The 55,705-nt window shown below is 61.5% G+C and carries 51 protein-coding genes, 1 tRNA gene and 3 pseudogenes (1 of these 55 cut by a window edge); 28 read left to right on the top strand and 27 right to left on the bottom strand.

Features of this window, described 5'->3' with window-relative positions:
* Window positions 1–202: 202 nt before the first annotated feature.
* From OPU96_RS17220 to OPU96_RS17230, 3 genes are read left to right on the top strand one after another with little or no spacing between them, the layout of a single operon-like run.
* Window positions 203–862, top strand: coding sequence for a paraquat-inducible protein A (locus OPU96_RS17220; protein ID WP_192301268.1), 660 nt, complete (start codon window positions 203–205; stop codon window positions 860–862).
* Window positions 849–1,472 carry a paraquat-inducible protein A gene (locus tag OPU96_RS17225; protein ID WP_192301269.1) on the top strand — a complete coding sequence of 208 codons (624 nt, stop codon included), beginning with the start codon at window positions 849–851 and terminating at the stop codon, window positions 1,470–1,472. Before OPU96_RS17220 ends, OPU96_RS17225 begins: the two co-directional genes overlap by 14 nt.
* Window positions 1,465–3,768 carry a PqiB family protein gene (locus tag OPU96_RS17230; RefSeq protein WP_192301270.1) on the top strand — a complete coding sequence of 768 codons (2,304 nt, stop codon included), beginning with the start codon at window positions 1,465–1,467 and terminating at the stop codon, window positions 3,766–3,768. The genes OPU96_RS17225 and OPU96_RS17230 overlap by 8 nt, the downstream gene beginning before the upstream one ends.
* A gap of 170 nt (window positions 3,769–3,938) precedes the next feature.
* Here the strand turns inward: OPU96_RS17230 and mksF are convergent, their stop codons facing one another.
* Genes mksF through mksB form a run of 3 tightly spaced genes read right to left on the bottom strand, consistent with a single transcriptional unit; the run spans window position 3,939 to window position 8,750 of the window.
* Window positions 3,939–6,779, bottom strand: a complete 2,841-nt coding sequence (gene mksF / locus OPU96_RS17235) for an Mks condensin complex protein MksF (protein ID WP_498559399.1) — start codon at window positions 6,777–6,779, stop codon at window positions 3,939–3,941.
* Window positions 6,776–7,483: an Mks condensin complex protein MksE gene (gene mksE / locus OPU96_RS17240; RefSeq protein WP_192297830.1), complete on the bottom strand. Its 708-nt coding sequence runs from the start codon at window positions 7,481–7,483 to the stop codon at window positions 6,776–6,778. The genes mksF and mksE overlap by 4 nt, the downstream gene beginning before the upstream one ends.
* On the bottom strand, window positions 7,473–8,750 hold the full coding sequence (mksB, locus tag OPU96_RS17245; protein ID WP_192297829.1) for an Mks condensin complex protein MksB: 1,278 nt from the start codon (window positions 8,748–8,750) through the stop codon (window positions 7,473–7,475). Before mksB ends, mksE begins: the two co-directional genes overlap by 11 nt.
* Window positions 8,751–8,937: 187 nt before the next feature.
* Here mksB and OPU96_RS17250 point away from each other — a divergent pair, with 187 nt between their 5' ends.
* Together OPU96_RS17250 and rimI are read left to right on the top strand one after the other, a co-directional pair.
* Window positions 8,938–9,681: an energy transducer TonB gene (locus OPU96_RS17250; RefSeq protein WP_498559428.1), complete on the top strand. Its 744-nt coding sequence runs from the start codon at window positions 8,938–8,940 to the stop codon at window positions 9,679–9,681.
* Window positions 9,674–10,126 carry a ribosomal protein S18-alanine N-acetyltransferase gene (gene rimI / locus OPU96_RS17255; protein WP_005784514.1) on the top strand — a complete coding sequence of 151 codons (453 nt, stop codon included), beginning with the start codon at window positions 9,674–9,676 and terminating at the stop codon, window positions 10,124–10,126. Before OPU96_RS17250 ends, rimI begins: the two co-directional genes overlap by 8 nt.
* Window positions 10,127–10,247: 121 nt before the next feature.
* Here rimI and OPU96_RS17260 read toward each other — a convergent pair whose 3' ends face one another.
* Window positions 10,248–10,397 (bottom strand): hypothetical protein, encoded by a 150-nt coding sequence (locus OPU96_RS17260; RefSeq protein WP_498559400.1) that lies wholly within the window; start codon window positions 10,395–10,397, stop codon window positions 10,248–10,250.
* Between the two features lie 139 nt (window positions 10,398–10,536).
* On the opposite strand from OPU96_RS17260, the gene can reads away from it, so the two are divergent.
* Window positions 10,537–11,181, top strand: coding sequence for a carbonate dehydratase (gene can / locus OPU96_RS17265; protein ID WP_003188288.1), 645 nt, complete (start codon window positions 10,537–10,539; stop codon window positions 11,179–11,181).
* Here can and OPU96_RS17270 read toward each other — a convergent pair.
* The 4 genes from OPU96_RS17270 to OPU96_RS17285 all read right to left on the bottom strand — a co-directional run bounded on the left by OPU96_RS17270 (window position 11,178) and on the right by OPU96_RS17285 (window position 15,256).
* The gene (locus tag OPU96_RS17270; RefSeq protein ID WP_226456590.1) at window positions 11,178–11,699 is read right to left on the bottom strand and encodes an SET domain-containing protein-lysine N-methyltransferase; all 522 of its coding nucleotides are present in this window, start codon (window positions 11,697–11,699) and stop codon (window positions 11,178–11,180) included. The two genes, can and OPU96_RS17270, sit on opposite strands and share 4 nt — an antisense overlap.
* 147 nt (window positions 11,700–11,846) lie before the next feature.
* Window positions 11,847–13,016, bottom strand: a complete 1,170-nt coding sequence (locus OPU96_RS17275) for a hypothetical protein (protein ID WP_192297826.1) — start codon at window positions 13,014–13,016, stop codon at window positions 11,847–11,849.
* 122 nt (window positions 13,017–13,138) lie between these two features.
* Entirely contained in the window at window positions 13,139–14,839 is a 1,701-nt protein-coding gene (locus tag OPU96_RS17280) for an acid phosphatase (RefSeq protein WP_498559401.1), read from the bottom strand.
* A 96-nt stretch (window positions 14,840–14,935) separates the two neighbouring features.
* Window positions 14,936–15,256, bottom strand: a complete 321-nt coding sequence (locus OPU96_RS17285; RefSeq protein ID WP_192297824.1) for a hypothetical protein — start codon at window positions 15,254–15,256, stop codon at window positions 14,936–14,938.
* A gap of 313 nt (window positions 15,257–15,569) precedes the next feature.
* Here OPU96_RS17285 and OPU96_RS17290 point away from each other — a divergent pair, with 313 nt between their 5' ends.
* Window positions 15,570–16,859 carry an MFS transporter gene (locus tag OPU96_RS17290; protein ID WP_226456585.1) on the top strand — a complete coding sequence of 430 codons (1,290 nt, stop codon included), beginning with the start codon at window positions 15,570–15,572 and terminating at the stop codon, window positions 16,857–16,859.
* A 3-nt stretch (window positions 16,860–16,862) separates the two neighbouring features.
* Here the strand turns inward: OPU96_RS17290 and OPU96_RS17295 are convergent.
* A pseudogene (locus tag OPU96_RS17295) lies at window positions 16,863–18,138 on the bottom strand (GntT/GntP/DsdX family permease).
* Window positions 18,139–18,379: 241 nt separating this feature from the next.
* Here OPU96_RS17295 and OPU96_RS17300 point away from each other — a divergent pair.
* From OPU96_RS17300 to OPU96_RS17310, 3 genes are read left to right on the top strand one after another with little or no spacing between them, the layout of a single operon-like run.
* Window positions 18,380–19,591: a TolC family protein gene (locus tag OPU96_RS17300; RefSeq protein WP_498559402.1), complete on the top strand. Its 1,212-nt coding sequence runs from the start codon at window positions 18,380–18,382 to the stop codon at window positions 19,589–19,591.
* 18 nt (window positions 19,592–19,609) lie between these two features.
* A complete protein-coding gene (locus tag OPU96_RS17305) occupies window positions 19,610–20,716 on the top strand; it encodes an efflux RND transporter periplasmic adaptor subunit (protein WP_498559403.1) in 1,107 nt (368 codons plus the stop codon).
* Window positions 20,717–20,734: 18 nt separating this feature from the next.
* Complete coding sequence (locus tag OPU96_RS17310; protein ID WP_498559404.1) at window positions 20,735–23,863, top strand: CusA/CzcA family heavy metal efflux RND transporter; 3,129 nt, start codon at window positions 20,735–20,737, stop codon at window positions 23,861–23,863.
* Window positions 23,864–23,994: 131 nt separating this feature from the next.
* On the opposite strand, the gene OPU96_RS17315 is transcribed toward OPU96_RS17310, so the two are convergent.
* The 3 genes from OPU96_RS17315 to OPU96_RS17325 all read right to left on the bottom strand — a co-directional run bounded on the left by OPU96_RS17315 (window position 23,995) and on the right by OPU96_RS17325 (window position 27,728).
* Window positions 23,995–25,395, bottom strand: coding sequence for a heavy metal sensor histidine kinase (locus tag OPU96_RS17315; RefSeq protein ID WP_305392021.1), 1,401 nt, complete (start codon window positions 25,393–25,395; stop codon window positions 23,995–23,997).
* Window positions 25,392–26,066 carry a heavy metal response regulator transcription factor gene (locus OPU96_RS17320; RefSeq protein ID WP_192297818.1) on the bottom strand — a complete coding sequence of 225 codons (675 nt, stop codon included), beginning with the start codon at window positions 26,064–26,066 and terminating at the stop codon, window positions 25,392–25,394. Before OPU96_RS17320 ends, OPU96_RS17315 begins: the two co-directional genes overlap by 4 nt.
* A 342-nt stretch (window positions 26,067–26,408) precedes the next feature.
* Window positions 26,409–27,728 (bottom strand): OprD family porin, encoded by a 1,320-nt coding sequence (locus OPU96_RS17325; protein WP_498559405.1) that lies wholly within the window; start codon window positions 27,726–27,728, stop codon window positions 26,409–26,411.
* A gap of 224 nt (window positions 27,729–27,952) precedes the next feature.
* Between OPU96_RS17325 and OPU96_RS17330 the strand changes: the two genes are divergently transcribed.
* The 4 genes and pseudogenes from OPU96_RS17330 (at window position 27,953) to OPU96_RS17345 (ending at window position 30,343) form a co-directional block, all read left to right on the top strand.
* A complete protein-coding gene (locus OPU96_RS17330) occupies window positions 27,953–28,285 on the top strand; it encodes a DUF2790 domain-containing protein (RefSeq protein ID WP_226456576.1) in 333 nt (110 codons plus the stop codon).
* Window positions 28,286–28,480: 195 nt separating this feature from the next.
* Window positions 28,481–29,167, top strand: a pseudogene (locus OPU96_RS17335) (PAS domain-containing protein); the annotation flags it as partial.
* 111 nt (window positions 29,168–29,278) lie between these two features.
* Window positions 29,279–29,707 (top strand): annotated as a pseudogene (locus OPU96_RS17340) (methyl-accepting chemotaxis protein); the annotation flags it as partial.
* 60 nt (window positions 29,708–29,767) lie between these two features.
* Window positions 29,768–30,343: a flavin reductase family protein gene (locus tag OPU96_RS17345; protein WP_498559406.1), complete on the top strand. Its 576-nt coding sequence runs from the start codon at window positions 29,768–29,770 to the stop codon at window positions 30,341–30,343.
* 3 nt (window positions 30,344–30,346) lie between these two features.
* On the opposite strand, the gene OPU96_RS17350 is transcribed toward OPU96_RS17345, so the two are convergent.
* Window positions 30,347–31,231, bottom strand: a complete 885-nt coding sequence (locus OPU96_RS17350) for a LysR family transcriptional regulator (RefSeq protein WP_226456573.1) — start codon at window positions 31,229–31,231, stop codon at window positions 30,347–30,349.
* A 122-nt stretch (window positions 31,232–31,353) separates the two neighbouring features.
* Here OPU96_RS17350 and OPU96_RS17355 point away from each other — a divergent pair, with 122 nt between their 5' ends.
* On the top strand, window positions 31,354–32,697 hold the full coding sequence (locus OPU96_RS17355; protein WP_498559429.1) for an MFS transporter: 1,344 nt from the start codon (window positions 31,354–31,356) through the stop codon (window positions 32,695–32,697).
* Window positions 32,698–32,819: 122 nt separating this feature from the next.
* Here the strand turns inward: OPU96_RS17355 and OPU96_RS17360 are convergent, their stop codons facing one another.
* A complete protein-coding gene (locus tag OPU96_RS17360) occupies window positions 32,820–33,629 on the bottom strand; it encodes an AraC family transcriptional regulator (protein WP_498559407.1) in 810 nt (269 codons plus the stop codon).
* 139 nt (window positions 33,630–33,768) lie between these two features.
* Between OPU96_RS17360 and OPU96_RS17365 the strand changes: the two genes are divergently transcribed.
* Both OPU96_RS17365 and ddlA read left to right on the top strand, forming a co-directional pair.
* Entirely contained in the window at window positions 33,769–34,407 is a 639-nt protein-coding gene (locus OPU96_RS17365) for a LysE family transporter (RefSeq protein ID WP_305392025.1), read from the top strand.
* Window positions 34,408–34,451: 44 nt separating this feature from the next.
* Complete coding sequence (gene ddlA / locus OPU96_RS17370) at window positions 34,452–35,546, top strand: D-alanine--D-alanine ligase (protein WP_498559408.1); 1,095 nt, start codon at window positions 34,452–34,454, stop codon at window positions 35,544–35,546.
* Here the strand turns inward: ddlA and OPU96_RS17375 are convergent.
* The 5 genes from OPU96_RS17375 to OPU96_RS17395 form a co-directional block, all read right to left on the bottom strand.
* Window positions 35,536–36,267 carry a purine nucleoside phosphorylase YfiH/LACC1 family protein gene (locus OPU96_RS17375; RefSeq protein WP_226456569.1) on the bottom strand — a complete coding sequence of 244 codons (732 nt, stop codon included), beginning with the start codon at window positions 36,265–36,267 and terminating at the stop codon, window positions 35,536–35,538. The genes ddlA and OPU96_RS17375 overlap by 11 nt on opposite strands.
* Before the next feature lie 25 nt (window positions 36,268–36,292).
* A complete protein-coding gene (locus OPU96_RS17380) occupies window positions 36,293–38,104 on the bottom strand; it encodes a gamma-glutamyltransferase family protein (RefSeq protein ID WP_498559409.1) in 1,812 nt (603 codons plus the stop codon).
* Window positions 38,105–38,158: 54 nt separating this feature from the next.
* The gene (locus OPU96_RS17385; RefSeq protein WP_498559410.1) at window positions 38,159–38,938 is read right to left on the bottom strand and encodes a PhzF family phenazine biosynthesis protein; all 780 of its coding nucleotides are present in this window, start codon (window positions 38,936–38,938) and stop codon (window positions 38,159–38,161) included.
* Between the two features lie 153 nt (window positions 38,939–39,091).
* Window positions 39,092–39,168 (bottom strand) — tRNA-Met (locus tag OPU96_RS17390).
* 207 nt (window positions 39,169–39,375) lie between these two features.
* A complete protein-coding gene (locus OPU96_RS17395; protein WP_226456565.1) occupies window positions 39,376–39,927 on the bottom strand; it encodes an RNA polymerase sigma factor in 552 nt (183 codons plus the stop codon).
* Window positions 39,928–40,191: 264 nt separating this feature from the next.
* Here OPU96_RS17395 and sctW point away from each other — a divergent pair, with 264 nt between their 5' ends.
* The 11 genes from sctW to sctU are packed head-to-tail and all read left to right on the top strand — an operon-like array spanning window position 40,192 to window position 50,323.
* Window positions 40,192–41,244 carry a type III secretion system gatekeeper subunit SctW gene (gene sctW, locus OPU96_RS17400; RefSeq protein WP_226456564.1) on the top strand — a complete coding sequence of 351 codons (1,053 nt, stop codon included), beginning with the start codon at window positions 40,192–40,194 and terminating at the stop codon, window positions 41,242–41,244.
* Complete coding sequence (gene sctV / locus OPU96_RS17405) at window positions 41,241–43,334, top strand: type III secretion system export apparatus subunit SctV (RefSeq protein ID WP_305392029.1); 2,094 nt, start codon at window positions 41,241–41,243, stop codon at window positions 43,332–43,334. Before sctW ends, sctV begins: the two co-directional genes overlap by 4 nt.
* Before the next feature lie 37 nt (window positions 43,335–43,371).
* Window positions 43,372–44,274, top strand: a complete 903-nt coding sequence (locus OPU96_RS17410) for an FHA domain-containing protein (protein WP_498559411.1) — start codon at window positions 43,372–43,374, stop codon at window positions 44,272–44,274.
* A complete protein-coding gene (locus tag OPU96_RS17415) occupies window positions 44,271–45,629 on the top strand; it encodes a FliI/YscN family ATPase (protein WP_305392031.1) in 1,359 nt (452 codons plus the stop codon). The genes OPU96_RS17410 and OPU96_RS17415 overlap by 4 nt, the downstream gene beginning before the upstream one ends.
* The gene (gene sctO, locus OPU96_RS17420) at window positions 45,616–46,044 is read left to right on the top strand and encodes a type III secretion system stalk subunit SctO (protein ID WP_498559412.1); all 429 of its coding nucleotides are present in this window, start codon (window positions 45,616–45,618) and stop codon (window positions 46,042–46,044) included. Before OPU96_RS17415 ends, sctO begins: the two co-directional genes overlap by 14 nt.
* Window positions 46,041–46,499: a type III secretion system HrpP C-terminal domain-containing protein gene (locus tag OPU96_RS17425; RefSeq protein ID WP_305392033.1), complete on the top strand. Its 459-nt coding sequence runs from the start codon at window positions 46,041–46,043 to the stop codon at window positions 46,497–46,499. The genes sctO and OPU96_RS17425 overlap by 4 nt, the downstream gene beginning before the upstream one ends.
* Complete coding sequence (locus tag OPU96_RS17430; RefSeq protein WP_498559413.1) at window positions 46,499–47,509, top strand: FliM/FliN family flagellar motor switch protein; 1,011 nt, start codon at window positions 46,499–46,501, stop codon at window positions 47,507–47,509. The genes OPU96_RS17425 and OPU96_RS17430 overlap by 1 nt, the downstream gene beginning before the upstream one ends.
* Window positions 47,506–48,159 (top strand): type III secretion system export apparatus subunit SctR, encoded by a 654-nt coding sequence (gene sctR / locus OPU96_RS17435; protein WP_305392035.1) that lies wholly within the window; start codon window positions 47,506–47,508, stop codon window positions 48,157–48,159. The genes OPU96_RS17430 and sctR overlap by 4 nt, the downstream gene beginning before the upstream one ends.
* A 7-nt stretch (window positions 48,160–48,166) precedes the next feature.
* Window positions 48,167–48,430, top strand: coding sequence for a type III secretion system export apparatus subunit SctS (gene sctS, locus OPU96_RS17440; RefSeq protein WP_192297799.1), 264 nt, complete (start codon window positions 48,167–48,169; stop codon window positions 48,428–48,430).
* A gap of 10 nt (window positions 48,431–48,440) precedes the next feature.
* Entirely contained in the window at window positions 48,441–49,229 is a 789-nt protein-coding gene (sctT, locus tag OPU96_RS17445) for a type III secretion system export apparatus subunit SctT (protein ID WP_226456562.1), read from the top strand.
* Complete coding sequence (gene sctU / locus OPU96_RS17450; protein ID WP_226456561.1) at window positions 49,226–50,323, top strand: type III secretion system export apparatus subunit SctU; 1,098 nt, start codon at window positions 49,226–49,228, stop codon at window positions 50,321–50,323. The genes sctT and sctU overlap by 4 nt, the downstream gene beginning before the upstream one ends.
* 22 nt (window positions 50,324–50,345) lie before the next feature.
* On the opposite strand, the gene hrpT is transcribed toward sctU, so the two are convergent.
* The 8 genes from hrpT to OPU96_RS17490 form a co-directional block, all read right to left on the bottom strand.
* Window positions 50,346–50,549, bottom strand: coding sequence for an HrpT family type III secretion system protein (gene hrpT, locus OPU96_RS17455; RefSeq protein ID WP_226456559.1), 204 nt, complete (start codon window positions 50,547–50,549; stop codon window positions 50,346–50,348).
* Entirely contained in the window at window positions 50,546–52,681 is a 2,136-nt protein-coding gene (gene sctC / locus OPU96_RS17460; protein ID WP_226456558.1) for a type III secretion system outer membrane ring subunit SctC, read from the bottom strand. Before sctC ends, hrpT begins: the two co-directional genes overlap by 4 nt.
* Before the next feature lie 115 nt (window positions 52,682–52,796).
* Window positions 52,797–53,033, bottom strand: a complete 237-nt coding sequence (locus OPU96_RS17465; RefSeq protein ID WP_226456556.1) for a hypothetical protein — start codon at window positions 53,031–53,033, stop codon at window positions 52,797–52,799.
* A 103-nt stretch (window positions 53,034–53,136) separates the two neighbouring features.
* Window positions 53,137–53,727 carry a type III secretion system stator protein SctL gene (gene sctL / locus OPU96_RS17470; RefSeq protein ID WP_225595296.1) on the bottom strand — a complete coding sequence of 197 codons (591 nt, stop codon included), beginning with the start codon at window positions 53,725–53,727 and terminating at the stop codon, window positions 53,137–53,139.
* Window positions 53,705–54,277, bottom strand: coding sequence for a type III secretion protein (locus OPU96_RS17475; RefSeq protein ID WP_498559414.1), 573 nt, complete (start codon window positions 54,275–54,277; stop codon window positions 53,705–53,707). Before OPU96_RS17475 ends, sctL begins: the two co-directional genes overlap by 23 nt.
* The gene (gene sctJ / locus OPU96_RS17480) at window positions 54,270–55,064 is read right to left on the bottom strand and encodes a type III secretion system inner membrane ring lipoprotein SctJ (RefSeq protein WP_226456554.1); all 795 of its coding nucleotides are present in this window, start codon (window positions 55,062–55,064) and stop codon (window positions 54,270–54,272) included. The genes OPU96_RS17475 and sctJ overlap by 8 nt, the downstream gene beginning before the upstream one ends.
* Before the next feature lie 7 nt (window positions 55,065–55,071).
* Window positions 55,072–55,377 carry a hypothetical protein gene (locus OPU96_RS17485; RefSeq protein WP_498559415.1) on the bottom strand — a complete coding sequence of 102 codons (306 nt, stop codon included), beginning with the start codon at window positions 55,375–55,377 and terminating at the stop codon, window positions 55,072–55,074.
* Between the two features lie 129 nt (window positions 55,378–55,506).
* Window positions 55,507–55,705 carry the 3' portion of a hypothetical protein gene (locus OPU96_RS17490; protein ID WP_226456551.1) on the bottom strand. The gene runs 35 nt beyond the window's last position, so the window shows 199 of its 234 coding nt (coding positions 36–234); its start codon lies off the right edge, out of view — the gene reads right to left on this strand; the stop codon is at window positions 55,507–55,509.

Here is a 55,705-nt window from a genome sequence, read left to right on the forward strand (position 1 = left end):
CGCCGATGGTAGTGTGGGGTTTCCCCATGTGAGAGTAGGTCATCGTCAAGATTAAATTCCAAAACCCCTGTTTGCTAGCGCAAACAGGGGTTTTGTTTTGGGCGATCGAAAAGCAATTAAGCCCTGACAAATTTGCACAGTTATTTCTGAACCAGACCACTAGAATAGGTACCTAACCATTTTTAGAGTCAGAGCCCTATCTATGTCTGATCCGGTTGATACCCTTGAGGTGTCGGATTTACCACTGGACGACCTGGTGGCATGCCATGAGTGCGACTTGCTGATGCGCAAGCCAGCACTCGCCCTGGGCGAAAAAGCCCAATGCCCCCGCTGCGGCTACGAGTTGTACGCCCATCGCCATAACGTCGTTGAACGCAGCCTCGCCTTGGTGCTCGCCGCGCTGTTGCTGTACATCCCGGCGAACTTTTTACCGATCATGCAGCTCAATCTACTTGGGCAAACCTCTGAAGATACCGTCTGGAGCGGCGTCGTCGGCCTGTTCGATACTGGCATGCAAGGCGTCGCCGTCGTCGTCTTCCTGTGCAGCATGGGGATTCCCTTGCTCAAGCTGCTCTGCCAGTTGGCAGTCCTGCTCAGCATTCGCTGGAACATCGGTCGCAGCTACGGACTGCTGCTCTACCGTATCTATCACCACATGAAAGACTGGGGGATGCTGGAGGTCTACCTGATGGGTGTCTTGGTCGCGATTGTAAAACTCGCCGACATGGCCTCCATCACCGTCGGCCTGGGACTGGTCTGTTTCGTCAGCCTATTAATGGTTCAGGTACTACTTGAGGTGGTGATGTCGCCGCACCAGATCTGGCAAGCGCTGTCAGGAGAGGATGATCATGCGGGCGATTGATGCAGGCATTCTGATTTGTACCGAATGCCATGAGTTGAACAAACAAGACTCGGACACCGATGAACAAATCTGCACCCGTTGCGGCGCGCTGATCCACGCCCGTCGCCCGAACAGCCTCGCGCGTACGTGGGCGCTGCTGATCACGGCCGCTATCTTGTACATTCCCGCTAATCTGTTGCCGATCATGACCATCAACTCCCTCGGCCAGGGCGACCCGAGCACCATCATGGCCGGCGTGATCCAACTGGTGCAGCACGGCATGTTCCCCATTGCCGCCGTGGTGTTCATCGCCAGTATCCTGGTGCCGACGTTCAAGCTGGTCGGCATCGGTCTGCTACTGTTCTCGGTGCAGCGTCACCAGCCACTTTCCGCGCGACAGCGCATTGTGATGTACCGCTTTATCGAGTTCATTGGCCGTTGGTCCATGTTGGATATTTTCGTGATCGCCATCCTGGTGGCGGTTGTAAACTTTGGGCGGCTTGCCAGTGTCGAGGCCAATCTCGGCGCTGCGGCGTTCGCCAGTGTGGTGATCTTGACGATGCTTGCCGCAGTAACTTTTGATCCCCGACTGATTTGGGATAACACGGAGTCGGACGACGACCATGAGTGATTTGCCTAAAGCTAAAACCCGCCCGGCCTCCAACTGGTCGGCCATTTGGGTGCTTCCCCTGATTGCCCTGATCATCGGCGGCTGGCTGGGGTGGCGCGCCTATACCCAGCAGGGCATCGACATCCAGGTGCGCTTTGAGAGCGGCGAAGGTATCCAGGTCAACAAAACCGAAGTGGTCTACAAAGGTATGACCGTGGGGAAGGTCAAGGCCTTGGCCCTGGACGACGAAGGCAGTAATCGCGGGGTGATCGCCACCATCGAGATGAACAAGGACGTCGATCAGTACCTCAAGACCAACACCCGTTTCTGGCTGGTCAAGCCAAGCGTCAGCCTCGCCGGTATCACCGGTCTGGAGACCCTGGTTTCGGGCAACTACATCGCCGCCAGCCCAGGTGACGGTGAGCCCACACGCAAATTCAAGGCGCTCTCTGAAGAACCACCGCTATCGGACGCCAAGCCCGGCCTGCACCTGACGATCAAAGCCGACCGCCTCGGCTCGTTGAACCGAGGCAGCCCGGTGTTCTACAAGCAGATCCAGGTCGGCCAAGTCAAAAGCTACCTGCTCTCCGAGGATCAGAGCACCGTGGAAATCAAGGTCTACATCGAACCGACCTACGCCAGCCTGGTGCGTAAACACACGCGTTTCTGGAACGCCAGCGGCATCAGCATCGACGCCAACCTCTCCGGCGTGAAGGTGCGTAGCGAGTCGCTCTCCAGCATCGTCGCCGGCGGCATTGCCTTCGCTACCCCAGAGAACCGCAAGGACAGCCCGCCGACCGACCCGAGCCTGCCTTTCCGTTTGTACGAAGATTTTGACGCCGCCGCTGCCGGCATCAAGGTCAAGGTCAAGCTCACCGACTTCGAAGGCTTGCAGGCTGGTCGCACGCCGGTGATGTACAAAGGTATCCAGGTCGGCAGCCTGAAGACCCTGAAGATCGACCCGTCCCTGTCCAGTGCCAACGCCGAACTGACCCTCGACCCGCTGGCCGAAGACTATCTGGTGCAAGACACCCAATTCTGGGTAGTCAAACCGTCGATCTCCCTGGCCGGTATCACGGGCCTTGAAGCCTTGGTCAAAGGCAACTACATCGCCATCCGCCCCGGCGACAAAGGCAGCGCACCGCAACGCGAATTCGTCGCGCGTGCCAAGGCGCCGCCGCTGGACCTGCGCTCACCGGGCCTGCACATGGTGCTGTTCACCGACAACCTCGGCTCCCTGGACGTGGGCAGTCCGATTCTGTACAAGCAGGTCAAGGTCGGTTCGGTGCAGAGCTACCAGTTCTCGCGCAAGAACAAACAACTGGTGATCGGCGTACACATCGAGAAGGAATACGAAAACCTGGTCAACGGTTCCACGCGTTTCTGGAACGCCAGCGGCGTTACCCTGACCGGCGGCCTCACTGGTGGAATCCAGGTCAAGAGTGAGTCCCTGGCCAGCCTGATGGCCGGTGGCATTGCCTTCGAAACCCCGGAGCAGAACGTACCGCTGAAAAAACGCATTCCGCGTTTCCGCCTGTTCACCGACCGTGAGGCGGCCAATCAACACGGCACCTTGGTAACCATCAAGGTCGACCGTGCCGATGGCATGCGCCCAGGCACCCCAGTGCGTTTCAAAGGCCTGGATGTGGGCAAGATCGAAAGCGTCGACCTCAGCGCCGACATGCAGTCGGTGCTCCTCAGCGCGCGCATTACCCAAGTGGCGGATCGCATTGCGCGCGTCGGCAGCCAGTTCTGGGTGGTCAAACCTGAGCTGGGCCTGATGAAAACCTCCAACCTGGAAACCCTGGTCACCGGCCAATACATCGAAGTCCAGCCCGCAGTGAAGAACGCCGGCCCGCAAAAAAGCTTCGTGGCCTTGGACCAACCGCCAGAAGTCGTCCATCAAGAGGCCGGCCTGAGCCTCACCCTCAGCGCCGCCCGCCGTGGTTCGCTGAAGGAAGGCGTGCCAGTGACGTACCGTGAAGTGACGGTGGGTAAAGTCACCGGTTACGAACTGGGCCAGACCGCCGACCGCGTGCTGATCCACATTCTGATCGAGCCCAAGTACGCGCCACTGGTGCGCAGCGGCAGCCGTTTCTGGAACACCAGCGGCTTTGGTCTGGACTTTGGCCTGTTCAAGGGCGCGACGGTGCGTACCGAATCCCTGGAGACCCTGGTCGCCGGTGGTATCGCCTTCGCCACGCCAGACGGCGAGCGCATGGGCAATGCCGCGCTGGCACGGCAGACCTTCCCGCTGTTCGACAAGTTCGAGGATGAATGGCTGACCTGGGCACCGAAGATTCCACTCGGCAAGTAGACCGAGGCGCGGCCTTCGCGAGCAAGCCCGCTCTCACACCCGACCGCTTTCCAAAGGATGGACTCGGTCAAATGTGGGAGCGGGCTTGCCCGCGAAGAGGCCCGCACAGCCAACACAAAAAAAGGCCCCTGGATTCACACCCAGGGGCCTTTTCATTTCAGCTGAAAAAATCAGACCTCATCCAACTCCGGCTCATCGGCCTGCACATTCAGCGTCGCCTTCACCACATCGTGGCGACGGATGTACTTCCAATCCGCCTCGTCGATATAGATCCCGTTCGGCCCGCTGCCACCTTCCAGGTCAATCGCCACCTGGGCGGAAACCTGTGGCTTCACACTGGCCAGGATCGGCACAAAGCCCAACTGCAGACTGGTTTCCAGCAGCGCCGCCTGGTTCTTCTCATCGATGTCCGCCGCCTCGTCGAGGTAGTACGGCAAACGCACGCGCCCGGCCTGGTCGCGGTCCATCAAGTGCAGCAACAAATACATGTTGGTCAGCGCCTTGATGGTCATGGTGGTGCCGTTGGACGCCGCGCCATCGATGTCGGTGTGAATCACCGGCTGGCCATGCACCTTGGTGATCTCGAACGCCAGCTCGAACAAATCCTTGAGGCCCAACTGGTTATGGTTGGCGGCCACGAGGCGGGCCAGGTATTCCTTGGCCTCTTCGTTCTTGTTGTCTTGCTCGGCGCTCTGGCTCAGGTCGAACACCGACAGGGTTTCGCCTTCTTCATACTGACCGGCACTGTGGATGATCTGGTCGATATGCTTGAGCGCTTCCTTGTTCGGCGCCAGCACGATGCGGAAGCTCTGCAGGTTGGAGACCTGACGCTTGTTGATCTCGCGATTGAACAACGCCAACTGATGTTCGAGGCTGTCGTAGTCGCTGCGGATATTGCGCAGGGTCCGCGCAATATCGGTAACCGCCGCACGCCGCGCCTTGCCCAGGGTCAGCGCTTCATCGGTACGGTGCGCATAGGCGTTGATCAGCAGTTGCAGGCGACGCTCAACGTCATCCTCACTGTCGAACTTGGCGACGCCCTTGAGGCGCACCTGGGCATACAGCGCCTCGATCTGGCCATCGGCGCGCAGCAAGCCTTGCCAGCTGTCCTGATAGTCATTGAGCAGCGGCAACAGGTTGTCCATGGAGTCGTCGACCGGGTCCATGAACGGAGTGCCGAACGGCAAGTCCGCCGGCAACAACTGGCGACGACGCAGCGCGTCATCCAGCGTGCGTTGCTTGGCTTCCATATCGCCGATCTGACGACCGACCAATTGCAGCTTGGCCGACAGTTGCTGCACCCGTTCGGTAAACGCATCGCTGGAGCGTTTCAACTCATCCTGCGCCGCTTCCATTTGCGCCAGGTGTTCCAGCTTCTCGCCTTCTTCCGCACTCAGGGTCTGTGCGCGGCGGAAGTCTTCCAGGGCTTTCTGCGCATCCAGTACTTGCTGGTACAGCGCTTCGGTCTGGGTCTTGCTCGCCGCACGGTCGGAGGCCACGGCCTGCTGGGTTTTTAGTTGCTTGAGTTCTTTTTCCAGACGCTCTTTCTGGTCGCGCAACGCGGCGCGATCCGCCAGGGCCTGCAATGCCGGCGGTTCGATATGGGAGATGTCGATGGACAGCCCCGGCACTTCAAAGCGTTCACCCTTGAAGCCATCGAGGATCTGCTCCAGGGATTTGACCCACTGACCCTCCTCGTCCAGCGTGATGCCATGCTCGCCCAATGGCAGGCTGAACAACGAACTGTTGAACAGACGCATCAGACGCTCAACATCTTGCTGTGAGAATTCTTCGCGCAACTTGGCGTAGCTGTTGTTATCCGCGTGATCGAGCTGCTGCTTGACCGACTTCAAGCGCTTTTCCAGCTCGCGCAGGCGTTCGTCCAGATCCTCGGCGCTGAACTGCCGCGACTGCGCCAGGGCGCCCGCCAGTTCATCGTGGGCATCCTTGGCCGCGAGCAATTGCTGCTCCAGCACCTTCACATCATCGACCAGCGCAAAGCGATGCTTGAGCACCGACAGCTCGCCCAGCCAACGCTGGATACCACTGATTTCCCGCTCCAGGCGCATCAGCTCCTGGGTGCCGCCGCGCTGATCGTTCTGCAACGCGTCCTGTTCGCTGCGGTAGTGCTCGGCCTGGATGGTCAGCTCTTCCTTGCGCGCACTGGCGTAGTCCGACCAAGTGCCCAGCAACGAGTCCAGCAATGGCGACAGGCGATGCAGCTTGCCGCGCAATACATCGCGCTGGCGAACACCATTGGACAACGCCTCGACCAGCGGCCCGGCGGCGACCAGCGAGTTGTAGTCCTGCTCCATGCGTCGCACATCGCGGAAGGCTTCTTCGCACGCGGCGATGTAATCCACGCTGCCGGAACGCAGGCTGTGTTCGAAGGCATCGAGGAACAATTGCTTGAGCTTGGCCGCGGTGATTTCGCGCATGTGCAGCAGGTTGATAAACAGCGCGCGGAAGGTCTTCAGGCTCTGCTCGCTGGTGGAGCGCAGCGGAATCAGGGTCAGGTCCAGGGGGATCGACGTGTGGCCGCCCACCAGCAAGCGGCGTAGTTCATCGGGCTTGAGTTCGTAGGCTTTCAGGCCTTCGCGCTCCAGGTTGGTGAACAGTTCTTTCTGCCGCAGGCAGGTGTCGTTTTTCTGGTAGTGCGCCAGGTCCAGCTTGCCGGCGTAGGCAAAGAACTGGTGCCCGAAACCACCGCCCGGGCCGCGACCGACCACGCCGATCACGTGCGGGCCGTGGGGCAGGGACACTTCCACGAGGATGTAGCTGGTGTCGGTGGCGAAGTAGAAGCGCCGCGATTGTTCTAGGGTGTACTTGCCGAAGCTCATGTCTGACATGCGCGCCAGAATCGGGAACTGCAAGGCGTTGATCGACGCGGATTTACCCAGGTTGTTCGCGCCGTATACCGACAGCGGCTCTTCCAGCGGGAACAATCCCAGGCTGTAACCGGCGGTGTTCAATAGGGCGAAGCGGCGGATGCCGTAGCGTTCCTTACTCATGCGTCGGTCTCCTGTTCTTCGGCAATGGCACGGGCCAGGGCGTCTTCTTCGCTTTCTTCGGCAAAGTCGCTCAAGTCCAGCGGGTCATCGGTTTTCAGCAATTTCTCGTCGCTGTCTTCATCGATGATCACCGGCGCCGGCAGTGGCAATACGCTGTGGATGCTGGCCGCGAGGTCACGGTCCTGCTGCACCGACAGGCACACGTCGAGGAAACGGTGCATCGGCGGCAGGAAGCGATAGATGCCGTTGTCTTCGCTGGCAAAACCCAGCTGGGTCATGCGGCGCATGATCTTTTCTTCGAGTTCTTCCTGGGTCTGTACTTCGGCCTGGATAAACAGGTCACGGTACTTCTCCAGCAGCGACGGCAGTTCATCGCGGCCCAGGCTGCCACCGTCGAGCACGGCAATCGGGTCGCGGCCCTGGTCGGCCAAATGTTCGACGATGATGAAGGTGAACAACGCCAGGCGCTGCGCGGTCTTGTTGACCTGCGCGGCGGCCACGGCGGTGTCTGGCACGAAGTAGTAGAAGCCCCGCGTGTCGCACACCAGCTCAAAGCCCAGGGCCTTGAACAGCGTGCGGTACTGGTCCTGGAAGTTCGACAGTTGGGCGTACAGCTCCGGGTCGCGGCGGCTGACGTGGTAACCCTTGAACAGCTCGCGAAAGATCGGCGCCAGCTGGGACAGTTCGGATAGATCAAGATGCATGAGGTGTACTCGCAGAATGCTCGGCGGCGTCAGTACTGGCCGGGAGCAGGGCGAAGGAGCGCAGGCTGACCTGGTGCTCGGTGGTGTGGTAGTCGCGGCGTTCCAGGCGTTCGCGCTTGAAGCGTTTTTCGCGGGACAGGCGCGAGAACCAGTACAGCAATTCGTCGGTGGCACCGTCCGGTTCCTGCTCCAGCAGCCAGGTCATCAGGTCCGGCATCGGCAACGCGTCTTCGCAGCGCTCGAGCATTTCCTTGACCGTGCGCGGTGCACGTTGGGCGTCGCCCTTGTGGGATTTGTGCGCCTTGGGGAAGCGCGCCGGTTTCGGCTCGAAATTCGCCAGGGCGTAAACATAAGCCTCCACCTGGCTGGCACTGCCGAGGAAGGTGCTTTGCGGGCGGGTGAACATCGGCATCGCCGCCTGCGGCACGGCGTCCAGGCCCTTGCGGCGGATCGCTGACAGCGCCAGCGCCGCACCGCGGGTCACGGCGTTGTGCCGACGGGCTTCTTCGCGCAGTGGCAGCAGCAGCTCGCGCGCATGGCGCAAGGTCAGTTGGGCGCTGGTCTGCATTTCCAGGATGCGCGCGTGGGTGCGCAGCAGCATGTCGTCGTCCACCAGGTGGCCGAGACGCTGTTGCTCGGTGAGCAGGCGCAACAGCACGTTTTCGACCTTGCGCACGCCCTGTTCGAAGGCGCCATCGGCGTTCACCAGTTGGATCATCGGCTCGACGTATTCGTCCCAGGTCGCCAGGACCTCGGCATAACGCTGGCGCAACGGAATCTGCCGGTCGCTGGTCTTGGCGCGATCGGCTACGGCGGCGAGGGCCTGTTCGTCGTTGGCGAGCTTTTTCAGCACGTCCCGCACGCGCATATCCAGCAGGCGCAGTTGGCGGGCGAGGTCGTGGCCATCACGGATGTCGAAAGCGTCCTGGATGTACCCGGCCAGGCGTTCGAGATGGCGCAGGTAGGCTTCGATTTCCAGGCACAGGCCAAGCCGGTGCTCCTTGCGAAGATAAGCCAGGAAGTCGTGGATCTGCGCGTTGAGCTCGAAACGGTTCGGGCTTTTGGCGACAGGCACCAGGATGTCCAGGCGAATCCACACGTCCAGCAGGCTGGTGATGTCCTGTGGCGTGCTGTCCAGTTGTTGGGCGGCCAGTTGTGCGCGCAGCTCGGCAAGGCTCAGGGTGCCTTGGTCGAAGTGTTCGCACAGTGGCTCAAGTAAGGCCCAGTGTTCGGCGAGGGCGCGCAGGACGCGCTTGGGTTCGATCATGGGAATGGCCGGCTGGTTGGCGATGAAAAGTCGCGATTGTACTGCATCAGGCCGGGGATTTATCCACAGCCGGTCAGTACGCAGTGGGCGATTGTTGCCGAACAACGGTAGAATCGCCGCTCTTTAGTTATCCACAAGTGGCCGAGCTGTGCTTATCGAGTCCCGACGTCGCGCTTACTTGACCGCCATGCAGGTGGTCAACTGGCTGCCCCGCACCGAACTGCCGTTTGCCGCGCCGTCTCGGCCCGAGCTGCTGGAAGCGCTTGAGCCCTATGACGCATTCGAGTCTTCGGGCGAGGAGGCGGCTGCGCCGGTGGCGCTGGTCAAGCCCGAAGCGCCCGTGCGGCCTGCGGTGGAGCGTGCCAAGGTCGAAGTGCCGCGCCCGTCGCCGGTGACCAAGACGGTGGCGGCCGAAGCGCCTGCACCGGTGGTCAAGGCCCCGGTAGTGCCGCCGCCGCGTTTCGCCCTGCAACTGCTGCGGGCCGGGCGCTGCCTGCTGCTGGTGGAGTTGCCCACCGGCGAACGTTTCCAGACCCGCGACCCGGCCTACATGCTGCTCAAGGACATGCTGCGCGCCGCCGGCCTGCCCGACAGCCCGCAGATCGTCGGCGAGCCGGTACGCTGGCCGCTGCTGGTACGCGGCACCATGGACCAGGGCCCGGAAGCCGCGCGTGATTTTGTGCAAGGTTTTGTCTCGGCGCGCCTGGAAGACGAGCCCTGTGTGTGCCTTTGGCTGATCGGCGTGCCCGCCGTGCGTTTTGCCGGCGAAGCCAATGCCGAAGCCTGGTATCGCGAGCTGCAGGTTGAAGGCCTGGGCTCGGTATGGGCCCTGCCGGGCCTGGAATTATTAATGGAAGAGCCACAGCGTAAGGCTGATGTCTGGCAAGCCATGCGCCGGCTGATGGCGCGCTGGAAAACAACTGATGAGTGAGGCTTTATCCTTCCGCCCGATGACCGAGGCCGACCTCGACGCCGTGCTGAAAATCGAATACGCAGCGTTCAGCCATCCCTGGACCCGTGGGATCTTTCTTGACGGGCTGGGCAAGTACCAGATCTGGTTGATGTTCGAAGGCGAGCAGCAGGTGGGGCACGGCGTGGTGCAGATCATCCTTGATGAAGCGCATTTGCTGAATATCACCGTCAAGCCGGAAAACCAGGGCCGTGGCCTGGGCCTGGCGCTGCTGGAACACCTGATGTCGCGGGCGTATGCAGCCAGTGCGCGGGAGTGTTTCCTGGAAGTGCGGGACAGCAATACCGGCGCGTTTCGTCTGTACGAGCGTTATGGCTTCAACGAAATCGGCCGTCGCCGCGATTACTACCCCGCAGTGGGTGGGCGTGAGGACGCCGTTGTCATGGCCTGCACCCTGGTCGACTGAACACGACCCTCCAATGTGGAAGCGGGCTTTCTCGCGAAGGCGGTGGGTCAGTCGATGAATCGGTTGACTGACACTCCCTCTTCGCGAGCAAGCCCGCTCCCACATGGGTAACTGCGATGTGTCAGCGATTACCGTCTATTGGTTCGCGCTCGGCCTCGTCCAGCCGATTCCCCGCGTCAATCCCGTCCTCATCGACAATGCTCAAGTCGTATTCCGCCAGATTGCCCTTGTCATCTTCAACAGGCTCTGTAGGGCGTTGTGATTCAGTCATGGCCAATCCTCATACTGTGGGGCTTATAGTGTGTGGACAGGCGCACCACCCCAAAGATTCAAGCTTATTTGCGCCAGGCGTGACCCGGACGGGGGGTTGTCAGTCACAAAACTGCGCACCATTCCTGAGGCTTTCCCTGATGAACGAACTACAAGACCTGCTTGATAACAACGAACGCTGGGCGGATGCGATCAAACAGGAAGATCCCGAATTCTTCGCCAAGCTCGCCCGCCAGCAAACCCCGGAATACCTATGGATTGGTTGCTCCGACGCGCGCGTGCCAGCCAACGAGATTGTCGGCATGTTGCCGGGCGACCTGTTCGTCCACCGCAACGTGGCCAACGTGGTGCTGCACACCGACCTCAACTGCCTGTCGGTGATCCAGTACGCGGTGGACGTGCTCAAGGTCAAACACATCCTCGTCACCGGCCACTATGGCTGCGGCGGCGTGCGGGCGTCGATGCAAGACCGCCAGTTCGGCCTGATCGACGGCTGGCTGCGCACCATTCGTGACCTGTACTACGAAAACCGCGACGTGCTGGCCCAGTTGCCCACCGAAGAAGAGCGCGTGGATCGCATGTGCGAGCTGAACGTGATCCAGCAGGTGGCCAACGTCGGCCACACCAGCATCGTGCAAAACGCCTGGCACCGTGGGCAGAGCCTGTCGATCCATGGCTGCATCTATGGCATCAAGGATGGTCGCTGGAAGAGCTTGAACACCACCATCAGTGGTTTCGAGCAGTTGCCGCCGCAATATCGCCTGCGTCCGTTGGGCGAAGCCTAAGGTCGCTTGCGTTCGCGCCATTGGGCCATGAACGCCTGGCCTTCGGCGTTCAGCGGCTCATTGCGCCCGGTGATCCAGCCGCGGCAGTTCAACTCGCCACATTGGCAGGCGAACTGCCGGTACAACACGTCCTCGGTGTTGGCGTAATCCATCGTCAAGCGCTCGCCGGCCGCAATTTCCTGCAAGGTCCAGACTTCCAGGTAATGCAAATCGAGGAATACGTTCGGTTTGCAGGAGTGCGAGATCAGCCCGCAAAACCAGCAGTCGTACAGGTGGATGCGTGAAGACAGCTGCAAGGTATGCAGGCGTCGTTCGCTCAGGGCGTAGCCTGAGAGCTTGGCGATGCGTACACGACTGTCAAAGGCGACACGTGCCTTGATCCCGGCCGCTGTGCCATCAGCGTCGTGCACCACCTCGAACAGCTCGGTCGAGGGGTAGCCCGTGCCGAGGTGGGACTTGAAGGGGTAAAGGCAGTCGCTCGCAACGGTTTTAGCCTTATCCATGGCGCGAGTTTTCATAACTCTCCTGGGTTCGGCTGCATCGACCTGCGGGTAGTGGCTGACTTCCAGTCTTGCAGCGGATGGGTGCGCTCCAAGCGTCGCTCAACTTGGATCGGATTTCTACTGTCAACCTTGACAGTAGAAATCCCCCGTTGCCGGTACGACTTACAGCGCCGGGACCGTGATAGTAGGCGTTGGGGCGGGGTTCTTGAGCAGGCGCAGTTGCGCCTTGGTCGTCGGCGTGGCGCATTGGGCGTTGGCTTTTTCCGGGGTCAAGCCGCGCACGGAGGTGTAGAACAACTCGCAGGTCTGCTCCTTGCGCGTGACCTGCCAGGTGTTCATGCACGCCTTGAGCAACACATTCGGATCGCTCGCGGGCTTTTGCCCCATGCCCGCCTGCCAGCAGGCGGCGCTCAAGTCCTGGCCCATGACCTTCAAACCCGCCTCGTCGGCCTTCTGCTCGTTGCCGTCATAGGTCGCAGGGTCGGCCGCGTACCAGATGTAGCTCGGGTGGTTGGCGCCCAGCACCGCAACGGTTTCGCCGGCTTGCGGGCTGATCTGGGCCAGGCCCAGCACGGCCACGCTCTGCCCGTATTGTTGCTTGATCCAATTGCGCACCGGAGCGCCGAACGCCACCATCGGCAACGACCCTTTGGGCGACAGGCTCAGTTCCTTGACCATGCGCGTCTGATAATCGGTGAAGTAGCTGTAGACGCCTTCCAGATCCTTGCCTGCGTTGGACGGCGCGGCGATCGGCGCGATGTCGATGATGGTCTGGTAGGCCGGCGTTTCGGTGGCCGGGATACCGTTGTCGGTGAGCAGCGCGGCCCAGCGGTCGGTGGTACTGGATTCCAGGTAATCCTGGGCCTGGGTCAGCGAGTAGTCCGGCGGGAAGTGCAGCAGCTCGATGCTCTTGCGGTTTTCCAGGGCCATGCCCAGCGGCAGGAACAAATACCAGTTGTAGGCCCACTTGCCGTCGCTGTTGAGCTTGCTGGCGCCTTGGTAGGCCAGGTCGGCGGTGTTGAGTAGCGTCTTCAGGGGCTGGCCGTAATCTTCGGGCACACCGCTGAAGGTCGCGACAACCTGGCCGTCGTGGTTCTTCACGCTGACCTTGGCCCTGCTGTAACCGTCCCGCTGCAGGCTCTGGTTCAGATAATGCTCGGCCGTCTGCTCCAGCGACCAGGGCCGAAAGCAGATCACGTTGCAGTTATTGGGGAACGCGAACAGCTGAGTGACACGTTGCGTGCTGCCCAGCGGTACTTCGACGTCGGCCTGTACGACCGCACTGGCCATCAGTGCGGCCAGGGTGAGGGACAACCTGGTCGGTTTGAACATGTGTGATTCCTTGTCAGCGAAAGCCCGTCTGCGCGGGATGAAAGCCCACTTCCACACAGTAGCGGCTGACCAGGAAAACCGCGTGCTAAATCGCCGGGCATGTCGTTATTGGATAAGAAAACCTACAGGTTGAACTGCAAGGCGTTGCTCAAGTCACCCATGGGCTTCTGGCCGCGGGCGATCATGGCGTCATCACGCTGCTTGAGGCCATCGAGGGTTTCCAGCTGGAACACCCGGGTGATCAGGCGCAGGATCGACGCCGTGTCGTACACCGTGTGATCCACCGTGCCCTTGCGTGCAAACGGCGACACCACCAACGCCGGAATCCGCGTGCCAGGGCCCCAGCGGTCGCCCTTGGGCGGCGCGACGTGGTCCCACCAGCCGCCGTTTTCATCAACGGTGACGACCACTACCATGTTTTTCCACTGCGGGCTCTCTTGCAGCACCTTCAAGGCGCGGGCGATATGGCGGTCGCCGGAGGCTATGTCGGCGTAACCGGCGTGCATGTTCAGGTTGCCCTGGGGTTTGTAGAAGGTCACGGCAGGCAGCTTGCCGGCTTGGGCGTCGGCGAAAAACGTGTTGGTGCTGGACTCATCGCCCAAACCGCCATCACGCAGGCGCTTGTCCCGTTCGGCACGGTTTTGCGGCCCTTGTTGCTTGAAGTAGTTGAACGGCTGGTGGTGATACTGGAAGTTCGGGATCTTGGGGATACCCCCCGAGTCCTTGAACTGGTCCAGCGTCGCCTGCCATGCACCGGCATACCAGGCCCAGTCGACGTTCTTTTTCGACAGCTTGTCGCCGATGTGTTCGTGGGTTTGCGGCACCAGCACGTTGGGCAGGTCGGCCTTGGCGTAGTCCGGGTTTTGCGGGTCGCGAATCCAGGTCGGCCAGTAGGGCGGGGCGAGGGTGTTGACCCCATAACCGTCCGGGGTCAGCGCGCTGGGGCCGAACTGCGGCGCGCCGGTCATGGCGCTGGCTGGGGACTTGTCCAGGGGCTTGAGGCGTGTGTCGGTGGGGTCATCGCTTTGCAGGGTGGCGATCTGTGCCTTGGCCACCGACTGCGCGGCGTTCGGGTAAAACGGCGCGGTGGCGCTGATCAGGTACTGGTGGTTGAGGAACGAGCCACCAAACGCGCCCTGGAAGAAGTTATCGCAGAGCACAAACTCCTTGGCCACGTCCCACAGGCGCAGGGAATAACGGCTCTGGGCGTAATACCCCATCACCAGCCCGCCGGAATCGCCCCAGGCGACAAAGTTGTCGTTCTTGCCGCCATTGATCTGCATCTGGTTCTGGTAGAACACGTGCCACAAGTCGCGGGTCACCAGGCCCAAGGGCAGGTCTTCAGCGTTCGGGCCCTTGAGCGCGAACGGCGCATTGGGCAGGCCCTGCTGGAATTGCACTTCGCTGGGGTACGTCACCCCGTCGACGCTTTGCGGGCCGACTTGCAACACGCCGCCCCAGACCGCAGGCAGGGTGGTCAGCAGGCTGCCGTCGCGGTCGCGTTGCTGCGCGTCGGCAGGCTTGAGCGCCGACAGCGGTTTCTCAACGCCGGGGAAATCTGCAAACAGGTTGTTGAAGCTGCGGTTCTCGGCGTAGATCACCACCACGGTTTTCACCTGGTCGTGCAAGGCCTTGTCCAGCTCCTGCGGTGTAAGTGGTCGCGCCGTCGGCTTGCCCGGGGCCTCGCTGGGATTGCCGCAGGCACTCAAGGTCGCGCCTACCCCCAGCACCGCCGCGCCCCCCAGGAAGCGCCGACGGCTGCTGTCTACTGGCGCTTGGGCGGTGGAATCGGGGGAGGGGCGGTCTTCGTGCTCATCACTCATTGCGGGGAGTCCTTGCTGGCGAAATGTTGCAAGATATTTCGCAGGACGGTAGCAATGCAATGTGACGGAACGAAGACAGGAGGTTACGTCAGAAGGTCACAGCAGGCGCAGTGCCAGTTGGCTGCCGGCGCGCAAATACTCCACCTGGGCCGTCAGTGCATCCTTGACGATTGCCTCGCCGGTGTCGGTCAGCTTGGCTTTTTTGGCGTCGATGACACTGGTCTGCAATAGCTGCATCGTCACGTCCATCGCTTTCTGGAAGGCCGTCACGTTGTTGTGCAGGCCAAACTCCTTGATAACGGCCGCCATGCGGCGATCAGCATCGTCGCGCAGGGCCCTGTACTCGACGAACGAAACGTTGTCGTCCTTGTAAATATCGTTGATCAACTCTTCCAGTGATTTGGACAGGGGCGTCATCGGATTTTCCTTGGTGGTTCGTGAGAGGGAAGCCGAGTCAGGTTAATCAAAGGTGCTGGCGAAAGGAGTCAGGGGAGGGCATCGCCTGAAGTAGGACAACCCCACGCGTCTAATCAGAAAGGTGTTGCTTCACGCCGCAAGCCAGAAGCCCGCCACTTGAAGTGCGCTGCCAACCTTGCGACTGCGCCCATCGGCAAGGGAATGCAGTTATCTCCATCGATCCATGGGGAAAACAAATACATCTTGCGCGATTGCCATCATCCCGCCCAGCTCATAACCTGCACGCCATTTTGTTTGTCTGCCGAGCCTCACCATGACTGCCATCCTTTCCTCCCAGGCGCAGCGTTTTTCCCGCTCCGACTACAAAACCCTGGGCCTGGCCGCTCTGGGCGGCGCCTTGGAGATCTACGATTTCATCATCTTCGTATTCTTCGCGCTGACCCTCAGCCAACTGTTTTTCCCGCCAGAAATGCCCGAATGGCTGCGCCTGCTGCAAAGTTTCGGAATTTTCGTCACCGGCTACCTGGCGCGTCCGCTGGGCGGCATCTTGATGGCACATTTCGCCGACCACCTAGGACGCAAGCGCGTATTCAGCTTGAGCATCCTGATGATGGCGCTGCCGTGCCTGCTGATCGGGATCATGCCGACCTACGCGCAAATCGGTTATTTCGCACCGCTGATCCTGCTGTTTCTACGGGTGCTCCAAGGTGCCGCCGTGGGCGGCGAAGTGCCCAGTGCCTGGACCTTCGTCGCGGAACACGCGCCGCCCCATCACCGTGGCTATGCGTTGGGCTTTCTGCAAGCCGGGCTGACTTTCGGCTACCTGCTTGGCGCGCTGACCGCCACACTGCTGGCGCAAATATTCACGTCTGCCGAGATCCTCGACTACGCCTGGCGTTTCCCCTTCCTGCTCGGCGGTGTGTTCGGCGTGATCGGGGTGTGGCTACGCCGCTGGCTCAGCGAAACCCCGGTGTTCCTCGAAATGCAGGCCCGCCGCCATGCCGCCGCCGAACTGCCGCTGCGTACCGTGCTGCGTGACCATCGCGCCGTGCTGCTGCCGGCGATGATCCTCACCTGCGTGCTCACCTCCGCCGTGGTCGTCCTCGTCGTCATCACCCCGACCATGATGCAGAAAACCTTCGGCATGAGTCCCAGCCATACCTTTGCATTGAGCGCGCTGGGCATCGTCTTCCTCAACATCGGCTGCGTCCTCGCCGGTCTGCTGGTGGACCGCATCGGTGCCTGGCGCGCAGTGCTGGTCTACAGCCTGCTGCTGCCAGTGGGTATTGCCGTGCTGTATGCCAGCCTGATCAACGGCGGCATCTGGCTCGGCGCGGCGTACGCCGTGGCGGGCTTGAGTTGCGGGGTGGTCGGCGCGGTGCCGTCGGTGATGGTCGGCTTGTTTCCGGCGCCGGTGCGGGTCTCGGGGATCTCCTTTACCTACAACATTGCCTACGCGCTGTGGGCAAGCACCACGCCGCTGCTGTTGATTGCACTGATGCCGACGAGCCCGTGGATTTGCGTGGGCTATTGCGTGGTGATGGGCGCGGTGGGCGTGGGGAGTGTGGCGCTGTTCGGTAAGCGCCACACCTTGGCGAGCTGAGGATCAGGTCAGAAAGTGCCAGAGCAGCAGCGTACCGATCAAACCGACAACGGACACAATCGTCTGCAACACCGACCACACCCAAATCGTCTGTTTCAACTGCAAGCCGAAATACTCACGCACCATCCAGAACCCGGCATCGTTCACATGGCAAAAGAACACCGAGCCCGCGCCAATCGCCAGCGCTACCAGTGAGCTCTGTGTCGCTGCCAACCCCGCCATCATCGGCGCGAGAATGCCCGCCGTGGTGGTCGTGGCAACCGTCGCCGAGCCGGTGGCCTGACGCAACGCCACGGCGATCAGCCAGGCCAGCAGCAGGTACGGCATGTGCGCACCTTCGGCGACCTTGCTGATGGTCTGGCTCACGCCCGCATCCAGCAGGGTCTGCTTGAGGCCGCCGCCGGCGCCGATGGTCAGTAGCAATACGGCGATGGGCGCGAGGGCTTTGCGCAGGGTGTTGCCCACTTCCGCACGGGGCATGCCGGCGGCCCTGCCCAGGCAGATCACGGCGGCGATCACCGCGAGGCCGAGGGCGATCAGCGGTTCGCCGAGGAATTTCAGGGCCAGGCCAACGGTACTTTGCGCAGGCAGCGCGACTTTGGCCAAGGTGCTGCCCAGCATCAAAATCACCGGCAACAAAATGATCAGCAATGACACCGCAAAGCCCGGCTGGCGCGGCGCCTTGGGCGGGGCGCTGAAGAGTGCGCCGATGTCGGCCGGCTCATCCACGTGCAGGCGTCTGGACAGCCAGTTGCCGTAGATCGGCCCCGCCAGGATCACTGCCGGCATCGCCAGGCAAAAACCCAGCAACATGGTCAGCCCCAGGTCGGCGTGCAGCGCGCCCACCGCAATCAGCGGCCCTGGATGGGGTGGCATCAGCGCGTGCAGGGTGGTCATGCCCGCCAGTGCCGGGATGGCGATTTTCAGCAGTGGCTGGTTCGAGCGCTTGGCCATCACAAAAATGATCGGCACCATCATTACCAGGCCCACTTCAAAGAACAGCGGCAAGCCAATCACCATCGCCACCAGCGCCATTACCCAGGGCAATGATGATCCCGGCTTCACCCAGGATCGCCCCCGCGCCTTTGCTGAACGCCTTGGCGACCTCCTCCGGCGGCAACCCGGCACCGACCCCGGCAATAAAGGTGCCGATCAGAATCGCCAGGAACGGCGGCAGTTTGGTCGCGCTGATCAGCACGATGATGCTGGCGATGGCCAGCAAGACGCAGAGCATGAGGCGGGTGTCATGAACCATCCACGCGGCAGTCGATAACTCCAAGACGGGACTCCTTATCGAACAGGTTGGGAAAATTGTTTCTTTTTGTTTCATGCTCAAAAAGCATACCTGATCCCGCGCTGATCCAGTGCCCATGTGCCGTTTTGGTGCGACCTGCGGCCCCCGCCCAAAGTGCCAGCCCAGAGCCATTGCTGTCGGATTTGTAATCTTGTCTCCACCGCTCTGATAAGTCGCGAGCGCTACATTCCAGCCGCTTGTACTTCATGGGCGTGGAACTCTCGTTATGCCAATTTCCGTTAAACATCTGCTGGGGGCGACGTTGTTGTGGGTGGCTGCCAATAGTGCCCAAGCGCAAACCCTCACCCTCGATTCCGCCTTGCAGAATGCCTTCGCCAACCACCCTGACCTCGCCGCTGCGCAGTGGGACATCGATATCGCCGAGGGCGGCCGCCAGCAGGCCGCGCTGATACCCAACCCCGTGCTTTCCGTGGATGCCGAAGACACCCGCCGTGACACGCGCACCACCAGCGTCAAACTCAGCCAGACCCTGGAGTTGGGCGGCAAGCGCGGCGCGCGTATCGATGTGGCTACTCGTGCTCAGGACGCCGCCGCACTGACTCTGGAACAGCGCCGCAACACCCTGCGCGCCGACGTGATCGACAGTTACTACGGCGCCCTGCGCGCCCAGGAGCGCCTTGACCTCGCGCAGCGCTCCCTGAAGCTGGCCGAACGTGGCCTGGTGGTCGCCAACGGTCGCGTGACGGCGGGCAAAACCTCGCCGGTGGAAGCCACCCGCGCCCAGGTGCAAGTGTCGCAAATCCGCCTCGAATTCAACCGTGCACAGATGGGCCTCAACGATGCCTATCGCCGCTTGGCCGCCAGCACCGGCAGCGCCGTCGTCGATTTCCAGGGTGTCGCCACGCAAAACCTGCCGTTGCCTCCCGCCGCCCAGTTGCTGGCGCGCCTTGAACAGACGGCCGAACTGCGCCTGGCCGAATTGCAGATCCTGCACAGCGAAGCCAGCGTCGGCCTGGAAAAAGCCCAGCGCATCCCCGACCTCGACGTGTCGATCGGCAGCCAATACGACGCTGGCGCGCGTGAGCGGGTCAACCTGGTCGGCCTGTCGATGCCGCTCCCGCTGTTCAACCGCAACCAGGGCAACGTGCTCGCCGCCAGTCGTCGCGCCGACCAGGCCCGCGACCTGCGCAACGCCACCGAACTGCGCCTGCGCACCGAAACCCGCCAGGCCCTGGACCTGTGGCAAACCGCCGATAGCGAAGTGCGCACGTTCAACCAGCAGATCCTGCCCGCCGCCCAAAGCGCGGTGGACAGCGCCACCCGTGGTTTCGAGATGGGCAAGTTCAACTTCCTCGATGTCCTCGACGCCCAGCGCACGCTGATTGCCGCTCGCACCCAATACCTCGCCGCCACGGCCCAGGCCACGGAGGCCTGGGTGCGCATCGAACGGATCTACGGCGACCTCACCCGTCTTTGATTTTTCCTGGAGCTTTCTATGAACCACAAACATGGCGTAGCGCTCGCCGTCGCCTTGAGCCTGCTGCTGTGCAGTGTTGCCAAGGCCGCTGAAGAAGAAGGCGAACTTGAACTCACCGAGCAGCAGATCCAGGCCGCCGGCATTCAACTGGCCCAGGCCCAACCGCGCTCGCTCAGCACGCTGCTGACCGTGCCGGCAGAGGTGCGTTTCGACGAGGACCGCACCTCGCACATCGTCCCGCGTACGGCGGGCGTGGTGGAGTCGGTGCAGGTCAATCTCGGCCAGTCGGTAAAAAAGGGTGAGCTGTTGGCGGTGATCGCCAGCCAGCAGATTTCCGACCTGCGCAGTGAACTGGCCGCCAGCCAACGCCGGGTCGAACTGGCCCGCACCACCTTCCAGCGTGAGCGTCAGTTGTGGCAGGACAAAATCTCTGCCGAACAGGACTACCTGCTGGCACGCCAAAGCCTACAGGAAGCCGAAATCGCCCTGAACAACGCCCGTCAGAAGATGAGCGCCCTGAGTGGCAGCGCCGTACTCGTCGGAGGAAATCGCTACGAATTGCGCGCGCCATTTGCCGGTGTGGTGGTGGAAAAACACCTCGGCGTCGGTGAGGTGGTCAGCGAAACCAGCAACGCCTTCACCCTGTCGGACCTGTCCCAGGTGTGGGTCACCTTTGGTGTGTTTCCCAAAGACCTGAACAAGGTCCGCGTCGGCAAACCCGTCAAGGTCAGCTCCAGCGAAATGGGCACCGAAGTCCGTGGCACCGTGGCCTACGTCGGTAATCTGCTCGGCGAACAGACGCGCACCGCCACCGTTCGCGTCAGCGTGCCGAACCCCGACGATGCCTGGCGCCCCGGCTTGTTTGTCAGCGTGCAACTGGCCACCGAGAGCTTCCAGGCGCCGGTCAGCGTGCCCGAGGCGGCGATCCAGACCGTCGAGGACAAACCCTCGGTGTTCGAGCGCACCGAACACGGGTTCGTCACCCGCCATCTTGAACTCGGTGTCAGCGAAAACGGCTACGTCGAAGTGCGAAAAGGCCTGGAAGCCGGTGCGCAAGTGGCGACGGTTGGCAGCTTCATCCTCAAGTCCGAGCTGGGCAAGGGCTCCGCCGAGCACGCCCATTGATCCTGCGAGTGATTCCCCATGTTTGAGCGCCTTATCCAATTCGCCATCGAGCAGCGCATCATCGTGCTGTTGGCGGTGCTGTTGATGGCCGGTGTCGGTATCGCCAGCTATCAGAAGCTACCCATCGACGCAGTGCCTGACATCACCAACGTGCAGGTGCAGATCAATTCGGCGGCGGCGGGTTTCTCGCCGCTGGAGACCGAACAGCGCGTCACCTTTCCCATCGAAACCGCCATGGCCGGCCTGCCGGGGTTGCAGCAGACCCGTTCACTGTCGCGCTCCGGGTTGTCCCAGGTAACGGTGATTTTCAAGGACGGCACCGACTTGTTCTTCGCCCGCCAACTGGTCAACGAGCGCCTGCAAGTCGCCCGAGAACAATTGCCGGTTGGCATCGAGACTGCAATGGGGCCGATTTCCACAGGCCTTGGGGAAATTTTCCTATGGACCGTGGAGGCCAAGGACGGCGCACTCAAGGACGACGGCACGCCCTACACGCCAACCGACTTGCGCGTGATCCAGGACTGGATCATCAAGCCACAACTGCGCAACGTGCCGGGCGTGGCCGAGATCAACACCATCGGCGGCTTTGCCAAGGAATACCAGATCGCCCCCGACCCCAAGCGCCTGGCCGCCTACAGCTTGACCTTGAACGACCTGGTCACCGCGCTTGAGCGCAACAACGCCAACGTCGGCGCCGGTTACATCGAGCGCAGCGGCGAGCAACTGCTTATCCGCGCACCGGGGCAGGTGGCGTCGATCGACGACATTGCCAACATTGTCATCACCACGTCGGACGGTACGCCGATTCGTGTGCGAAACGTCGCTGAGGTCGACATCGGCCGTGAGATGCGTACCGGCGCCGCCACCGAAAATGGCCGTGAAGTGGTGTTGGGCACGGTGTTCATGTTGATTGGCGAAAACAGCCGCAGCGTGTCCCAGGCCGTGGCGGAAAAACTCGCACAGATCAACCGATCACTGCCCGAAGGCGTGGTGGCGGTCACGGTGTATGACCGCACCAACCTGGTCGAAAAAGCCATTGCCACCGTCAAGAAAAACCTCTTCGAAGGCGCGCTGCTGGTGGTCGCGGTGCTGTTCCTGTTTCTCGGCAATATCCGTGCGGCGCTGATCACCGCGATGGTGATCCCGCTGGCGATGCTGTTCACCTTTACCGGCATGTTCACCAACAAAGTCAGTGCCAACCTGATGAGCCTCGGTGCGCTGGACTTCGGCATCATCGTCGACGGCGCGGTGGTGATCGTCGAGAACGCGATCCGTCGCCTGGCCCATGCGCAGCAGCGTCACGGCCGCTTGTTGACCCGCAGCGAGCGCCTGCACGAAGTGTTCGCCGCCGCCAAGGAAGCACGGCGGGCGCTGATTTTCGGGCAACTGATTATCATGGTGGTGTACCTGCCGATCTTCGCCCTCACCGGCGTGGCCGGGAAAATGTTCCATCCCATGGCCTTCACCGTGGTGATCGCCTTGCTCGGCGCGATGATCCTGTCGGTGACGTTCGTGCCGGCTGCCATTGCGCTGTTTGTCACCGGCAAGGTCAAGGAAGAAGAAAACCTGGTGATGCGCACTGCACGTCGGGCCTATGCGCCGGTATTGGAGGGGGTGATGGCGCGGCGGCCGCTGGTATTCGGCCTGGCGCTGCTGAGCATCCTCGGCTCCGGGGTGCTGGCCAGCCGCATGGGCAGCGAATTTATCCCCAGCCTCAGCGAAGGTGATTTTGCCCAGCAGGCCCTGCGCGTGCCCGGCACCAGCCTGACGCAATCGGTGCACATGCAGCAGCAACTGGAAACCACCTTGATGGCCCAGGTGCCGGAAATCGAGCGGGTGTTTGCCCGCACCGGCACCGCGGAAATTGCTTCCGACCCGATGCCGCCGAATATTTCCGACAGTTACGTGATGCTCAAGCCGAAGGACCAATGGCCAGACCCGGGCAAATCCCGTGAAACCCTGATTGCCGACATCCAGCGCGCCAGTGCGATTGTGCCGGGCAGCGCGTATGAACTTTCGCAACCGATCCAGTTGCGCTTCAACGAGCTGATTTCCGGAGTGCGCAGTGATGTGGCAGTGAAGGTGTTTGGGGATGACATGGCGGTGCTCAACCAGACCGCCGACGCCATCGCCGATACGCTCAAGGGCCTCGATGGCGCTTCGGAAGTGAAGGTGGAACAGACCTCTGGCCTGCCGGTGCTGACCATTAATATCGACCGCGACAAGGCCGCACGTTTTGGCCTGAATGTCGGTGATGTCCAGGACACCATCGCCGTGGCCGTCGGAGGACGCCAGGCCGGAACCTTGTACGAAGGCGACCGGCGTTTTGCCATGGTCGTACGTTTGTCCGACGCGCTGCGCACCGATATTGACGGCTTGTCGCGACTGTTGATCCCGGTGCCCGCAAACGCATCCGGCCAGTTGGGCTTTATCGCCTTGTCCCAAGTGGCCAGCCTGGACCTGGTGCTCGGCCCCAACCAGATCAGTCGCGAAAACGGCAAGCGCCTGGTGATCGTCAGCGCCAACGTACGCGGGCGTGACATTGGCTCGTTTGTGGCCGCGGCCGAAGCGGCAATCAATGCCAAGGTCAAGGTGCCGGCGGGTTACTGGACCACCTGGGGCGGCCAGTTCGAGCAGTTGAAGGAAGCCTCCGAACGCTTGCGTATCGTGGTGCCGGTGGCGCTGCTGTTGGTGTTCGGGCTGTTGTTCATGATGTTCAACAACCTCAAGGACGGGCTGCTGGTGTTTACCGGGATTCCGTTCGCGCTGACGGGTGGGATCATGGCGCTATGGCTGCGGGATATTCCGCTGTCGATCTCGGCGGGGGTGGGCTTTATCGCGTTGTCCGGGGTGGCGGTGCTCAACGGGCTGGTGATGATTGCGTTCATCCGCAACCTGCGCGAGGAAGGGCGCTCGCTGTCGGTGGCGATCAACGAAGGTGCGTTGACCCGTTTGCGCCCGGTGTTGATGACGGCGCTGGTGGCGTCCCTCGGGTTTATCCCCATGGCGCTTGCCACTGGCACCGGCGCCGAAGTGCAACGGCCGCTGGCGACCGTGGTGATCGGCGGGATTATTTCCTCGACGTTGCTGACCTTGCTGGTGCTGCCGGCGTTGTACCAATGGGCACACCACAAAGAACAAGACTGACGTGTAGTGAGCGGGCTTGCCCCGCGCCGGGCGGCGAGGCCGCTCCAAATCCAGGCACCTCGGTCTCCCTGAAACATCGCGGCGGTCTTATTGGGGCGGCTTCGCCGCCCAGCGCGGGGCAAGCCCGCTCACTACTTAGGCTGGTCGCAGGGGAGGGGGAATATCAGGCGGAACGAGGTGATGCCACCCGGTGGGCTGCGTACCTCGGCCTGGCCCTGGTGCAGGGTCATGATCGAGCGCACGATGGCCAACCCCAGGCCGGTGCCGCCTTCGGTGCGGGCGCGGCTGTTGTCGGCGCGGTAGAAACGCTCGAACAGGTGCGGCAAATGCCGGGCGTCAATGCCCGCGCCGGGGTTGCTGACGGACACGGACACCTGTTGCGCATACGTTTCCACCAGCAGGGCAATGTGCCCACCGCGTGGGCTGTGGCGGATCGCGTTGGACAGCAGGTTGGAGAGGGCGCGCTGGATCATCAGGCGATCACCCTGTACCTGGGCATCGCCGCTGAGGGTCAGGTTGAGCTGTTTGTCTTCGGCGCTCAGGGCAAACAATTCCATGACCCGACGGGCTTCATCGGTCAACGACACCGGCACAAACGAGGCACGCGCCGCCGGGTGGCTGACCTGGGCCAGGAACAGCATGTCGGACACGATGCGTGACAAACGCTCCAGCTCCTCGGTGCCGGATTCCAGCGCGGCCTTGTATTCCTCCGACGGCCGTTGGCGTGACAGTGTGACCTGGGCTTTGCCCATCAGGTTGGTCAGGGGCGCGCGCAGTTCGTGGGCCAGGTCGTCGGAGAATTGCGACAGTTGCTGCACGCCCGCGTCCAGGCGGTTGAGCATCACGTTGAAGCCCTGGGCCAGCTCGCGCAGTTCCTGGGGCAGGTTGTCCAGGGCCAGGCGATGGGTCAGGTCCTGGGTGGTGACTTGGGCGGCGACGTGGCTGAACTGCTTCAACGGTGCCAACCCGCGCTGCACCAGCCACCAGGCGCCCATGCCGATCAATAGCAACAACAAGGGCAATGCCACCACAGTGGCGCGCAGGTAGGCGCTGAGCAGGGCCTGGTCGTCCATGCGGTCCAGGGACAGCAGCACGCGCACGCGTTCGCCACTGGCCAGGCGCATCAGGCTGGACGCGCTGAGCACCTGGTTGCCGTCGCTGTCTTCCCAGTTGAGGTAGCCGAGGGTTTCCCGGTGCGGGTAGTCGGTGAGCAGCGGCACCTGGGGCTTGGCACCGACGCTGAGCAGCACACGCTCGTCGGGCGCGGTGCCGACGATGCTCAGGTAGAAGTTATCGTGGCCGACGACCAGGTCCAACAGCGAGTGCGGGCGCGCGCGGATGTCGCGAGCGTCCAGGCCCTGGGCGAGGCTGTGCTGGATCTGTTCCATCTTGCTTTCCAGACCCTTGCGCGCAAGTTTTTCCAGCTCATGGGTCAGGGCCAGGTAAGCCAGGCTGGCCAGCAGCAGCACCAGGCCGGCACCCATCAGGCTGACCGTCAGGCCGAGGCGCATCGACAGGCTGCCGGTCTTCATGGGCGCGCTTCCAGCACGTAGCCGACGCCACGAATGGTGTGGATCAACTTGACCTCGCTCTGGTCATCCACCTTGGCGCGCAGGCGGCTGATGGAGACTTCCACCACATTGGTGTCGCAGTCGAAATTCATGTCCCACACCAGGGAAATAATCTGCGTGCGGGTCATCACTTCGCCGGTCTGGCGCATCAGTACCTGGAGCAGGGCGAACTCTTTGGTGGTCAGGTCGATCCTGCGGTTGCCGCGATAGGCGCGATGGCGGCGCGGGTCGAGTTCCAGGTCCGACACGCAGAACACTTCCGGCTGTGGGATATGTTCACTGCGTCGCAATAACGTACGCACCCGCGCGAGCAATTCGGGAAACTCGAAGGGTTTGACCAGGTAATCATCGGCCCCCATGTCCAGGCCCTTGATCTTGTCATCCAGGCGCCCACGGGCGGTGAGCATCATCACGCGCTGGCTGCCGTCGCGGCGCAGTTGTTCGAGTACTTCCCAGCCATCCTTGCCTGGCAGGTTGACGTCGAGAATCACCAGTTCATAGGCATGCTGCCGGGCCAGGTGCAGGCCGTCGATACCGTTGGCGGCGCAATCGACCACGTAGCCGCTTTCAGTCAGGCCTTGCTGCAAATAAGCGGCGGTTTTTTGCTCGTCCTCAACCACAAGGATACGCATGGGGGGTTTACCTTTTTCGAAAAGAGAAGGGAGTCCATTTCCTTATGGAGGCTGTTGTTGGGGGAGTAGGAAAATTCTGAACCGTGAAGTGACTTCAGGGTCAACTGCGACGTTCTGTCGCAACTAAGTGAGCACGCAAAAAAAACGCCCCAATGGGGCGTTAAAAAATCCATCTCTTTCCAAAGGAGCTACACAAAAGCTTCAGAGATGAATGTGCTCGGTGTTGCAAGTTGAAGCCAGTCTATAAAGTTCAACTTAACGAGAAGGTGAGGCCAATATTACAGTTTTGATAACTGGCTAGTTGTGAACAGATGTTAGTCAAGCGCGAACGAATGTAATGATTCAGAGAATCGCCAGCGGGTATTCGGCAATCAAGCGCACTTCTTCCAGGTCCGACTCGAATGCACTGGAACGCACCGTGGCTTGGCGCAAGCGCAGCGACAGGTCTTTCAAGTTGCCACTTTGCACCACATATTTGGCTTCGATGTCGCGCTCCCAGCGGCGCTGATCGGTCAGTGGGTCGCCTGCTGCATCGCGGCGCATATACACCGCGTTGGCGTTGCTGTAGTCGGCGCCGGTGCCTTTGCCGTAGCGGGTCATGAACGACAGGCCGGGAATGCCGAACGGCTGCATGTCCAGGTCGTAGCGCACCATCCACGAACGCTCCTTGGGGGAGTTGAAGTCGCTGTATTGGATCGAGTTGTTGAGGAAGATCGAGTCCGACTGGCGCAGGTAATCGAAGTCGTCATCACCGTTGTTGCGCTGGTACGACACGGCCACGCTGTGGGCGCCCATCTTCACGCCGAGCCTGGCGCTCCAGATGGTGTTGTCGAACTCACCCAGCCGTTTCTTGCCCTCATCCACCGCCTTGTAATAGTTGAAGTCGCCGAACAGCGAAACCTCATCGTTCAGCGGGTAGTTGGCGGCGCTGCCGAAGTAGTACTGGTCCCAGGCGTCCTTCAAGCGGCTGCTGTACAGGCTCAGGCTCAGGTGTTTGTTGAGTTGGTAATCACCGCCGAAATAGCCGATCCACGGTGAGTCGACCTTGCCCGCATAGAACGTCGCAAAGCCGTTGTCCATGCCGCTCTCGGTGGGCTGGCTCATACCGCTCAAGCGTCCGCCTTGCAGGCTCAGGCCCTCCAGGCTGGTGTTTTGCGCGGTCACGCCACGAAAGCTTTCCGGCAACAGCCGCGAGTCGCCGTACGCCACCACCGGCGTGAGCGGGAACACGTCACCGGCCTTGATCACGGTGTCCAGCACGCGCAATTTTGCGGCGCCGCCGAATTTGCTGTAGTCGGACTCTGGATGGTTGCCGCTGTCCACCGGCAGCACGCCAAACGAGCCCTTGCCGCCGCTGCGGCCGGTGCCCGAGTCGAGCTTGAGGCCGTACATGGCAAACGCGTCCAGGCCAAAACCGAGCGTGCCCTGGGTAAAGCCGGATTCGAACTTGCCAATGAACCCCTGCGCCCAGGCTTCGGAGTAGCCATTGCCGGTAGGGCTGGACTGGCCCTTGCGGTCATCGCGGTTGAAGTAGAAATTGCGTGCCAGCACGTTCACGCTGCTGCCTTCGATAAAACCTTCGGGCTTGTCTTCCACGGCCACGGCGGCCAGGGGCAGCGCCGCAATCAATGAAAAGGGAAGGGTGTAGTAAGCACTGTGCATGTTGCGCTCCTCGGTATTGGCAGTGATCAGCTTCTTATAGAGGTGGGCGTTCTTATTGATTTGGCCCGTGCTGATAGTTGCAAATCACAGATAACAGTGAAGTGGCACGCACATTACAATTTTGGAATCTCACGGTTACCTAACAAATAAGTAATGTTCTGGTGAACGTCGCGTCAGGGTTCGCTCGTTACTCTGGGCACTCAACTTTGAACGAGGAACTTGTGATGAACTTTTATAAACTTGGCCTGGGTGTATTGGCGGCAGTCTTGTCGTTCGGTGCTTTGGCCGAAGGCGGCGGCGACCGGACCTTTGCCTTGATGATGGAGCGCAATGAAAAGGCCATGGCCGATTACGCCGCGCGCAATGGCAAGCCCGCGCCCCAGGTGCAGGTGTATCGCTACGGCATGCCACTGGATATTGCCAAGGTGGTCAGCGTGACGCCGCCGATCAGCGGCTGCCGCCCGGTGCCGTCGCGCATGACCTATGAAGACTCCAGCGGCAAGCTGACGACGCTTGAGTATCAAGTGATGGGCGCGTGCCGCAGCAATGGCGGCTGAGGGGAGCAAAAATATAGTTGGGCCCGGGGCTAAAGGCCTATTAAGAAAACGCCGGCAGGGCCGATGCAGGTCAGATCTTTCTCTCCCATTGACCATTGGTGCCCCATGTTCAACACCCGCCTGAAGCAGGAGCTGTCCGCTCTTCGCGAAGAACTGTCCAGCTTGGAGCAGGTCAAGGAGAGCCTGGAAAGCGAGATGCTGTGCCTGACGCTGGACGCCGCAGGTCGTATTGAATGGGCCAATAGCAACTTCCTGCAAGAGTTGGGTTACCAGAGCACGCAGTTGTTGGGGCGCCCTGTTGAAGAGCTGGTGCCGGCCCATGTGCGCCGGGACGAGTTCCAGCAGCGCTTCAACAACGCCCTGACGCGTGGCGAACACTACGCCGGCACCGTGCGCTTGATGCGCGGCAATGGCGAGGAAGCCTGGCTGCGCTCGATCGTGCAACCGGTGCGCGGTTCGGACGGGCGCATCAAGCATTTTTCGATTTATTCCAGCGACCTCACGCGCACCATAGAGGCGTCGCGCGAGCATGAAAACCTGATTGCCGCGTTGGTGCGTTCCACGGCGGTGATCGAGTTCGACCTCAGTGGCCATGTGCTCACCGCGAATGATCGCTTCCTGGGCGGCATGGGTTACAGCCTGGCGCAGATCAAGGGCAAGCATCACCGCATGTTCTGCGAACCGGAGGAATACAACAGTGCCGAGTACCAGAACTTCTGGAAGCGCCTTAACAACGGTGAGTTTGTGGCAGCGCGCTTCAAGCGGATCGACAGCCATGGCCGCGTGGTGTGGCTGGAGGCGACCTACAACCCGGTGATGGACGCCACCGATCGCTTGTACAAAGTGGTCAAGTTCGCCACGGTGATCACCGATCAGGTCAACCGTGAGCAAGCGGTGTCCGACGCGGCCAACATCGCCTACGGCACCTCGCTGCATACCGATGAAAGCGCCCAGCGTGGCACCAGGGTCGTGACCCAGGCAGTGGACGTGATGCGTGACCTGGCCACGCACATGCAACAGGCCGGCGAAGGCATCGAGGCGCTGAATGCCCAGTCCCAAGTGATCGGCAGTATCGTCAAGACCATCAGTGGCATTGCCGAGCAGACCAACCTGCTGGCGCTTAACGCGGCCATCGAAGCCGCGCGCGCCGGTGAGCAAGGCCGTGGGTTTGCGGTGGTGGCCGATGAAGTGCGGCAATTGGCGTCACGCACCAGCAAGGCCACCGAGGAAATCGTCGGGGTAGTCCGTCAGAACCAGGACATGGCCCGCGACGCGGTGGCGCTGATGACCGACGGTCGCCTGCAAGCCGAGCAAGGCCTGGCCCTGGCGGCTGAAGCGGGCACGGTGATCGTCGAGATCCAGGACGGCGCGCAGAAGGTCGTCAGTGCGGTGGGCCAGTTCGCCAACCAGCTGACCAACTGACCCGTCGGGTTCATGCTTGAGGTATCGTAGGTTTTTTCTCGTTTGAAGAGCCGACCTTTCATGAGCCCGACCCACCGTCGCCCCGTTCCGCTGTCCAAGGCCTACCGCTTGCTCAACCACGGGCCGACTGTGCTGGTCAGCGCGGCGCATAACGGCCAGCGCAACATCATGGCTGCCGCCTGGGCGATGCCGTTGGATTTCGAACCGCCGAAAGTCGCCGTGGTGCTGGATAAGTCCACCTGGACCCGCCAGTTGCTGGAGGCCAGTGGCACCTTCGTGCTGCAAGTGCCGTGCGTGGCCCAGGCCGATCTCGTACAGACCGTTGGTAACACGACTGGCACCGAGACAGACAAATTCGCTACCTATGGCCTACAGGTGTTCAGCGGTGAACATACCGAGGCGCCGTTGCTGGAAGGTTGTGTCGCCTGGCTGGAATGCCGCCTGCTGCCTGAACCGCACAACCAGGACACCTACGATTTGTTCCTTGGCGAAGTGGTTGCGGCGTATGCCGATACGCGGGTGTTCAGCGACGGCCACTGGCACTTCGACGGCCAGGATTCGTTGCGTACCTTGCATCACATTGCCGGCGGCAACTTCCTGAGCATCGGCGCACCGATTATCGGGCGCCAGCTTTAAGCCCTACCAGCGCGCGTTTGCCAGCGCCTCGGCAAACGCCACCAACTTCGGCGAATACTGGCGGGACGGCGGATACACCAGCGAGATGGCCCGGCTGCGCCCGGCGAAGTCCTCCAGGATCGGCACCAGGCGGCCGTCGGCCAGGTCGTCGCGTACGGCAAAATCCATCACCTGGGCGATGCCAAAACCGCCCACGGCGCCGTCCACCAACGCGTCGCCAATGTCAAAGATCAGCCGCCCTTCGACGTTCACGTCCTGCACCTTGCCATCGAGCATGAACTGCCAGTCCACCATGCGCCCGCTGCGCAGGTTGCGTACGGTCAGGCAGTGGTGGTGCTTGAGGTCCTCGACGCGTTGCGGTGTGCCGAAGCGGGCGAGGTACGCGGGGGCGGCCACCGTGACCCAGCGCAGCGGCGCCAGGGCGCGGGCGATCAGGCGTTGGTCCTGGATCTCGCCGGTGCGCAGCAAGGCGTCGAAGCCTTCGTCGACGATGTCCACCAGGCGGTCGGTCATGACCGCTTCGATGCGTAACTCGGGGTAGCGCAGGGTCAACTCGCCAATGACCGGCATCACCACCTTGCGCCCGAACAGCGACGGCGTGCTGATCTTCAGCAGGCCGGAGGGGCTGCCACGGCGGTCGAGCATCAGCTTTTCGGCTTCGGCCAATTCCGCCAGCAACGGCGCGCTGCGTTCGTAGAGCATCTGCCCGTCGGGCGTCAGGCTGACGCTGCGGGTGTTGCGTTGCAGCAGGCGTACGCCCAGCTCGTTTTCCAGGCGCGAGATGGCGCGCGACAGCCCGGACTGAGTCAGCCCCAGGTCCGCGGCCGCACGGGTGAAACTGCGGGTTTCGGCCACGCGGACCAACAGGCGGACAGCGTTCAGATCCATGATTAAAGTCATTACTGAAAGAGAGATAGCGCTATTTATCATCTATTGCGCATAAAACACACTGGCCGCACTTCATTTTCGGACAGGACGCTGTGATGTCTCCCTCTCAACCCTCCGGCTGGATGCTGATGCTGCTGGCCACTGCTCAACTGATCATCGCCCTCGATGCCACCATCGTGTTTGTCGCGTTGCCGCAGATCGGTGCGCACCTGGATTTTTCCGCCCAGCAATTGCAGTGGGTGGTGAGTGCCTACAGCGTGGCATTCGGCGGCTTTTTGTTGCTGGGTGGCCGGGCCACGGATTTACTCGGCAAGCGCCGCTTGTACCGGGTCGGGCAGTCGCTGTATGCGCTGGCCTCCCTGGCGGCGGTGCTCGGTGGCAGCGCGGTGTTGCTGGTGCTGGCGCGGGCGGTGCAGGGTGTGGGCGGGGCGTTGTTGTTCCCGGCGACCCTGGCGCTGATCAATACCCACTACGCCGAAGGGCCTGCGCGTAATCGTGCGTTTGCGGTGTGGAGCGCGGCGTCGGCGGCGGGCCTGGCACTCGGCGCATTGCTCGGCGGCGTGCTGACCCAGGTGTGGGGCTGGGAAGCGGTGTTCCTGGTGAACGTGCCGCTGGCCGGCGGGTGTGCGTGGGCGGCGCGCTATTGGATTCCCGCCGATGGCGAACGGGCGCGCGGGCGCAATTTTGACATCAGCGGCGCGCTGACCGTGACTGTCGGCGGCACCTTGCTGGTGTTCACCCTGGTGCAAGGCCCGGAGTGGGGCTGGACGGCGCCGCCGACCCTCGGTTGCCTGGCCCTGGCCATGGCGTTGCTGGCGATGTTCGCCTGGATCGAACATCGCGGCCGCGACCCGCTGATGCCGCTGCGGCTGCTGGCCTACCGCGAACTGCGCATGGCGATGGTGCTAACAGCGGTGTTCATGAGCAGCTTCGGCGTGCAGTACTACTTCCTCGCGCTGTATTACCAGCAGGTCTATGGCTACAGCGTGTTGCAGACGGGCTTGGCGTTTCTGCCGGCGACCTTGGTGTGCACGTTCGGCATCGGGTTGGCGGAGCGTGCGTTGGCCAGGATCGGCTTGCGTAATACGCTGGTCAGCGGGCAATTGGCAGGGGCTGTGGGGATTGCGCTGGTGTGCTGGGCATTACCGACTGGCGTGGGATTCTGGTCGCTGCTGCCTGGGATTTTCATCTTGAGCATCGGCCAGGGCATGACGTGGACGGCGATGTGGGTGGCGGCGGGGTTGGGCATCCGGCCGGGCGAGCAGGGCGTGGCGGCGGGGATGGCGTCCACCAGCCAGCAGATTGGTGGGGCGCTGGGGCTGGCGGTGTTGGTGTCGGTGGCCAATGTCGGCGGGATCGAGCGGGCGTTGTGGTGGAGTGCGGGGATTGCGTTGGTGGGCGCGGTGGTGGCATTGGGGCTGAAGGATCGCAGCATTGAGCCGAGCTCAATTCTGGAAACAACTTGAAGACCAATGTGGGCGCTGGCTTGCCTGCGATAGCGGCCGGTCAGCCGACATGTGCAGTGACTGACACTCGGCCATCGCAGGCAAGCCAGCCCCACATTGATGGCATTGCAAATCAGGTTTTTTCAGCGCCCGAGCATCTTCACCCAGCGCGACGGCGGCATGCCGTAGGTGCTGCGAAATTGCCGGGTCATATGGCTTTGGTCGGTGAACCCGGCAGTCATCGCCGCATTCACCAGCGATTGCCCCTGTGCCAGCAGGCTGCGTACCAGGTCCAGGCGGCGCATGGTCAGGTAACGGTAGGGGCTGGTGCCGAACAACAAGCGAAAATCCCGCGACAACGCCCAGCGGTCACGCCCGGCGTGCTCGGCCATTTCATCCAGGGTGATGCTGCGGCCCAGGGCGCTGTGGATGAATTCCCGCGCGCGTTCGGCGGCGACGTAGTCGAAGCTCTTGCGGCTGGTGATCACCCCGGACGCCTCGCTCAGGGCTTGCGCCAGGTCATACATCGCGTCCTGTTCCTGCAGCGGATCAATCGGGCAGTCCAGGCTTTGCAGCAGTACTTCGCTGGCGCGGAACAGGCGCGGGTCGGTGGTATGGCCAAAGGGAATGAATGGCAACGGCTTGCCGCCGAGGATCTGCTGGATCAGCGCCGGCTCCACGTAAATCATCCGGTACTTGAAGCCCTCCTCGCTGCTGGCGCGGCCGTCGTGGGTTTCGTCAGGATGAATCACCATGGTCGTGCCGGGCAGGCTGTGGGTCATACAGCCGCGATAGTGAAAGCTCTGCACGCCGAACAACGTACGGCCGATGGCGTAAGTGTCATGGCGATGCGGGTCGAACGCGAAGCCGGCAAAGTACGCCTCGATACGGTCCATGCCGCTGGCGTGCGGGGCGCGGTGCATCCAGTCGAGAGGGGAAATTGGATTGCCCATGGTGGCTTGTCACAAATTGAGGTGGAAACACGTTAGCCGAGTCTGCGCTCCCTGTCTGCCGAGGTCTTGTACGATTGTGCAGGGTAACGGCGAGGTCTATGATCGCCGTTCGCACCCTGCGCAGATGGAGTTGCCTCCCATGGACTTTTTCAACCCCGCCTATGCGGCACCGCTGGTCTCACTGGCGCTGTTGTGGACCGTGGCCGTGGTGACACCAGGCCCCAACTTCTTCAATGCCGCGCAGTTGGCCGCCAGTTGCTCGCGCCGCCATGGCGTGGTGGCATCGGCCGGTGTGGCCACGGGCACCATCATGTGGGGGCTGGCCGGTGGCCTGGGGATCAAGTCGCTGTTTACTGCCGCTCCGATGCTGTACCTGGCCTTCAAGATTATCGGCGGTTGCTACCTCATCTACCTTGGGCTGAAACTGTTCAAGCGCTCGGCGCCGACCATGGCGCAGAGCTTGCTGGCGGATGAGCCGCGGCGCTCGTTGTTCTGCGCGTGGCGCCTGGGTTTGCTGGGTAACCTGTCCAATCCCAAGGCCGCGCTGTTTGTCGCCACCATTTTCGCTTCCACCATGCCACCTTCGCCGTCGCCGATGCTGTTGACCCTGGCGGTGATGACCATGGCCACCTTGTCCTTCAGTTGGTATTCCTGCGTCGCCCTGGTGTTTTCCAGCCAGCGTATGGCCAACCTGTACAGCCGTTCGCGCAAGTGGCTGGACCGTTTTGCCGGCAGTTGCTACCTGTTGTTCGGCGCACACCTGGTAGCGAATCGCTGACGGCCCGTGGTAAGAAGCCTTACTTTCAACCGTGAGGCCGAGTCATGAGCAAGCTGCGTGTAGGGATTATTTTTGGTGGGCGTTCGACCGAGCACGAGGTCTCGCTGCAGTCGGCGCGCAATATCGTCGATGCCCTCGACCGCACGCGCTTCGAGCCGGTGCTGATCGGCATCGACAAGGCCGGTCACTGGCACCTCAACGACACCTCGAACTTCCTGATCAACGGGGAAGACCCAGCGCTGATCGCGCTCAACCAGTCCAACCGCGAGCTGGCGGTGGTGCCAGGCAAAGCCAGCCAACAACTGGTGGAAACCTCCGGCGGCGGTCTGCTGGCTCATGTCGATGTGATATTCCCGATCGTCCACGGCAGCCTGGGTGAAGACGGCTGCCTGCAAGGCTTGCTGCGTATGGCCGACCTGCCTTTCGTCGGCTCCGACGTGCTCGGTTCGGCGGTGTGCATGGACAAGGACATCAGCAAACGCCTGCTGCGCGATGCCGGGATTGCCGTCACACCGTTCATCACCCTGACCCGGCGTAACGCGGCCCGCACAAGCTTTGAAGCGGCCGTGGGCAAGCTTGGCCTGCCGATGTTCGTCAAGCCTGCCAACCAGGGCTCGTCGGTCGGCGTGAGCAAAGTCGCTGACGCAGCCGAGTACTACGCCGCCGTTGAGCTGGCGTTGGGTTTTGATGAAAAAGTGTTGGTGGAGTCTGCGGTGCGGGGGCGCGAAATCGAATGCGCCGTGCTGGGCAACGACGATCCCATCGCCAGCGGTTGCGGTGAAATCGTGGTGAGCAGTGGTTTCTATTCCTACGACAGCAAATACATCGACGCCCAGGCCGCTCAGGTCGTAGTGCCGGCGGCGATCAGCGCCGAGGCCAGCGAACGCATTCGCCGCCTGGCCCTGGAGGCATTTGAAGTCTTGGGCTGCTCCGGCCTGGCGCGCGTCGACGTGTTCCTGACCGACGACGGCGAAGTGCTGATCAACGAAATCAACTCACTGCCCGGCTTCACCCGCATCAGCATGTACCCCAAGCTTTGGCAGGCGACGGGGATGAGTTACAGCGAGTTGGTGAGCCGGTTGATTGAGTTGGCGTTGGAGCGGCATGTGGGGCGCAGGGGGTTGAAGATCAGTCGGTGATCGCTCTACGAGCAATCCACGAATACAGCAGGGTCTTGGGCTCGTCCGGGTGGTGCGTCCTGCGCCGATAGCTGGCAAACGCTGGCGAGGTGCAGTAGGTGCACACTGCGCTGACTTCGATCTGCTCGCGCCGAATGCCCGCTGCTTGCAACAGCATCACGCCGTACCCGCTGAGGTCGAACCAGGCGCTGCCCGTTTGTTGCGCCTGGGGCGGCGCAATTTGCGCTGGCAGCAGCGGCGCAGGTTGCACAACGCTCCACGGCGCCGGAGTGTCCGGCCACAGGTGTCCCTGATCTGCCTGGAGCTGCCCGATAAACCCTTCGCTCACTTCATAGCAGCACGGTTTGATCGACGGCCCGATTGCCACCAGCAACTGCTCGGCGGCAATCCCTTCCTCGGCAAAGCGCTGCACGGCATTGGCGATGATTCCCGCTTGCAGCCCTTTCCAGCCGCCATGCACCGCCGCCACGCTTGCGGCGTTTTTTGCGGCGATGAGAATCGGCAGGCAGTCGGCGGTGATCACCGCGATCGGTTGCCGCTCGCCGGTGAACACCCCGTCGGCCGGAACCGTGTTGCTCTGCTGATCCGCCTCCCACTCAATCACCGTTGCACTGTGCACCTGCTTGCAGATGAACACGTCATCCGGGCGCAGTGGGTCGTTGATCGTACAAAAACCGTGATCGACGCCGGGGAGAGCGCCGAGATTGTCTGCTTGCTGCATGGGGTGCTCTCCGTCGATTGAATGTTCAGTCGCCCAGGGCTTGGCCTTCACGCCGCGGGTCGGCGCCGCCGCTCAATGACACCTTGCCCTGGGCATCCCGCGTGCGCACGATGGCCTGGATGCCGCTGGTCATGTCGATTTCATTCAGCGCGTGATCTTTGTCCTTCAACGCCTGTTTCAACGCCGGGCTGAACAAGCCTGCTTCCAACTCGGTGGCGCCGTTGCGACTGCCGAAGTTGGGCAGGTTGATGGCGGCTTGTGGGTCGAGTTTCCAGTCGAGCATGGCCACCAGGGACTTGCTCACGTACTCGATGATCTGCGAGCCACCCGGTGAACCCATCGTGGCCAGCAACTCGCCGCTGTTGCGGTCGAACACCAACGTCGGGGCCATCGCCGAGCGCGGGCGTTTGCCTGGTTCGACGCGGTTGGCGACTGGCTGGCCGTGTTCTTCGGGGATGAACGAGAAATCGGTCATCTGGTTGTTGAGCAAAAAGCCCTGGACCATCAGGTGCGAACCGAACGCCGCCTCGACGGTGGTGGTCATCGACACGGCGCCGCCGCGGTCATCCACCGCCACCACTTGCGACGTGGAAATACGCAATGGCGAGCGGTCCGGTGCGTACGCCACCTGGATGCCCGCAGGCTGGCCCGGCTTGGCGATGCCCATGCTGCGCTCACCGATCAGCGCGGCGCGCCTGGCCAGGTAGTCCGGGGCGACGAGACCGGCGACCGGCACGGGGACGAAATCCGCATCGGCCACGTACAGCCCGCGATCGGCGAAGGCCAGGCGGCCCGCTTCGGCGAGCAGGTGCACGGCTTCAGGCACAGGTTCCAGGCCAGCGGGGGAAGCGCTCTTCAGCGGTTTCATCGATGCGATTGCCAGTGGCGGGTCGCGGCTTTCCAGGGCTTGCAGCGTGCCCAGGATTTGCGCGATGGCAATCCCGCCCGACGACGGTGGCGGCATGCCGCAGACTCTCCACTGTTTGTAGTCGGTACACAGCGGCGTACGTTCCTTGGCGGAGTAGCCCTTGAGGTCAGCTTGGGACAGGCTTCCCGCGTTGCGATGGCCTTGCACCTTGCGGGCAATTTCAGCGGCAATCGGCCCGTGATACAACGCGTCTGGCCCTTCGTTGGCGATGCGTTTGAGTACGGCGGCCAGCGCCGGATTTTTCAAGCGTGTGCCGGTGGCCTTTGGCGTGCCATCGGCATTCAAGAAGTAAGCCGCCATGTCGGGGGACTGGGGGATATAACGGTCGGCGGCAATCAGCGCGTGCAGGCGCGGGGAAATCGCGAAACCCTGTTCCGACAGGCGGATCGCCGGTTCGAACAGCGTGGCCCAGGGCAAATGCCCGCTGTCTTTGTGTGCCCGTTCCAGCGCACGCAGCACCCCCGGCGTGCCGACCGAACGTCCGCCGATCTGCGCCTCGGCAAACCCCATCGGCGTACCGTCGGGGCGCAGGAACAAACGCTCCCTCGCCCCGGCCGGTGCGGTTTCGCGGCCGTCGTAGGCGCGCACGTTCTTGCCATCCCACAGCATGATGAACGCACCGCCGCCGATGCCCGACGACTGCGGTTCCACCAAGGTCAACACGGCTTGCATCGCAATCGCCGCATCAATTGCCGAACCGCCCTGGCGCAACATCTGGCGCCCGGCTTCGGCGGCCAGTGGGTTGGCGGCCGCTGCCATATGACGCTCGGCATGGCGGGTGGCGAGGTCGGTACGGTAGCCCGAGCCCAGCTCCGGTGCCGGTGGTTGATCGGTGACCGTGGTATGGCAGGCCGTCAGGGCGAGGGTTGCCACCATGACCGACAACTGCCGGCGGGAAATCGAAAGCACGCGTTGAACTCCGTTCATTTTGAGAATGATCTGTTGTCCTTGGGGTAGTGCTTTTTACAGGTAAATCGTGCCTTGCAGGTAAAGCACTGCGCTGCCGGAGATGATCACGCGGTCGCCCTTGAGTTCGCAGCGCAACTGGCCACGGCGTGTGCCGCCTTGCTCGGCGGTCAACACCGGCTTGCCCAGGCGTTCGGCCCAGAACGGCGTCAGCGACGTATGGGCGGAGCCGGTGACCGGGTCTTCATTGACGCCCACGTTCGGTCCGAACCAGCGCGAGATAAAGTCGAACCGTGCGCTTTTGGCGGTCACCGCGATGCCGCGTTTGGGCAAGCCCTTGAGGCTGGCGAAATCCGGGGTCAGTGCGGCGACCTGGGCTTCATCGTCCACCAGCACGATGTAGTCATCGGTGCTGAACACCTCGGCGTGTTCGATGCCTAGCGCGCTCAACATCCCTGCTGGAGGCTTGCACGGCTGGGGCTGCTTGGCCGGAAAGTCCATCGCCAGCTCGTCGCCGTTGCGCGTCACGCGAAGCTCGCCGCTGCGCGTGGCAAAGCGCAGCACCTCAGGTGCACCGGCCAGTTTGTGGATCAACACCCAGGCGGCAGCCAACGTGGCATGGCCGCACAGGTCCACTTCGACTTGCGGGGTAAACCAGCGCAACTCATAGACCTCGCCGCGCGGTACAAAAAACGCGGTCTCCGAGAGGTTGTTCTCGGCGGCGATGCTATGCAGTTGTTCGTTGGGCAGCCATTCGGTCAGTGGGCAGACCGCTGCGGGATTACCGCCGAAGACGTGGGAGCTGAACGCGTCGACTTGGTAGATATCCAGTTTCATCGGGGATGCTCTCCGTGTGGGGAGGTTGGACACTAGCAGTGGGCCAGGGGAGCGTCGCCGTACAGATGGTGGTTTTTTTTGCGCGCATGTGCGCTGCACTTTCTTGCAGGCATAAAAAAACGGCCTACCTTTCGGTAAGCCGTTTTTAGTACTTGGTGGCTACACAGGGACTTGAACCCCGGACCCCAGCATTATGAATGCTATGCTCTAACCAACTGAGCTATGTAGCCAAGTGGCGCGCATTATTCGCTCAGAACGCTAATGCGTCAAGTATTTATTTTGAATTTTTATCTGCGCTTTCAACTGTTTAAGCAAAATCGGCTGAAACGGCGACGAGTGGCGTGCCACTGTCGGTGTTCCCCCATGGGCTTTGCGTCGATTTTCCGGTGTGCGACTCGGTTGGGCAGATATCCCTGCTGCCCAACGCGGGGTCTGGCTTACCGGGGCATCGGGCTGTGGGTGACACGCTTGAGTTGTTCGCGGGCGCGCGACAGGCGTGAGCGTACTGTGCCGATCGGAATATCCAGCACGTCGGCGGTGTCCTGGTAGCTGCCGTCGGTTTCCAGTGACGCGTACAGCGTCTTGCGCATCTCGGCCGGCAGGCGGTCGATGGCGCTCAAGGTTTTCTCCAGGCGACGGTTGATCTCAAATTCCCAATCCAGGTTGTGATTGTCTTCGTGTCCATGCCAGAGCGCCTCATCAAACTCGCAATGCACGGGCTTGGCGTACAGGCGCCTGAAGTGATTGCGGATCAGGTTTTGCGCAATGCCGCACATCCAGGTACTGAGGGTGGCGTTGCCGCTGAAGCGCTCGCGGTTGCGCCAGGCTTCCAGGTAGGTCAGTTGCAGAAGATCGTCTGCATCTTCCGGGTTGAGCACACGCTTGTGAATGAAGCGCCGAAGTTTCTTTTGCTGGTCGTCTGTCAGTTGGAGCATGAATTGAGGCGAGCTGCCAACGAGGTGAGCCAGAGCTTCAATTGGGATATTCATGTTGTTTTTCCTCAGGGTAGACGCTGCCGAAATGGTTTCGACGAGAACCCCTTTAGCACTGGCTGTGCCAAACTAAAAAACTACATAAATATATGATTTATAAGGATATATATCTTTATGCGAGGTGTATTTGCGCAAGAGTTTGCAAATATCCTTGATGGTGTTGTGCAGGCTTTTTCAAAAAGCCTGCGTCGATGATTTTGATGGAACTGTTTGGAGACGGTTTGCCACATAGGGAAACACTCTTCCAATCCTGATCTGTCCATGAAAGTTGAATCGCCCAGCGATGTACAAAAAGTCCTGCAACAGGATCTGCCCAACGTCGATGCCGCCCAGGCGCAGACGAGGAGTCCGGGTGTCGATGAGCTTGCCTTCAATCAGGACCTGATGTTTAACAACGTGCCGAGGCGCCAGGCGGTGGGTGAGAGCGTCATGCCTATCGAGCAACTGGCGCAGCTTTACGACCAGTTGGGCCACCCGGCTCAGGCGAAGCTTGCCGCGATCACCCGCATGGTGCGGCACTATCTGATGCGCGAGCCAAGTATCGACACGCTGCTGGAAATCACCGGCAACGATCCAGCGCGAACGTTTGTGGTGCTCCACCAGGTAATGGCCCAGGCGCAGGCCGCAAGGGACAAAGACGAGGCAAGGTTGGCCCAGGATGCCCTTGCCAGGCTCAATATTCGCTTTAAAAGGGAAATCCAGGCCGGCCTGAACATCGCCATGACCTTGCAGGCCGCGGGTGCCGACCCGCAAGAACGCCAGGCGGTGCGCGATCTCTATTACGCCAGCGTGGTCACTCGTCAGTCCCTGGCGACGATGATGAAAGAGCTGTTGCGCGTGTACGGTGCCGAACGGTTTTCGCAAGGCCTGAAGGTCATGCGGGGCGCCTTGTCGGACGACATCGCGGCTCACGTGCCGTCGGTGCCTACCGCCTTGTTGCGCTCGTTGCTGCGGGGGCTGCAAAGCTGCTCACAGCTGAGCGGCGTGTTGTCCAACTGCGAGTCGTTGATCCGGCGCCTGAACCTTGAGCAGGATGCGGTGAGCCTGTTGCAGCGCCTGCTGGGCTATGCCGGTACGGGCGTTGCGGCCTCTGAAGTGCAGCGCCTGGCGGATGATCTGTTGGCCGCTGGCCGGCCTTGCCAACTGATCTCCCTCAATGCGCTGTACCCAGTGATTCAACAGATACCCCTGGGTATTTGGCTGGACGGCCAGACGCGCCGAGACGCGCTGCACAACTTTTTGTTGGTGATGGATGAGTTTGCCCGGGTCGAGCGGGGGCCTGGGGGCCCGGTTGCTCAGAGGAGGGGTCTGTGACTGCGCTGTCGAGCATCAATGGGCTGCTGCTCAAGGTTGCGCAGCGCGCCGAAGTGCTGGGCGCCGTGGTGGTCATGGCCATTGTGTTTATCTTTATCGTGCCACTGCCCACTTGGCTGGCGGACATCCTCATTGCGGTAAACATCTGCATCTCGTGCCTGTTGATCGTACTGGCCCTGTACCTGCCGGGGCCGTTGGCGTTTTCGTCGTTTCCGTCGATTTTGTTGCTGACCACCATGTTCCGCCTGGCGCTGTCGATTGCCACCACACGCCTGATCCTGCTGGAACAGGATGCCGGTGAAATCGTCGAGGCCTTCGGTAATTTCGTGGTCGGTGGCAACCTGGCGGTGGGCATGGTGATCTTCCTGATCCTGACGCTGGTGAACTTTCTGGTAATTACCAAGGGCTCCGAGCGTGTGGCCGAGGTGTCGGCACGTTTCAGCCTGGACGCAATGCCCGGCAAGCAGATGTCCATCGACAGTGACCTGCGTGCCGGGCTGATCGACGGTACGCAGGCGCGGGACAAGCGCGAGCAGCTGTCTCGCGAAAGCCAATTGTTCGGCGCGATGGATGGCGCCATGAAGTTCGTCAAAGGCGATGCCATTGCAGGCCTGATCATCGTAGTGGTCAACCTGCTGGGTGGTTTCTCGACCGGCATGTTCCAGCACGGCTTGAGCGCGGCAGAGTCTATCTCGCTGTACTCCGTGCTGACCATCGGTGACGGCCTGATTGCGCAGATCCCCGCGCTGCTGATTTCGCTCACGGCCGGCATGATCATTACCCGCGTAGCGCCGGATGGCCGCAAAGGGGTCAGTAACATGGGCGCCGAAATTGCCCGGCAAATGACCAGCGAGCCCAAGAGTTGGGTGATTGCCTCGGTTGGCATGCTCGCATTTGCGGTCGTGCCTGGCATGCCGACCCTGGTCTTTATCCTGATCGCGCTAAAGACCGGCGGCCTGGGTTATTACCTGATGCGCCAGCGTCAGCGCGAGCAGGCGCCGCGAGCCGAATCGCAGCAGCAGGTTCGCCCGGAAGAGAACGGCGATGAGGACCTGCGCGGCTTCGACCCGTCGCGGCCGTACTTGCTGCAGTTCAATCCGGTGTTTTACGCCACGCCCGAGGTCGTAGACATCGTCAGGAAAGTCCGCCAGGCCAGGAATGCGCTGGTGGCCAATATCGGTCTGACGTTGCCACCGTTCGAAGCCGAGTTCAGCGACACGCTGGCAGTCGATGAGATGCGTTTTTGCGTGCATGAAGTTCCGGTGATGGTGGCGACCCTGAGCGACCGCATCGCTGTCGAGTATACGGCGTTTGCACAGCCCCCTGAGCGGGGTGAGCGCGGACGCATCGAGCGCGACGAGCAGGATTGGCTGTGGCTCGCGCCAGATGACCCTTTGCTGGAAGATCCCGACCTCGAACGGTTCACTGCCCAGGACTTGATCGTCGAGCGCATGACGCGCGCGATGATGCTCAGCGGGCCGCGGTTCCTGGGCATTCAGGAGAGCAAGTCGATTCTCAGTTGGCTGGAGCAGAACCAGCCAGAACTGGTGCAGGAACTGCAACGCATCATGCCGCTTTCGCGGTTTTCGTCGGTACTGCAGCGCCTGGCCGGCGAAGGCGTTCCGCTGCGTGCCGTGCGGCTGATCGTCGAGTCATTGATCGATTACGGGCAGCATGAGCGTGAACCCGAGGCTTTGGCCGATTACGCGCGTATCGCCCTCAAATCGCAGATCTTTCACCAGTACAGCGAAGCCGATGGCCTGCATGCCTGGCTGCTGTCGCCGCAGACGGAAAATATCCTGCGTGAAGCGCTGCGCCAGACCCAGAGCGGTGTGTTCTTCGCCCTTGAAAACGATCACAGCACGGCGCTGGTCAACCTGCTCAACCAGGCATTCAGCGTGCGCGCCAAAACCCGCAGCGTGATGCTGGTGGCTCAAGACCTGCGCAGTCCGCTGCGGACCTTGCTGATCGATGAATTCAACCATGTGCCGGTGCTGTCCTTTGCCGAGCTTGGCAGCACCTCCAAAGTCAAAGTGCTGGGGCGCTTTGACCTTGTGCAGGAAGAGTTGATGCGCGGAGGCGTGGCATGAACAGGCTGTTGCTACGGGCAGAGAGAGGCGCTCGATGATGTTCGAACTGCGTGTCCTGAACGGTTTGCATCAAGGGGCGGCACTGCCGTTGTTTGGTGAGCAGTGGAGCATCGGTGCTCACGCGGACGCCGATCTGGTACTCGATGACCCGGGGGTTGCCGAGCACCACGCACGGTTGCGGCTGATCGGTCAGAACTGGTCGGTGCAGGCCGAGGCGGGGTTGCTGCACGGGCACGATGGGCAGGTGCTGGCGCAGATCACGAGCCTTGCGCTGGGAGTGCCGTTTTCGGTGGGCTCCACTCGATTGTGTGTCAACCTGGCTGATCAGCCCTGGCCTGGCGCGTCCTCTGCGGTGCCGGTTGAACCTGCGCCACTGCCGGTTGAACCGGCGCGGGGGCTGAAGTTATCCACCATCTCAAACGCGCAGCAAAAGCGCTTGATCAGCCTGGCGCTGGTGGGGGCAGTCATCATTATGCTCGTGGGCCTGGTCTCCACGGGAGAGAAAGACGCTCAAGCCTCCTTGATGCCGCCCATGGTGCAGAAGGACGAACTCGCTTCGCCGTTCGACGTGCGCAAGCAGTTGCTCAAGATGCTCAACGAGCGCGAACTGGGCCAGCGGGTCACCGTGCAAGTGATCAATGACCAGGTCGCGCTCGGCGGGGATGTGTCGCAGGAGGACATGGACCTGGTGACGCGCATGCTCGATCGCTACGGCGAGATGTTCGACAGCACCGTGCCCGTGATCAGCCGCGTGCGCCTGCGCGATAACTCGTTGCCATTCAAGATTGTGCAGATAGTCGGCGGGTCGAACGGCCATGTGGTGCTGGAGGACGGCAGCCGGCTGTTTGTCGGTGATGAAGTGGAAGGCCTGCGCCTGGTCTTGATCGATAACAACAAGGTGGTTTTCGATGGCGCGCAGCGTTACGAGGTGCGTTGGTGAGTGCGGATCTGCAAGCGCGGCTGGACGCCTGGCAGCAGCGCCAGGCCCAAGCGCTGGCCGGCTTTGCGCCGGTGACGATGCGGGGTCGTATTCAACGCGTCAATGGCATGTTGCTGCAATGCCGGTTGCCCCATTCATGCATCGGCGACCTGTGCCTGGTGGAAAAAAAGGCCGGCGATTACATGCTGGCCGAAATCATCGGTTTCGATCAGCAGGATGCGGTGCTCAGTGCATTGGGCAACCTGGAAGGCGTACGCGTGGGCGCCAGCGTGGAGCGCCTCGGGGTGTCGCATCGGGTGCGGGTCAGCGAGGCGTTGCTGGGCCAGGTGCTGGACGGCTTCGGACGCCCGATTGCAGGGGAAGGGCCGAGTGCTTTTGTCGAGTCCGATAGCCCGGACACCAGCGCCGTATTGTGCGAGGCACCGCTACCTACGGAGCGGCCGCGCATCAACCGGGCGCTGGCCACTGGCGTGCGCTCCATCGATGGCCTGTTGACCCTGGGCGAGGGGCAGCGCGTCGGCTTGTTCGCCGGGGCCGGTTGCGGCAAGACCACGCTGCTGGCCGAGATCGCGCGGAACGTGGAGTGCGATGTGATTGTGTTCGGCCTGATCGGCGAGCGGGGCCGGGAACTACGCGAGTTCCTCGATCATGAACTGGATGAGCAGTTGCGCGCCAAGGCGGTGCTGGTGTGTGCCACTTCGGACCGCTCCAGCATGGAGCGTGCCCGTGCGGCATTCACGGCGACGGCATTGGCCGAAGGTTTCCGCAGCAAGGGCCAGCGGGTACTGTTGCTGATCGACTCGCTGACGCGTTTTGCCAGGGCCCAGCGTGAAATCGGCCTGGCTGCCGGCGAGCCGTTGGGCCGCGGCGGCTTGCCGCCTTCGGTCTACAGCCTGTTGCCGCGCCTGGTCGAGCGCGCCGGGCTGACAAACGAGGGCGTGATTACCGCGATCTATACGGTGCTGATCGAACAGGACTCGATGAGTGATCCGGTGGCAGACGAGGTTCGCTCGCTGCTTGATGGCCACATCGTGCTGTCGCGCAAACTCGCTGAGCGCGGGCACTACCCGGCGGTGGATGTGCTGGCCAGCCTTTCACGGATCTTGAGCAATGTCGCCGACCCCGAGGATATTCGCGCCGGCACGGCGTTGCGGCGCCTGTTGTCGGCGTATCAGCAGATCGAGTTGATGCTCAAGCTGGGAGAGTACCAGGCCGGCAGCGACATTCTCACCGACCTGGCGGTGGACAGTCGCCAGGCGGTCGACGGTTTTCTACGCCAGGATCTGCGCGAACCCACACCGATGATGACCACGCTGGAACAACTTAAGGAGCTGACCGGCCATGTCCCTTTCTAACGGATTGCTGGGTGAGATCGAGACCCTGCGTCGCCTGCGTCGGCACCGGGCAGACCGTGCCGAGCGTGCCCTGAGTGAGGCAAAACGAGCCCAGCAGACCCTGCTTGTGCATATCCGCCAGGCTGAGGAACGTCTTGAGCAGACCCGGCAGGAGGAGGCTCGGCAAAGTGCCGAGCTGCTCGGCCGGCATCAGGGCCAGGTGCTGAGTTTTCAGGCGCTGAAATCCTGGGCCGTACAAGAGCAGGCCCTGAGCGCCAGCACCCGTCACGAGCAGGGGCAACTGTACGCGTTGCAGGGGCAGCAGGAAGAAAAACAAATCCACGTCAGCGCCGCCCAGAAGCAGGTTACCGCGTGCCTGCGCCAGGTGGAAAAACTTCAGGAATTATCCGATTTGTTGGCTCAGGAGCCGATATGACCCAGGTTTCAAGCAAGCCATACGAACGTCCACGGCCGCGTGAATCGCGCGAGGATCGCGACCCGGCAATGGCAGGTGTGGTGCCTTGGGAGCAAGGACGGTTATTTGCCCAGTTGTTTGGTGATGACGCTGCGCACACAGGGTATGGCGCTGCCCAGTCGGGCATGGGGATGCCGGCCGCTGTCGCGATGATCGACGCGCTTGCTGAGCAACTGGCACCCCAGGTGTTGGGGGCGGCGCAATGGCCGTTGCAGGCGACGTTGTACATGCCGCGCCTGGGGCGGATCAAAGCCAGTGTGCGGCGAGAGCAGAACGTCTGGGGCATTGAATTGGAGGCAGAGCATGAGGCGACGTCGCGCTGGCTCTGCGGCGTGCGGCAACAGTGCCAGGAGCGTATGGCGGGAGCACTGGGCTCGCCGGTCAGCCTGCATTTGCCCGATGCTCGCCCGGCGTGATGCTCTCGCGTCTGGTACTGCCGCAGATCCCGGGTGACACCGTTGCCGCGCGACGCCGACTGGGGCGTGGCTTGAGCTTGCCATTCGAGGTGGCCGGAGCACGTGGTGAGCTGCGGATGGAGCCTGGGCCTGCACCCGTCAGTGCCCCATCGCTGTGTTTTGAAACGGTTTGCGGGGTACTGGCATTCGCCCAGCCGGGGCCGGTGCTCAGCCTGCTGGGCGAGTGCCCGGTGACGTTGGCCCCGTCCGGCAATGACCCGGATTCGTGGTTCTGGGCCTTGTTCCAACATCACTTGAGCCCGCAGATCAGCAGGCTGCTGGGCGACGTTCGCTTGAGCGAGTCCGCCCGCCCTGAGGGCTTTGGCTGTCGCCTGGTGGTGACATTGGGAGCCTCCCGTGTGGATGCCTATATGTGGCTGACGCCACAGAGTTTCCTCTCGTTGTGCGCGGCCGGCCCCTGGCGGGGCATTGCGGCACCGCTGCCGGCAGCGTTTCAACTGGCGATCGCCGTGACCGTCGGACGTGTGCAACTGCCCTTTGCACAGGTGCGCGGCCTGCAGGCCGGCGATGTGCTGGTGTTCGAACAAGCATTTTTTCAAGCGCAGGGGCCCGGCCATCTGCAGGTCGGCAGGCAGCAATTGCACGGTTGCATTGACGATGACGCCGGGCCGTTGCGGCTTACTGTTACTTCTATCGAGGACGTGTGTGTGGATGAGAACTTTGCAGTACCTGGCGTGGCCGGGCCTGAGGCGGATGAACCCGTAGTGGATGTATTTGGCCACGAGCCATTCGATGAGTTGAGCATGGCGTTGAATGTGCGTTGTGGAACGCTGAATCTCACCCTCGGCGAACTGCGCAACCTTGCGCCAGGTTCGGTGCTGGGCATCAGTGGTTTTGCACCGGGCATGGCCGGTCTCTACTACGGTGACAGAGCCATTGGCCTCGGGCAGTTGGTGGAGGTGGACGGGCGCCTCGGGTTGCAGATGTCTCGTGTGAATTTTTCCCGATGAGCTTGCAAGGAATCGATCCTCTCGTTCTGGCGCTGTTTCTGGGCGCGTTGTCATTGATGCCCATGCTGCTGATCGTGTGCACGGCGTTTCTCAAGATCGTGATCGTGCTGATGATTACCCGCAACGCCATCGGCGTGCAGCAGGTGCCGCCGAGCATGGCCATCAATGGCATCGCACTGGCGGCGACGCTGTTTATCATGGCGCCTGTCGGCTACCAGATAGCGGAGGTGGTCAAGGTTTCGCCGCTGGACCTCAGCAGTGTGCAAAGCATGCTGCAGACCGGCCAGGAGGCCATCCAACCGCTGCGTACATTCATGCTGCGCAATGTTGACCCGGATGTGCTGACCCATCTGCTGGAAAATACGGCGCGCCTGTGGCCTGCCCAAATGGCTCGGGAGGTCCAGCGTGAAGACCTGATCCTGCTGGTCCCGGCGTTCGTGTTGTCGCAGTTGCAGGCCGGGTTCGAGATCGGCTTTCTGATCTACATCCCGTTTATCGTGATCGACCTGATCGTCTCCAACCTGCTCTTGGCGCTGGGCATGCAGATGGTCTCGCCGATGACCATTTCCCTACCGCTCAAATTGCTCCTGTTCGTGCTGGTCTCCGGCTGGTCACGGTTGCTCGACAGCCTGTTCCTTTCTTATCTCTGAGTCGCTTATGGAACCTATCGTGCTGTTCAAGCAGGGCATGTTGCTGGTGGTGGTGTTGTCGGCGCCGCCGTTGATCGTGGCCGTGGTGGTAGGGGTGATGACCTCGCTGGTGCAGGCGCTGATGCAGGTTCAGGATCAGACGCTGCCCTTTGGCATCAAGCTGGTGGCGGTGGGGATCACGCTGATCCTTACCGGCCGCTGGATCGGTGTTGAGTTGATCCAGTTGATCAACCTGACCTTTGAAATGATCGGCCGTTCGGCCCTGAACTGAGGTCTGGCCTGTGCTGCCGTATGTGGAGTATCTACCGAGCCTGGTCATCGCCATGGCGCGGATCTATCCGTGCGCCATATTGGTGGCGGCATTCTGTTTTCAACATATTCGCGGTATGCCCCGGCATGCCATCGTGATGGTGCTGGCCTTGCTGCCGGCACCGGGCATCCATGCGCTGTTGGCGGGCCAGGACTATTCGATGCTGATGCTTGGCGGGTTGGTCCTCAAGGAGGTCATCCTCGGGCTTCTGCTGGGGGTGTTGCTGTCGATGCCGTTCTGGATGTTCGAGTCGGTGGGGGCGTTGCTGGACAACCAGCGCGGCGCCCTGGCCGGTGGGCAGCTCAACCCGTCGCTGGGGCCGGACGCGACACCCTGCGGGCACATGTTCAAGCAACTGGCGATATTTCTGTTGATGGTCAGCGTCGGCTTGGGGGCACTGACCCAGGTGATCTGGGACAGTTATCGGATATGGCCGCCCACGGTCTGGTTCCCGTTGCCGTCGGCCAACGGGATGGGGGTGTTTGTGGATCTGCTCGGCGACACCTTCATGCACATGATGCTCTACGCCGCGCCTTTCATTGCGGTGCTGTTGTTGCTGGAATTCGGTATTGCGTTGCTGGGGGTTTACAGTCAGCAGTTGCAGGTAAGCACGCTGGCGCCGCCGCTCAAATGCCTCGCGGGGCTCGGCATTCTGCTGTTGTATTTTGCGTTGTTACAGGACTTGATTGTCGGTCGCATGGGCCTGCTCGGTGATCTCAAGCATTCACTGGCGCTGCTGTTCAAGGTCGGTTCAGCATGAGTGACTCAGGCGAAAAGAAGCACCCCGCGTCGGCCAAAAAACTGCGGGACCAGCGTAAGAAAGGCCAGGTCTCCCAAAGCCAGGATGTGGGCAAGTTGATGGTGTTGACGGCCATCAGCGAGATCGCGCTGATGACGGCCGAGACCAGTATGCAACGTTTCCAGCAGTTGATAGTGCTGCCGATGTCGCGCATGAACCAACCCTTCATGCGAGCACTGGAAGAAGTGTTGTTCGAGGGGCTGGCGCTGTTTTTTTCGTTCGCCCTGTTGATGGCCGGGGTGGCGATTGCGATGAAGCTGATCAGCAGTTGGATGCAAATCGGGTTGCTGTTTGCACCGGAGGTCCTGAAACTCGATTTCAATCGCCTCAATCCGCTCAATCAACTCAAGCAGATGTTCTCCGCACAGTCGTTGATCAACCTGTTGATGAGTATCGCCAAAGCGTTGCTGCTGGGCCTGGCGTTGTACATGGTGATCATGCCGTCGCTGGGTGCATTGATTAACCTGGCCAATAGCGACCTGCAAAGTTACCTCCTCGCGTTGATCACGTTGTTCCGCCACTTGCTGCACGCTTGTCTGGGGTTGCTGCTGGTGTTGGCGCTGATCGATTTTTCCATGCAAAAACACTTCTTTGCCAAGCGCATGCGCATGACCCAGGTGGAGGTGCTCAAGGAATACAAGGACATGGAAGGCGACCCCCACGTGAAAGGGCAACGGCGCTCGCTCGCCTTCCAGTTGTCCCAGGAGGAGCCCAAGGTCAAGCTGCCCAAGCTGGAGGAGGCCGACATGCTGGTGGTCAACCCGACGCACTTTGCCGTGGCCTTGTATTACCGCCCTGGAAAAACCCCACTGCCTCTATTGGTGGACAAAGGTACGGACGCCGATGCTCGCCAGTTGATCGCGCGGGCGAAGGCCGCAGAGGTTCCGGTGATTCAGTGCGTATGGCTGGCCCGCACCCTCTACCCCCAAAAGCTGGGGGCCAGCATCCCTCGGGAAACCTTGCAGGCCGTAGCCATCATCTATCGCACGTTGCGTGAGCTGGATGATGAAGCCAAGCGTGAAACCCTCGAGCTGCCTGAGCTTGAACAGCGTTGAGCAGCAGGCAGCTCGGGGGCAGTCATCGCTCCAGCGACACCGTTTGATAGTCCGCACGTTCTCCCGCCGGGCCGGGTTCGACGCGCATCTGCGGTGGCCACCAGATGATCAGCTTGTTCGGAGACGATTGCGGGCGAGAGCAGGAGTCGCCCTTGCAGGTTGGGGTGCAACCGGCGACAAGCAACACCGCGCCGATCAGGGAGGCGTATAACATTTTGTGCTTCATGGTTTGGCCTTCTGGGCTGGGCTGATCAATGAGGGGCGAGGTACACCGAGATGTTCATCCTTGACCACCGGGCGCATGGCGATAAACACCTCGGCTTCTTCACCCGGCTTGAGCCACGCACGTGGCCAGACGCTGACGGCCAGGGTGTGCGAATTGCTGCACTCCTTCTCATCGATGCGCACATTGCGGTTGAACGTGTTGCGCAGCACCACGACGGCCACGTTGTATTCCGGGCCCGCATACCACTGGCTGCGTTCGGTGTTTAGCTCAAGTAATTTTCGGGTATCGCACAAGGTGTTCAGGCTCAGTGGCATGGGGGCCGCCTTGAACGTCTTGGGCACTTCGCCACTGACCAGGCGCGCCAAGGTGTTGATAATGTCGCTGCGCTTGATCACCGGTGCGTGAGGGGCCGTGCGCCTGGCCAGCGGCGCGAGGGCGGTCTGCAGTTCTGCCTGGTCGGCCTGCGGCAGGTAGCGCGACGGGTCGGACTGGTCGCCGATCACGCGTGGGGTCAGGATGAACAGGCGTTCACGCCGGTTGTTCTGCCGTTCGGTGGAGGAGAACAGCGCCTTGCCCAGCAGTGGAATATCCCCCAGCAGCGGCACCTTGTTTTGCTTGTCTGTGCTTTCGGTGACATGGAAGCCACCGACCACCAAGGAGCGTTTTTCCGCCATGACCGCCTGGGTGCTGACCTTGCCCTGGCTGGTACTGGGGTTGCCGTTCACGGGGTTGGGCGCACCGAAATTACCGTCCTCGATATCGATCGCCAAATGCACTTGATGGCTGCCGCGGCTGGTGATGACCCGCGGTATGACACGAAAGCTGGTGCCAACGACGATCGGCATGATCGTTACGTTGTCGCGGCCGGGCGTGAGGTACTGGGTGCGGTTGAAGTCGATGACCGCAGGCTGGTTTTCCAGGGTCAGTACGGAAGGGTTGGAGACCATGGTTGCCAGCCCCTTGGCCTCCAGCGCGCGGATGTCGGCGTAGAAGCGATCGCGGTTTTCAATTGATAGCTGGGAAGTGGTACCGGGTGCGAAATTCGTGAAGCCCGCGCTGAAGCGGCTGTTCTGGAAGCCCCAGTTGACCCCGAACTCACGCAGTTGCGTGCGCTCGATGTCGAGGATGATGGCATCGATTTCCACCAGCTTGCGTGCGACGTCGAGTTGGGTGATCAACTCGCGGTACATGACCTGGCGCTCGGGTAAGTCGTAGATCAGCACAGCGTTGTTGCGCACGTCGGCTTCGACGCGGATGCGGCTGCTGCTCGCAGGCGCGCGAGGGGTCAGCGTCGCGCCCGTTTCCAATTGCCCGGTGTTGGTGCCGAGCATCTGGCCTAGCAGCGGGTTTCCCAGGCGCGGAACATTCGGCACCAGAGGGGAGGGCTGGGTAGCCGCGGGACGTGAGTTCATGCCTGGGATCGTCGACGAGGGACGTGGCTCCAGCAGCCCTCGCAAAATGCTGGCCACCCCGGGGATTTTCAGTTTCTCTCCGCGATAATCCACCAAACGATCCGCCGCGTTAGCGAACTTCAACGGGTAGCTCAACACATTTTGCTTCTCGTCCGGCGAGCGACGCTGGCTGCTGAATTGCTTGATCTGCTCGATGTACCGCCGCGGGCCGGAAACCAGTACGACGCCTTCCTCGGGCAACTCGCCCCAACCGAACCGGCTGTCGAGCAAGCCGATATCAGTCAGTGCCTGCTTGAGGTCGGCGATGGTCTCGGAGGAAACCTCCAGTCGCGTCGACTCTTGCTGGTCCAAGGTGCTGATATAGAGCGTGTTGTTGTACAGATACCACTGGAAGCGGTGTTCCACGCCCAGCCTGTCGAGCATCGATTGTGGGGTGTTTGCGCGTATCTTGCCGTTGACGATGCCTTCCAGCAGGCCTTCGACTTGCAGTTGGGTACCAAAGGTCTGTGCGAAGTCTTCGAGCACCTCGCGCAGCGGTTTGTGCTCGGCCTCGTAGGCGTAAGCCGTGTTTTTCCATTCGGGAGGGACGGCAGCGAAGCTACTGTGTGAAGCGCTCAGCAGCCAAGGCAGTACGATCAGACCAGGCCAACAGCGGCGTTTTTGCGTGTGGTTGGGCGAAACGTTGCGCAAGCAGTCAGGCTTGTCAGTCTTGTTATTCATGGGAAGTCTCTGAATTTGGCGGGAGCGGAGGTTGCGGGGTGAACGAGGACTGCAGCGTGTTGGCAGGGAGGGGGCCTCGATTCGCGAGTGCCCACGTCCTGTATTCAACCGATACTCAGGGAATACCATCGAAGACGATTTTTCCCTGATCGGCCCGGTAGTTGGTCAGGGCCTGAGTGGTAGTCAGAAGCTGGTTCGCACTCATCTTTATGTCCAGCGCCTGATTCAACAACGCCGCGAATGTTTCGCTATCCAGTTCCTCGTCGGGCGTTTTTCTTATCTGATCCATTTGTTTTCTGACGGTGTCCAGCTCTCGGTACTGCCGTTGGTGCTGCCGGTAATCAAAGTTCATAGGGGCATCCTCCAGTGACGTGCCCCTGTGTGTGGTTCAAATTTGGTAACGGTTCCAGGCGCCGATCATGCAGTGGCAATGTCCGGGCATTTCTGGATATTTCCTACTTGCGCGGCGGCTGCGGGTCCAGCAGAAACAAGCTCTCGACGGCGCGCTGCCATTCAACGTGGAAACTGCCTTCTTCTGTTTCCAGGATGAGTGTCTGGGGCGGGAGGGCGTCGTCCAGACGCAGGCTCCAGCGTACCTCGGTGTTGATATGCAGCCACTGCTCCACGTGTGCTTGATCAGCGGGGTGGCAGGCCAGCGCGGCGTTGGGGCGGGGGATCAGTGGGTCCAGCAACTTGTTGAGCAAGGCACTGATGCGCTCTGCGGGAGGGGTCATCTCCAGCAAGCTGCTTAGCGCTTGTTGGGTGATGGTGGTGGCGAATCTTTCACACTGGTCGCCGATTGTCTGTCGTTCGGCTTCCCACCGCTGCAGTTGGTGGTTGGCACGTTGCCAGAACTCTTCGTGCGCCTGCTTGAGTATTTGCGCGCTCTGCTCTTGCGCCTGCTGCAGCAGCGTCTCGGCCTGCGCCTGGGCGTTGTCGAGCACATGCTCTGCGCGCTGGTTGTCGGCGAGCAGTTCCCTTGAGATCACGGGCTGCGACAGGCTGGCAGAAGACGTCAATAATTCAATCTTGCGTCGGCAGAGCATGATTGAGGTTCTCCGCGGGTAGGGTGACATTGTTGGCCAGGGCGCTGGCACGCCAGATCACGGCTTGCCAGACAGTGTCGAGCTTGCTGGCGGCTGGCATCTGAAGTGCGCTCTCGAGTTGTTGCACCCGCTGGCGGGAGAAGCTGAGCCGCAGGCGCTGCCAGATGGCTGGGTCAACCCAGCTACGCAGGTAATACAGAGGGTCTACGCTGGGTTTGTGGGACGCGGGGGGGAGCGCCATGGACAGACGCGCGCACCATTCGCGTTGATCCGTGCTCAAGGCGCTGTCGTGCTGTGGATGGTAAATGCCCTCGACCAGCGCCAGCATCAGTTCCCGTTGCGCGGTCGGTGCCAGCACCAAGTGCAACAGGGCTGGGGAGGGGTGAATCGGCAGGCACGGGGTAATGCCCAGTGCGACACCTATGCGTTCATGCCGGCTTCGGCACAGTGTCTTGGCGGCAGGTGAGTCCAGGTCGAAGGGCCACCAGTCCTGTTGCGAATGGCTCCAGGGAGATGTCCACCAGCGTGCCCATTGGTACAGCTCATTCATGGAGTGCGGTGCTTGGTGGGTCATTGACCTGTGCCATTTCCGGGCGTAGTTTTTTCCGAAGCCAGAATGCCAGCCCTGCGGCCGATAGCGCCAACGCAATCAGCAGTGCTGCCAGCGCTGTCTGCCAAAACGTCAGATCTTTCTCGGGTACCAAGAAAGCCCCGAAATAGGTCAGGCGTTCCTGTTCGACATAGGCGGTTGCAGGTACGAAGGTGACGGTGAGTTTTTCTGGGTTGTCCACCGTGGTAGTCATGCCTGGGATGCTGCTGGCGACCATTCTGCGCACACGTGGCCTGATGTTATCGGGGTCCAGGCGCGGGTCATGCTTGATAAAGACCGAGGCCGATGCAGGTTGAACGGGTTCGCCCGGGGCCACGCGTTCGGGTAACACGACATGCACCCTCGCGACGATGACCCCGTCGATGTTGGATAACGTGGCCTCCAGTTCCTGTGATAACGCGTAGATGTAACGGGCCCGTTCCTCCAGGGGGGTGGAGATGACACCCTCCTTGCGGAAAATCTCTCCCAGCGTGGAACGCGCGGTTTTGGGCAGCCCCGCAGCCTCCAGCGTGCGTACCGCGCGGGCGATGTCGCTGGTTTTCACCCGAACGACCACACCGTCCTTTTCCAATGTCTTTTGGGCGCGGATTTGTTTATCCGCCAGCTCGGCAATGACATCGTTGGCTTCCTGCTCGGACAGTTGGCGGTGAAGTTCGATGCGTTCACTACAGCCGGCAAGGAGGAGTGCCAGCGTTAACAGTAAACAAGTGATGAGACGGCTGCGCATAGGTTTCCTATTGCAGATTGGTGGTTTTTTCCACCATCGCAATACCGTGTTTGATGACTTTCACTGACACTGACAGGAGTTCCTTGCTTTCAACCAACGCCAGGGGCACTTGTGCTGCCTTTAGGGAGTGCTTGCCGCTGGCGAAGTCTTTCAACCCTCTGGATACCAGGTCTGACTTGCTCTTGAGGGCAGTGGATTGCTCCGCCAGATAGTGAGCGCTAATGGCCGGAGCCGAGGGCTTTGGACCGCTATCGCTCATCAACGCGGAGGCAAAAAAATGGCTGTCGAGCGTGGAGTCGGCAGGCGTTGCCATGTCGTTTCTTTGTACAAGAGTTTGAGGCTGTGAGACCCACTCGGTTTTCGAAAGCATTTGACACTCCAAGTGTATCGGTGGGGACTTGCCTCCTCCATCAATGAACTGAGGAGACAAGTCGTTTTATGCTTAAGCCCTTGCGGAGCCAATCTGCGTCATAAGTTTGGTGGAGAAGTCGAGCTTCATGCCTTCTACGGTTTGGTGGTAGTTCTGCGCATTTTTCTTGCGCAGATTTTGTTGTTGAAGCACCGCCGCGGTGTCGCTGTCCATTTCGCCGAATGCGCCGCTGACATCGTTTCCGCTTCCGTATCCGTTTGTGTAAATATTA

This window comes from Pseudomonas sp. RP-B7, assembly GCF_059803535.1.

What these genes read in the sequence shown, in the direction of transcription:
- OPU96_RS17220 (WP_192301268.1), top strand. Translation starts at nt 203, where the DNA reads ATGTCTGATCCGGTTGATACCCTTGAGGTGTCGGATTTACCACTGGAC.
- OPU96_RS17225 (WP_192301269.1), top strand. Translation starts at nt 849, where the DNA reads ATGCGGGCGATTGATGCAGGCATTCTGATTTGTACCGAATGCCATGAG.
- OPU96_RS17230 (WP_192301270.1), top strand. Translation starts at nt 1,465, where the DNA reads ATGAGTGATTTGCCTAAAGCTAAAACCCGCCCGGCCTCCAACTGGTCG.
- mksF (WP_498559399.1), bottom strand. Translation starts at nt 6,779, where the DNA reads ATGAGTAAGGAACGCTACGGCATCCGCCGCTTCGCCCTATTGAACACC.
- mksE (WP_192297830.1), bottom strand. Translation starts at nt 7,483, where the DNA reads ATGCATCTTGATCTATCCGAACTGTCCCAGCTGGCGCCGATCTTTCGC.
- mksB (WP_192297829.1), bottom strand. Translation starts at nt 8,750, where the DNA reads ATGATCGAACCCAAGCGCGTCCTGCGCGCCCTCGCCGAACACTGGGCC.
- OPU96_RS17250 (WP_498559428.1), top strand. Translation starts at nt 8,938, where the DNA reads ATGCAGGTGGTCAACTGGCTGCCCCGCACCGAACTGCCGTTTGCCGCG.
- rimI (WP_005784514.1), top strand. Translation starts at nt 9,674, where the DNA reads ATGAGTGAGGCTTTATCCTTCCGCCCGATGACCGAGGCCGACCTCGAC.
- OPU96_RS17260 (WP_498559400.1), bottom strand. Translation starts at nt 10,397, where the DNA reads ATGACTGAATCACAACGCCCTACAGAGCCTGTTGAAGATGACAAGGGC.
- can (WP_003188288.1), top strand. Translation starts at nt 10,537, where the DNA reads ATGAACGAACTACAAGACCTGCTTGATAACAACGAACGCTGGGCGGAT.
- OPU96_RS17270 (WP_226456590.1), bottom strand. Translation starts at nt 11,699, where the DNA reads ATGAAAACTCGCGCCATGGATAAGGCTAAAACCGTTGCGAGCGACTGC.
- OPU96_RS17275 (WP_192297826.1), bottom strand. Translation starts at nt 13,016, where the DNA reads ATGTTCAAACCGACCAGGTTGTCCCTCACCCTGGCCGCACTGATGGCC.
- OPU96_RS17280 (WP_498559401.1), bottom strand. Translation starts at nt 14,839, where the DNA reads ATGAGTGATGAGCACGAAGACCGCCCCTCCCCCGATTCCACCGCCCAA.
- OPU96_RS17285 (WP_192297824.1), bottom strand. Translation starts at nt 15,256, where the DNA reads ATGACGCCCCTGTCCAAATCACTGGAAGAGTTGATCAACGATATTTAC.
- OPU96_RS17290 (WP_226456585.1), top strand. Translation starts at nt 15,570, where the DNA reads ATGACTGCCATCCTTTCCTCCCAGGCGCAGCGTTTTTCCCGCTCCGAC.
- OPU96_RS17300 (WP_498559402.1), top strand. Translation starts at nt 18,380, where the DNA reads ATGCCAATTTCCGTTAAACATCTGCTGGGGGCGACGTTGTTGTGGGTG.
- OPU96_RS17305 (WP_498559403.1), top strand. Translation starts at nt 19,610, where the DNA reads ATGAACCACAAACATGGCGTAGCGCTCGCCGTCGCCTTGAGCCTGCTG.
- OPU96_RS17310 (WP_498559404.1), top strand. Translation starts at nt 20,735, where the DNA reads ATGTTTGAGCGCCTTATCCAATTCGCCATCGAGCAGCGCATCATCGTG.
- OPU96_RS17315 (WP_305392021.1), bottom strand. Translation starts at nt 25,395, where the DNA reads ATGAAGACCGGCAGCCTGTCGATGCGCCTCGGCCTGACGGTCAGCCTG.
- OPU96_RS17320 (WP_192297818.1), bottom strand. Translation starts at nt 26,066, where the DNA reads ATGCGTATCCTTGTGGTTGAGGACGAGCAAAAAACCGCCGCTTATTTG.
- OPU96_RS17325 (WP_498559405.1), bottom strand. Translation starts at nt 27,728, where the DNA reads ATGCACAGTGCTTACTACACCCTTCCCTTTTCATTGATTGCGGCGCTG.
- OPU96_RS17330 (WP_226456576.1), top strand. Translation starts at nt 27,953, where the DNA reads ATGAACTTTTATAAACTTGGCCTGGGTGTATTGGCGGCAGTCTTGTCG.
- OPU96_RS17345 (WP_498559406.1), top strand. Translation starts at nt 29,768, where the DNA reads ATGAGCCCGACCCACCGTCGCCCCGTTCCGCTGTCCAAGGCCTACCGC.
- OPU96_RS17350 (WP_226456573.1), bottom strand. Translation starts at nt 31,231, where the DNA reads ATGGATCTGAACGCTGTCCGCCTGTTGGTCCGCGTGGCCGAAACCCGC.
- OPU96_RS17355 (WP_498559429.1), top strand. Translation starts at nt 31,354, where the DNA reads ATGCTGATGCTGCTGGCCACTGCTCAACTGATCATCGCCCTCGATGCC.
- OPU96_RS17360 (WP_498559407.1), bottom strand. Translation starts at nt 33,629, where the DNA reads ATGGGCAATCCAATTTCCCCTCTCGACTGGATGCACCGCGCCCCGCAC.
- OPU96_RS17365 (WP_305392025.1), top strand. Translation starts at nt 33,769, where the DNA reads ATGGACTTTTTCAACCCCGCCTATGCGGCACCGCTGGTCTCACTGGCG.
- ddlA (WP_498559408.1), top strand. Translation starts at nt 34,452, where the DNA reads ATGAGCAAGCTGCGTGTAGGGATTATTTTTGGTGGGCGTTCGACCGAG.
- OPU96_RS17375 (WP_226456569.1), bottom strand. Translation starts at nt 36,267, where the DNA reads ATGCAGCAAGCAGACAATCTCGGCGCTCTCCCCGGCGTCGATCACGGT.
- OPU96_RS17385 (WP_498559410.1), bottom strand. Translation starts at nt 38,938, where the DNA reads ATGAAACTGGATATCTACCAAGTCGACGCGTTCAGCTCCCACGTCTTC.
- OPU96_RS17395 (WP_226456565.1), bottom strand. Translation starts at nt 39,927, where the DNA reads ATGAATATCCCAATTGAAGCTCTGGCTCACCTCGTTGGCAGCTCGCCT.
- sctW (WP_226456564.1), top strand. Translation starts at nt 40,192, where the DNA reads ATGAAAGTTGAATCGCCCAGCGATGTACAAAAAGTCCTGCAACAGGAT.
- OPU96_RS17410 (WP_498559411.1), top strand. Translation starts at nt 43,372, where the DNA reads ATGTTCGAACTGCGTGTCCTGAACGGTTTGCATCAAGGGGCGGCACTG.
- sctO (WP_498559412.1), top strand. Translation starts at nt 45,616, where the DNA reads ATGTCCCTTTCTAACGGATTGCTGGGTGAGATCGAGACCCTGCGTCGC.
- OPU96_RS17425 (WP_305392033.1), top strand. Translation starts at nt 46,041, where the DNA reads ATGACCCAGGTTTCAAGCAAGCCATACGAACGTCCACGGCCGCGTGAA.
- OPU96_RS17430 (WP_498559413.1), top strand. Translation starts at nt 46,499, where the DNA reads ATGCTCTCGCGTCTGGTACTGCCGCAGATCCCGGGTGACACCGTTGCC.
- sctR (WP_305392035.1), top strand. Translation starts at nt 47,506, where the DNA reads ATGAGCTTGCAAGGAATCGATCCTCTCGTTCTGGCGCTGTTTCTGGGC.
- sctS (WP_192297799.1), top strand. Translation starts at nt 48,167, where the DNA reads ATGGAACCTATCGTGCTGTTCAAGCAGGGCATGTTGCTGGTGGTGGTG.
- sctU (WP_226456561.1), top strand. Translation starts at nt 49,226, where the DNA reads ATGAGTGACTCAGGCGAAAAGAAGCACCCCGCGTCGGCCAAAAAACTG.
- hrpT (WP_226456559.1), bottom strand. Translation starts at nt 50,549, where the DNA reads ATGAAGCACAAAATGTTATACGCCTCCCTGATCGGCGCGGTGTTGCTT.
- sctC (WP_226456558.1), bottom strand. Translation starts at nt 52,681, where the DNA reads ATGAATAACAAGACTGACAAGCCTGACTGCTTGCGCAACGTTTCGCCC.
- OPU96_RS17465 (WP_226456556.1), bottom strand. Translation starts at nt 53,033, where the DNA reads ATGAACTTTGATTACCGGCAGCACCAACGGCAGTACCGAGAGCTGGAC.
- sctL (WP_225595296.1), bottom strand. Translation starts at nt 53,727, where the DNA reads ATGCTCTGCCGACGCAAGATTGAATTATTGACGTCTTCTGCCAGCCTG.
- OPU96_RS17475 (WP_498559414.1), bottom strand. Translation starts at nt 54,277, where the DNA reads ATGAATGAGCTGTACCAATGGGCACGCTGGTGGACATCTCCCTGGAGC.
- sctJ (WP_226456554.1), bottom strand. Translation starts at nt 55,064, where the DNA reads ATGCGCAGCCGTCTCATCACTTGTTTACTGTTAACGCTGGCACTCCTC.
- OPU96_RS17485 (WP_498559415.1), bottom strand. Translation starts at nt 55,377, where the DNA reads ATGGCAACGCCTGCCGACTCCACGCTCGACAGCCATTTTTTTGCCTCC.